The 57,671-nt window shown below is 71.1% G+C and carries 45 protein-coding genes, 1 tRNA gene and 1 pseudogene (1 of these 47 running past the window's edge); 14 read left to right on the forward strand and 33 right to left on the reverse strand.

Annotation, left to right across the window (positions count from 1 at the left end; genetic code table 11):
- The 3 genes and pseudogenes from ABZ193_RS14185 to ABZ193_RS14195 form a co-directional block, all read right to left on the reverse strand.
- Window positions 1-272 (reverse strand): transposase (locus ABZ193_RS14185; RefSeq protein ID WP_354710114.1); only part of this gene is annotated, 272 nt, incomplete at its 3' end.
- Window positions 273-357: 85 nt separating this feature from the next.
- Window positions 358-956 (reverse strand): annotated as a pseudogene (locus ABZ193_RS14190) (IS5 family transposase); the annotation flags it as partial.
- Window positions 957-1,005: 49 nt separating this feature from the next.
- Window positions 1,006-2,031: a polysaccharide deacetylase family protein gene (locus tag ABZ193_RS14195; RefSeq protein WP_237336103.1), complete on the reverse strand. Its 1,026-nt coding sequence runs from the start codon at window positions 2,029-2,031 to the stop codon at window positions 1,006-1,008.
- 173 nt (window positions 2,032-2,204) lie between these two features.
- Here ABZ193_RS14195 and ABZ193_RS14200 point away from each other — a divergent pair, with 173 nt between their 5' ends.
- Window positions 2,205-3,734: a putative glycoside hydrolase gene (locus ABZ193_RS14200; RefSeq protein WP_354710115.1), complete on the forward strand. Its 1,530-nt coding sequence runs from the start codon at window positions 2,205-2,207 to the stop codon at window positions 3,732-3,734.
- Window positions 3,735-3,738: 4 nt separating this feature from the next.
- On the opposite strand, the gene ABZ193_RS14205 is transcribed toward ABZ193_RS14200, so the two are convergent.
- On the reverse strand, window positions 3,739-4,728 hold the full coding sequence (locus tag ABZ193_RS14205) for a hypothetical protein (RefSeq protein WP_354710116.1): 990 nt from the start codon (window positions 4,726-4,728) through the stop codon (window positions 3,739-3,741).
- A gap of 175 nt (window positions 4,729-4,903) precedes the next feature.
- Here ABZ193_RS14205 and ABZ193_RS14210 point away from each other — a divergent pair, with 175 nt between their 5' ends.
- Together ABZ193_RS14210 and ABZ193_RS14215 are read left to right on the forward strand one after the other, a co-directional pair.
- Complete coding sequence (locus ABZ193_RS14210; protein WP_354710118.1) at window positions 4,904-5,575, forward strand: ANTAR domain-containing protein; 672 nt, start codon at window positions 4,904-4,906, stop codon at window positions 5,573-5,575.
- 144 nt (window positions 5,576-5,719) lie between these two features.
- Window positions 5,720-6,046, forward strand: a complete 327-nt coding sequence (locus tag ABZ193_RS14215; protein ID WP_020421512.1) for a hypothetical protein — start codon at window positions 5,720-5,722, stop codon at window positions 6,044-6,046.
- A gap of 644 nt (window positions 6,047-6,690) precedes the next feature.
- Here the strand turns inward: ABZ193_RS14215 and ABZ193_RS14220 are convergent.
- On the reverse strand, window positions 6,691-7,605 hold the full coding sequence (locus tag ABZ193_RS14220; protein WP_354710119.1) for an NAD(P)-dependent oxidoreductase: 915 nt from the start codon (window positions 7,603-7,605) through the stop codon (window positions 6,691-6,693).
- Window positions 7,606-7,760: 155 nt separating this feature from the next.
- Between ABZ193_RS14220 and ABZ193_RS14225 the strand changes: the two genes are divergently transcribed.
- Window positions 7,761-8,471: an alpha/beta hydrolase gene (locus ABZ193_RS14225; RefSeq protein WP_354710120.1), complete on the forward strand. Its 711-nt coding sequence runs from the start codon at window positions 7,761-7,763 to the stop codon at window positions 8,469-8,471.
- Window positions 8,472-9,285: 814 nt separating this feature from the next.
- Here ABZ193_RS14225 and ABZ193_RS14230 read toward each other — a convergent pair.
- From ABZ193_RS14230 to ABZ193_RS14270, 9 genes are all read right to left on the reverse strand, one after another.
- Window positions 9,286-10,500: a lipase family protein gene (locus ABZ193_RS14230; RefSeq protein WP_354710121.1), complete on the reverse strand. Its 1,215-nt coding sequence runs from the start codon at window positions 10,498-10,500 to the stop codon at window positions 9,286-9,288.
- 10 nt (window positions 10,501-10,510) lie between these two features.
- Window positions 10,511-11,509, reverse strand: a complete 999-nt coding sequence (locus tag ABZ193_RS14235; RefSeq protein WP_354710122.1) for an alpha/beta hydrolase family protein — start codon at window positions 11,507-11,509, stop codon at window positions 10,511-10,513.
- 19 nt (window positions 11,510-11,528) lie between these two features.
- A complete protein-coding gene (locus ABZ193_RS14240; protein WP_354710123.1) occupies window positions 11,529-13,121 on the reverse strand; it encodes an acyl-CoA carboxylase subunit beta in 1,593 nt (530 codons plus the stop codon).
- Window positions 13,118-19,255: a beta-ketoacyl synthase N-terminal-like domain-containing protein gene (locus tag ABZ193_RS14245; protein WP_354710124.1), complete on the reverse strand. Its 6,138-nt coding sequence runs from the start codon at window positions 19,253-19,255 to the stop codon at window positions 13,118-13,120. The genes ABZ193_RS14240 and ABZ193_RS14245 overlap by 4 nt, the downstream gene beginning before the upstream one ends.
- A complete protein-coding gene (locus ABZ193_RS14250) occupies window positions 19,252-20,925 on the reverse strand; it encodes a fatty acyl-AMP ligase (protein ID WP_020419359.1) in 1,674 nt (557 codons plus the stop codon). Before ABZ193_RS14250 ends, ABZ193_RS14245 begins: the two co-directional genes overlap by 4 nt.
- An 89-nt stretch (window positions 20,926-21,014) precedes the next feature.
- On the reverse strand, window positions 21,015-22,436 hold the full coding sequence (locus ABZ193_RS14255) for an MFS transporter (RefSeq protein WP_020419360.1): 1,422 nt from the start codon (window positions 22,434-22,436) through the stop codon (window positions 21,015-21,017).
- Window positions 22,437-22,442: 6 nt separating this feature from the next.
- Entirely contained in the window at window positions 22,443-23,375 is a 933-nt protein-coding gene (locus ABZ193_RS14260; protein WP_020419361.1) for a R2-like ligand-binding oxidase, read from the reverse strand.
- Window positions 23,376-24,950, reverse strand: coding sequence for a CocE/NonD family hydrolase (locus tag ABZ193_RS14265; protein WP_354710125.1), 1,575 nt, complete (start codon window positions 24,948-24,950; stop codon window positions 23,376-23,378).
- 32 nt (window positions 24,951-24,982) lie between these two features.
- Entirely contained in the window at window positions 24,983-26,959 is a 1,977-nt protein-coding gene (locus tag ABZ193_RS14270) for an MMPL family transporter (protein WP_039791657.1), read from the reverse strand.
- Window positions 26,960-27,135: 176 nt separating this feature from the next.
- Between ABZ193_RS14270 and ABZ193_RS14275 the strand changes: the two genes are divergently transcribed.
- Window positions 27,136-28,314 (forward strand): PucR family transcriptional regulator, encoded by a 1,179-nt coding sequence (locus ABZ193_RS14275; RefSeq protein WP_020419364.1) that lies wholly within the window; start codon window positions 27,136-27,138, stop codon window positions 28,312-28,314.
- A 24-nt stretch (window positions 28,315-28,338) separates the two neighbouring features.
- On the opposite strand, the gene ABZ193_RS14280 is transcribed toward ABZ193_RS14275, so the two are convergent.
- From ABZ193_RS14280 to ABZ193_RS14290, 3 genes are read right to left on the reverse strand one after another with little or no spacing between them, the layout of a single operon-like run.
- A complete protein-coding gene (locus ABZ193_RS14280) occupies window positions 28,339-29,211 on the reverse strand; it encodes a hypothetical protein (protein ID WP_020419365.1) in 873 nt (290 codons plus the stop codon).
- A 1-nt stretch (window position 29,212) separates the two neighbouring features.
- On the reverse strand, window positions 29,213-30,334 hold the full coding sequence (locus tag ABZ193_RS14285; RefSeq protein WP_354710127.1) for an AAA domain-containing protein: 1,122 nt from the start codon (window positions 30,332-30,334) through the stop codon (window positions 29,213-29,215).
- Window positions 30,255-33,236, reverse strand: coding sequence for an AAA domain-containing protein (locus tag ABZ193_RS14290; protein WP_354710128.1), 2,982 nt, complete (start codon window positions 33,234-33,236; stop codon window positions 30,255-30,257). The genes ABZ193_RS14285 and ABZ193_RS14290 overlap by 80 nt, the downstream gene beginning before the upstream one ends.
- A gap of 354 nt (window positions 33,237-33,590) precedes the next feature.
- Between ABZ193_RS14290 and ABZ193_RS14295 the strand changes: the two genes are divergently transcribed.
- On the forward strand, window positions 33,591-33,965 hold the full coding sequence (locus ABZ193_RS14295) for a hypothetical protein (protein WP_354710129.1): 375 nt from the start codon (window positions 33,591-33,593) through the stop codon (window positions 33,963-33,965).
- Here ABZ193_RS14295 and ABZ193_RS14300 read toward each other — a convergent pair whose 3' ends face one another.
- From ABZ193_RS14300 to ABZ193_RS14335, 8 genes are read right to left on the reverse strand one after another with little or no spacing between them, the layout of a single operon-like run.
- The gene (locus tag ABZ193_RS14300) at window positions 33,966-34,874 is read right to left on the reverse strand and encodes a methyltransferase domain-containing protein (protein WP_354710131.1); all 909 of its coding nucleotides are present in this window, start codon (window positions 34,872-34,874) and stop codon (window positions 33,966-33,968) included.
- Window positions 34,871-35,257, reverse strand: a complete 387-nt coding sequence (locus tag ABZ193_RS14305; protein WP_020419369.1) for a VOC family protein — start codon at window positions 35,255-35,257, stop codon at window positions 34,871-34,873. The genes ABZ193_RS14300 and ABZ193_RS14305 overlap by 4 nt, the downstream gene beginning before the upstream one ends.
- A 13-nt stretch (window positions 35,258-35,270) precedes the next feature.
- On the reverse strand, window positions 35,271-35,690 hold the full coding sequence (locus ABZ193_RS14310) for a heme-binding protein (protein WP_354710133.1): 420 nt from the start codon (window positions 35,688-35,690) through the stop codon (window positions 35,271-35,273).
- Window positions 35,691-35,700: 10 nt separating this feature from the next.
- Window positions 35,701-36,012, reverse strand: coding sequence for a glycerol dehydratase reactivase beta/small subunit family protein (locus ABZ193_RS14315; protein ID WP_354710135.1), 312 nt, complete (start codon window positions 36,010-36,012; stop codon window positions 35,701-35,703).
- Window positions 36,012-37,847, reverse strand: a complete 1,836-nt coding sequence (locus ABZ193_RS14320) for a diol dehydratase reactivase subunit alpha (protein WP_354710136.1) — start codon at window positions 37,845-37,847, stop codon at window positions 36,012-36,014. Before ABZ193_RS14320 ends, ABZ193_RS14315 begins: the two co-directional genes overlap by 1 nt.
- 5 nt (window positions 37,848-37,852) lie before the next feature.
- On the reverse strand, window positions 37,853-38,443 hold the full coding sequence (locus ABZ193_RS14325; RefSeq protein ID WP_020419373.1) for a propanediol/glycerol family dehydratase medium subunit: 591 nt from the start codon (window positions 38,441-38,443) through the stop codon (window positions 37,853-37,855).
- Window positions 38,444-38,454: 11 nt separating this feature from the next.
- Entirely contained in the window at window positions 38,455-40,143 is a 1,689-nt protein-coding gene (locus ABZ193_RS14330) for a propanediol/glycerol family dehydratase large subunit (RefSeq protein ID WP_020419374.1), read from the reverse strand.
- Window positions 40,140-40,583 carry a diol dehydratase small subunit gene (locus ABZ193_RS14335; RefSeq protein WP_235716175.1) on the reverse strand — a complete coding sequence of 148 codons (444 nt, stop codon included), beginning with the start codon at window positions 40,581-40,583 and terminating at the stop codon, window positions 40,140-40,142. Before ABZ193_RS14335 ends, ABZ193_RS14330 begins: the two co-directional genes overlap by 4 nt.
- Window positions 40,584-41,459: 876 nt before the next feature.
- Between ABZ193_RS14335 and ABZ193_RS14340 the strand changes: the two genes are divergently transcribed.
- Complete coding sequence (locus tag ABZ193_RS14340; RefSeq protein ID WP_237336120.1) at window positions 41,460-42,329, forward strand: MIP/aquaporin family protein; 870 nt, start codon at window positions 41,460-41,462, stop codon at window positions 42,327-42,329.
- Here ABZ193_RS14340 and ABZ193_RS14345 read toward each other — a convergent pair.
- Window positions 42,326-43,819: a GAF domain-containing protein gene (locus ABZ193_RS14345; protein WP_354710138.1), complete on the reverse strand. Its 1,494-nt coding sequence runs from the start codon at window positions 43,817-43,819 to the stop codon at window positions 42,326-42,328. The genes ABZ193_RS14340 and ABZ193_RS14345 overlap by 4 nt on opposite strands.
- A 160-nt stretch (window positions 43,820-43,979) precedes the next feature.
- On the opposite strand from ABZ193_RS14345, the gene adh reads away from it, so the two are divergent.
- From adh to ABZ193_RS14370, 5 genes are all read left to right on the forward strand, one after another.
- A complete protein-coding gene (gene adh / locus ABZ193_RS14350) occupies window positions 43,980-45,503 on the forward strand; it encodes an aldehyde dehydrogenase (RefSeq protein WP_237336122.1) in 1,524 nt (507 codons plus the stop codon).
- Window positions 45,504-45,505: 2 nt separating this feature from the next.
- Window positions 45,506-45,874: a DUF779 domain-containing protein gene (locus ABZ193_RS14355; protein ID WP_354710139.1), complete on the forward strand. Its 369-nt coding sequence runs from the start codon at window positions 45,506-45,508 to the stop codon at window positions 45,872-45,874.
- 11 nt (window positions 45,875-45,885) lie between these two features.
- Entirely contained in the window at window positions 45,886-47,751 is a 1,866-nt protein-coding gene (locus tag ABZ193_RS14360; protein ID WP_354710140.1) for a propionyl-CoA synthetase, read from the forward strand.
- A 38-nt stretch (window positions 47,752-47,789) separates the two neighbouring features.
- Window positions 47,790-48,275, forward strand: a complete 486-nt coding sequence (locus tag ABZ193_RS14365; RefSeq protein ID WP_354710142.1) for a hypothetical protein — start codon at window positions 47,790-47,792, stop codon at window positions 48,273-48,275.
- A 140-nt stretch (window positions 48,276-48,415) separates the two neighbouring features.
- A complete protein-coding gene (locus ABZ193_RS14370; RefSeq protein ID WP_354710144.1) occupies window positions 48,416-48,793 on the forward strand; it encodes a hypothetical protein in 378 nt (125 codons plus the stop codon).
- 12 nt (window positions 48,794-48,805) lie between these two features.
- Here ABZ193_RS14370 and ABZ193_RS14375 read toward each other — a convergent pair whose 3' ends face one another.
- From ABZ193_RS14375 to ABZ193_RS14395, 5 genes are all read right to left on the reverse strand, one after another.
- Window positions 48,806-49,546 (reverse strand): lysyl oxidase family protein, encoded by a 741-nt coding sequence (locus ABZ193_RS14375; protein WP_354710145.1) that lies wholly within the window; start codon window positions 49,544-49,546, stop codon window positions 48,806-48,808.
- A 161-nt stretch (window positions 49,547-49,707) separates the two neighbouring features.
- On the reverse strand, window positions 49,708-50,118 hold the full coding sequence (locus ABZ193_RS14380) for a hypothetical protein (RefSeq protein WP_237336127.1): 411 nt from the start codon (window positions 50,116-50,118) through the stop codon (window positions 49,708-49,710).
- Window positions 50,119-50,824: 706 nt separating this feature from the next.
- A tRNA-Leu gene (locus ABZ193_RS14385) sits at window positions 50,825-50,898 on the reverse strand.
- Window positions 50,899-50,940: 42 nt separating this feature from the next.
- Complete coding sequence (locus ABZ193_RS14390) at window positions 50,941-52,266, reverse strand: NAD(P)/FAD-dependent oxidoreductase (protein ID WP_020419385.1); 1,326 nt, start codon at window positions 52,264-52,266, stop codon at window positions 50,941-50,943.
- 84 nt (window positions 52,267-52,350) lie between these two features.
- Complete coding sequence (locus ABZ193_RS14395) at window positions 52,351-53,091, reverse strand: uracil-DNA glycosylase (protein ID WP_020419386.1); 741 nt, start codon at window positions 53,089-53,091, stop codon at window positions 52,351-52,353.
- Between ABZ193_RS14395 and ABZ193_RS14400 the strand changes: the two genes are divergently transcribed.
- Together ABZ193_RS14400 and ABZ193_RS14405 are read left to right on the forward strand one after the other, a co-directional pair.
- Window positions 53,090-54,562, forward strand: coding sequence for a peptidase S10 (locus ABZ193_RS14400; protein WP_020419387.1), 1,473 nt, complete (start codon window positions 53,090-53,092; stop codon window positions 54,560-54,562). The genes ABZ193_RS14395 and ABZ193_RS14400 overlap by 2 nt on opposite strands.
- A gap of 213 nt (window positions 54,563-54,775) precedes the next feature.
- Window positions 54,776-54,985: a hypothetical protein gene (locus tag ABZ193_RS14405; RefSeq protein ID WP_237336128.1), complete on the forward strand. Its 210-nt coding sequence runs from the start codon at window positions 54,776-54,778 to the stop codon at window positions 54,983-54,985.
- A gap of 46 nt (window positions 54,986-55,031) precedes the next feature.
- On the opposite strand, the gene ABZ193_RS14410 is transcribed toward ABZ193_RS14405, so the two are convergent.
- Together ABZ193_RS14410 and ABZ193_RS14415 are read right to left on the reverse strand one after the other, a co-directional pair.
- Window positions 55,032-56,768 carry a S8 family serine peptidase gene (locus ABZ193_RS14410; RefSeq protein WP_237336129.1) on the reverse strand — a complete coding sequence of 579 codons (1,737 nt, stop codon included), beginning with the start codon at window positions 56,766-56,768 and terminating at the stop codon, window positions 55,032-55,034.
- 82 nt (window positions 56,769-56,850) lie between these two features.
- A protein-coding gene (locus ABZ193_RS14415) for a Ppx/GppA phosphatase family protein (protein WP_237336130.1) crosses the window boundary here: on the reverse strand, window positions 56,851-57,671 show its 3' portion. 133 nt of this gene lie beyond the right edge of the window; only the last 821 of its 954 coding nucleotides appear in the window; the start codon falls outside the window, past its right edge — the gene reads right to left on this strand; it ends in the stop codon at window positions 56,851-56,853.

Below are 57,671 nucleotides of genomic sequence, written 5' to 3' on the forward strand. Positions count from 1 at the left end.
GCGAAGGCCTGGAGCCGCTGCAGCACCACATCCCAGATGCCTTCCCGGGCCAGCCGACGGTGCCAGGTCCAGATCGTCTGCCACGGCCCGAACACCGCCGGCACATCCCGCCACGCCAGCCCACAGCGGTACCGGTAGATGATTCCCTCCACCATCGCCCGCGCATCCGAAAACGGACGCCCCGGCCTACCGGTCCGCGCCGGCAACAAGTCCTCGATCAACGCCCACTGCTCATCCGAGAGCAACGCAAACCGCGACACAACCAGCAGCATCCCAGCCACCAACCGCGATCTTTCTCAGACACGCCCTAGTCGAACGCGGGTGGGCGGCCACCGGCCGCGCCCTCGGCGCGGCGATGCTGGACCTGGTCTTGTCGGCGATCACTCGGTCCGGGTGGGTGCGGGGCCGGCCCGGTCCGTCCCGGCCGACGTTGATCTGGTCCAGCAGCGGCAGCAGGTGCGGGTTGTCCCCGGCCTGCCCGGCGGTGAGGATGATCGACACGGGCAGGCCGTGCCCGTCCACGGCGAGGTGGATCTTGCTGGTCAGTCCGCCTCGGGAGCGGCCGAGGGCTTCCCCGTCGATGGCGAGGGCTTCGACCCATCCGGTGGCGCATCCCCCTTTTTGCGGGCCCCAGCCGAGTGCTGGTGGGCCCGCACGTTGCTGGAGTCCATGCTGATCATCCACTCCACGTTTCCGACCGAGTCGTCTTGACGACCACGTGGTCGAGGATGCGTTCCCAGGTGCCGTCCGCGGTCCCGGTTCGCAGCCGCTCGTGGGCGGTCTTCCAGCCCGTAGCGTTCGGGCAGGTCCCGCCACGGCGCCCCGGTCCACAGCTTCCATAGGATCGGGTTGATCACCTGTCGGTGATCGCGCCAGTACCGGCCCCGGCCCGCGACCGGCGGTAGCAGGGGTTCGATCCGGGCCCAGGCCTTGGCGGTCAGTTCACCACGACCCACCCCCGGTCCTGATCAACTATCGCAGGTCACAGCCCCTACAGGACACCCTCTAGTACGGGTTCACCTTGTCCCGGAACTTGGCGGCCACCTCGTCGGTGTCGGACTTCGGGTAGGAGATCCGCGCCGGGTCGCCGTCCGAGGTGTACCGGCTTTCCGCGTTCTGCGCGAGCTTGTCCAGCCACACCGCCGAACCGTATTCAGCCTCCTCGCCCGTCGCGCCCTGCGAGCGGATGCGCGGGATGTTCAGCGGGTCGAAATCGGCGGTGAACGGGGACGCGGACGGGTTCGAGCCGACCAGGAACGCGCCCTGGTAGCGGTAACCGTTGCCCTGCAAGGCGAGTTCCTTCGGCCGCGGGTGGATGCCGAACGGCAGCGCGATCGTCGTCGGGTTCGCCTGCGGTGCCGCGCGCCGGATCAGCGCGTCCAGCTCGCCGATCTCGGCCTGCGCGGTCTCCTCGTCGGCCTCGCGCAGGTTCGCGTGCGTCTTGGTGTGGTTGCCGACGTCGAAACCGTTGGCCAGCAACCACGGGATGGTCCGGGCGCCACCGGGGTCGCCGAATGCCTCCGCGTTGACGTAGAACGTGGCCACCGGCCGGAACTGCGGGTGGCTGCGGGCGAAGTCGAGCATGATCGCCACCGCCGTGCCGGGCACCGGGTTGCCGTCCGGGCCGAGGGCGAACTGGCTGGGGTCGCCGTCGTCGAAGGTCAGCACCACCGGGTGCTTGCCGGCCGGGATGTCGATGCGGCCCGCGGTGAAGTCGGCCGCCGACACGGGCACGTAGCCCTCGCGGTCCAGCCGTTCCAGCTCCGCCCGGAAGTCCTCCGGCGTGCGGTCGTAGACCGACTCGGTCTCCGGCACGATCCGGTGGTACATGAGCACCGGCACCCGCCCCAGCTCGTTCGCGCGCACCGACGCCGGTTCGGCCGGGACCGCCGGGGCGGAGGACCGCAGCGGCGCGAACGCGGCCCACTCCTGACCGTCGTCGCGCTGCTCGTGCGGCCGGCCTTCGACGACCGTGGTGCACGCCGTGAGCAGGAACAGGACCGCTACGAGGGAAGCCAGCTTGGGTGTCACGCCTTCCAACGTGCGCCCTGCGTAGCACGAAGGCAACGGGGTGTAACCCGAAGGGATGGATTCCCGAATGACCCGGTTGATCCGGGGAATGTGCCCGCTGCTCGGCACAACCGGCGCGGGAGGGTTACATGGGCAGGCACCGGACGCGGTCCCAGAACTCGATTCTGGTCCTCGTGGCCATCATCGCCACGATGGCCATCGCCGTCACACCGGCGGTGGTGCAATCGCTCCCGTTCGGGCTGGCCATCCAGGGCCTCGGTGACGACGTCACCACCAACGCGGAGTCGCTGCGTGACATCCGGGTGCTGGCGGCACGCGACAGCGACCTCGACCGGGTCGCGGTCACCCTCGACGACCAGCCGCTGACCACGAAACGTGACGGCGGCCGGCTGGTCCTGCCGCCGCTGAAGATCGGCGACGGCGAGCACACGCTGGCCGCCCGGCTGCCGAACGAGGTCCCCGGGCTGCCGGACGCTGTGGTGACTCGCACGTTCACCGTCGACAACACCGCCCCGGAGCTGACCTTCCAGCCCATCGAGATCAGCGACCCGCGGAAGCCGGTGACGCTGCGCGGCACGGCGAAGGGCGCGGAAAAGGTCACGGTCCAGGGCGAAGAGGTGAAGGTCAACGAGTTCGGCAACTTCACCGCGACCATCCCGACTCCCCCGGCGAAGATCGAGATCGGCGCGCAGGACGCGGCGGGCAACCGGGCGGCCGGGCGCGTCCCGGTGCGGGCGCGGCACCCCGGGATGCGCGGGGTGCACATGACCGCGGTGGCGTGGACCGCCCCGGCGCTGCGGGAACCGGTGCTGCAGATGGCGCGGGACGGGCTCATCGACACGGTCCAGCTCGACATCAAGGACGAGAGCGGCGAGGTCGGGTACAACTCGCAGGTCCCGCTGGCGAAGGAGATCGGCGCCGCGAAGAACTACTACGACCTGCGCGGGGTCGTCGAGCAGCTGCACAAGGAGGGCATCCGCGTCGTCGGCAGGCTGGTCGCGTTCCGCGACCCGATCCTGGCCAGGGCGTCGTGGGAGTCCGGCAAGCGCGACCGGGTCGTGCAGAGCGCCGACGGGCAGCCGTGGGCCAGCGGGTACGGCGAGTACGCGTTCACCAACTTCGCCAACCGCGAGGTGCGGGAGTACAACATCGCGCTCGCGACGGAAGCCGCGCGGGCCGGGTTCGACGACATCCTCTACGACTACGTGCGGCGGCCGGAAGGCCCGATCGAGCAGCTGCGGTTCCCCGGCCTGGAAGGCACGCCGGAGGAGGGGATCGTGGACTTCCTCACGGAGAGCCGCAACGCGGTCCGGGCCGAGGGCGCGTACCTGGGCGCGTCGGTGTTCGGGATCGCGGTGAACCGGCCGACGCAGATCGGGCAGGACATCACCGCCATGGCGCGCAAGGTGGACTACATCGCGCCGATGATCTACCCGTCACACTGGGGTCCCGGCGAGTACGGGGTCTCCGACCCGGAGTCGCAGCCGCTGGAGATCACCCAGCGCTCACTGGCGGCGTTCGCCGAAAAGGCCGCCGGGACGCAGACCGTGATCATCCCGTGGATCCAGGCGTTCAGCATGTCCGTCCACTACGGGCGGGACCAGATCCGGGCGCAGCTGGACGGCGCGCGTGCCAACGGGATGGACTCGTTCCTGCTGTGGAACGCCTCCTGCAAGTACAACGCGGCCGACCTGGCGCCCTGACCGGTCACCCGCGCAGGGGTTCGACCTCGTCCGGCACGGTGTAGTGGTACCGGTCGCCCACCCTGACCTCCAGGTGCAGGCTGCCGTCCTCATCGGACAGTACCGCGTGGACGGTGCCGGTGCGGCCGTCGCGGAGGCGTACCCGGCTGCCGGCGGCCACCGCGATTCCGGCGACCACCACCTCGTCGGTTTCGGGCGACACCCCGCCGGGGTCCCACCACACGTCCTCCGGGAGCCCGCGGCGCACGTACTGGATGCGCTCCTCGCTCTCCGGCACGACGACCGGGTGGTCGTACAGGGTGACCGGCGCGGCCAGCACTGCGGCGTCGTTGTCGCCGAGCAGGACCGGCCACAGCCGGTGGCTTTCGCACTGCTCGGCGGCCGCCCGCGCCCACGGCGGCGGTTCGGTCAGCGACACGAACCGGCCCGCGTTCACCGCGAGCACCAGGTGCGCGGCCAGCATCGCGTGCCGGAGCGCGACTTCCCGCGGCGAGTCCGGCTCGTACCACTCGGTGTTGTTGACGACGTCGGCCCGCAACCGGATCCCGCCGTGGGGGCCGCCCAGCACCTGGGCGCTCAGCCGCAGCTCGCCGGTGACCGTCCAGCTCCGGCGGACGAGCCTGCTCGCCGGGCCGAGGACCTCGGTCCGCTCGGCGCCGCCGACGACGAACGGGACGCAGGTGCGCTGGGCGGTCAGCTCGGCGACCGGGAGCACGGCGTCGACCTCGCGCTCGACCGCCTCGTCCCAGCTGACGTGCTCGGCGCCGTCCTGGCGCACGACGCGCTCCTGCCCCTGGAGGAACCGCAGCCGCACGTGCAGCACGGCGTGGGAGCGGGGTTCCAGCAGGCACTCCACGCGGCAGTCGGCGAAGTCACCGGCCTGCGGTGACGCGAACGCCGGCGGCATCAGCACCCCGAACCGCCAGTCCTGCGTCCGCGGGCGGTACAGGACGGCGTCGCCGATCGCCCTGGCGGTGTCGAACGCGGTGGTCATGCGACACGGTAAAACTGTAATGCACGTCACACAAGCACTATCGCCCGCGATGGGGGCGTAAACGCTGGTCAAGAACGAGCGGGAGCCGATCGGGCACGGATCGTGGTTCACCCGATCAGCCCAGTTCGCGGCAAGCCGGACGCGGGTACGGCTCACGGACACGGGAGGGCGGCCCATGCGCACCGAACTGATCGACGCCCTGCTCGAACTGCTGGCGCGCGAATCCGAGGGCTTCGACGTGCACCGGTTCGCGCAGGACCTCGCCGAGCGCGCCACCGTCCTCGTGCCCGCGCGCGACGCCGGGGTGCTGGTGTCGTTCCCGGCCGAGCCGGTGGAAATCGCCGCCGGCACCGGGGCCGCGCGTGATCTGGTGCGCCTCCAGCTCGAACTCGGCGAGGGGCCTGCCCCGGAATGCCTCCACAGTGGATCATCGGGCGACGGTCCGTGGCCGCGGTTTTCCCCGGCCTGCAAGGAAGCCGGTTACTCCTCGGTACGCACGTTGCCGATCGACGCCGACGGCGAGGTCTTCGGCGCGCTGTGCCTGTTCGACGTCGGCGGAAATACCCACCCCGCTGGGTCGCGCCTGGCGCACGCGGCCGCGCTTCGCCTGGCCCACCAACGGGATCTGCACCAGCTCGGCGTGCGGTTGCGGCACCTGCAGACTGCGCTGGACAGCCGGGTCGTGATCGAGCAGGCCAAGGGCATGCTGGCGGAACGGCACAAGATCGGTGTGGACACGGCGTTCGAGGGCCTGCGGCGGTACGCGCGCGACCACAACCAGCGGGTCGCGGACCTCGCGCGGGCCATCGTCGACGGTCGCGACCCGGTGCGCTCGAACGATTTCTGAGGGACGAAGGGTCGTGTTCCGGACAATCGCCGGTTAGCATCGGGTTCCGCCGTCGCCAGGAGGCAGGCAGACGGCGGACGAGGAATCCGCTCCGGACCCCGGCGGTACCCGCTGTTGGAATTGACAATGCGAGGGGAGCACCGGATGACGACGACGTCCCACGACCACGAACTCCAAGCGGACGCATTCCCGGTCGGCGAACGGCTGATGTACCTCGACCGCGACGACGACGGGCCGGACAAGGTGACCGTGCGCGTGGGTGTCGTGTCCGGGGAGTGCCGGGCAGGCGAGGACGGCCTGCGCGTGCCGATGACCGACGAAGACGGCGCGCAGCGGTGGGTGGCCGCCTCGGACGTGCTGGGCAACGGCTCGAGATCGGGCAACCGGCACGAGACCGACCGGCCGGCGCGGTGGCGGCACCACCTGTCGCCCAGCGGGCGGCACCACCGGCACGACGAACCGGAGCCGTGAGGCGGGCCGGCCGCCCGGGGCGGTGATGCCTGGCGCCCCGGGGCGGTGATGCCTGGCGCCGCGGGCGGTGATGCCTGACGCCGCGGGCGGCGTGCCTGGCGCCGCGGGCGGCGTGCCTGGCGCCCCAGGGGGGCGATGCCTGGCGCCCCGGGGCGGTGATGCCTGGCGCCCCCGGGGCGTGAGGGCTGGCGCCCCGGGGCGTGGGGCCGGGCGCCCGGGGCGGCGTGCCTGGCGCCCGGGGCGGGCGTCCGGGGCGCGAGGGCCGGCGCCCGGGGCGGGCGTCCGTTCGGCCTCACCCGAGGAGGGGGTTTTGGCGGCGGTGATTTTTCGGCGCGCTCACCAGGACGGCGCGGCCCGGTCGGCATGAAGTTCGCTCAGACCGGGGCTCGCCGGCCTGTGAACCCCTTCTTGTGGGCGTCAAGGCAGGGGCGCCGCAGCCGTCGCGAGCGAGCCATCCCGCGCACTCGGCTACCGCGGCATGCAGTCGCGGAGTCCAAGCCGCGCTCCTCCCCTCGAAGGGCACCCTGCCCTCAGCGGGACAGCGCCGCAGCCGTCGCGAGCGAGCCCTCCCGCGCACTCGGCTACCGCGGCATCCAATCGCCCAGTCCAAGCCGCGTCCCTCCCCTCGGAAGGGCACCCTGCCCTCAGCGAGACAGCGCCGCAGCCATCGCGAGCCAGCCCTCCCGCGCGCTCGGGTATCGCGGCGCCCAACCGGTCGCCGTGCGGAAGCGGGCGTTGCTCACCCTCAGTGAGCGAGTCAGCGAGGTCAGCCGCTCGCCGAGGAGCAGCGCCGCCCGGCCCGGGCCGCGTACCCACAGCCGTGCTCCGGCGGCGCGTGCCAGTGCCTCGGTGAACGCGCGCTTCGTCAGCGGCTCGTCGTCCACGACGTTGTACGTGCCGGACGGCGCCGCCAGCGCCTCGACCACCGCGGAGGCCGCGTCGGCCAGGTGGATCGGCGAGAGGTAGCCCTCCGGCGGACCCAGCATCATGCCGATGTGCCGCCGTGCCGCGGCCAGCATCTCCTCGGCGTGTGCCGCGCCGGGGCCGTAGAACCAGCCGAACCGCAGCACGACGCCGGCGCCCCCGGCCGCGGTGAAGCGGCTCGCGTTGGCTTCGGCCGCGTAGTTGCCGCGGGTCATCGGGAAGTGGTCGACCGGGGAGTCCTCGTCGACCCACTCGGCGCCCCGGTCCCGGTACAACATGCTGACCGACTCCTGCACGAGCCGCCCGACGCCGGCGTCCAGCGCCGCGTCCACGACCGTCGCCGAGCCGCGCGTCCGGATCCGCTCGTTGGCCCGCCACGCCCCCGGCACCAGGAACCTGGACGTCGGCGGGATCGCGGTGGCCAGGTTGATCACGGCGTCCTGCCCGGCCATCGCCTCCGCCAGTGCCGCGCGGTCGAACAGGTCCGCCCGCACGGGCGTCGCGCCCTGCCGTTCGAGCACGGCGTCCTTTTCTGCACTCCGGGACAACGCAGTGACCTCGTGACCCGATCGGACCAACGCGGGAACAGTGTGCCCACCGATCGCGCCGGTGCCTCCGGTGACGAACACCTTCATGAGGCCACCTTGGCACACGGGCTCTGGAAAAACCGGAAAACCGTGTTGATCACAGGCGAGCGGATGGGTAACGTCGCGGCGTTCGTGACGGCCTGAGGAGGTGAGACCCATTTTCGCGGTATCCGGTTGGGTTCTCCTCCCGAAAGGCATCACTCATGCGCTTCATCTCGGAGACGGCTGCTGACGGCGTCTCGGAACGTTCGTTCTCGCTCGGCGACGTCACCGGTGTGTTCTGGTCACCGGTCGGCGCCGTCGCCGGTCCGCTGGTGCTCCTGGCACACGGCGGCGGGCAGCACAAGAAGGCCCCGGGCATGGTGGCACGAGCCCACCACTTCGTGCGGGCCTGCGGTTTGTCGGTCGTGGCCATTGACGCGCCGGGGCACGGTCACCGGCCACGCACCGAGCAGGACGAGCGGATCCGCGCGCTGATCCAGCAGCGGATGGCGGCGGGCGAGCCGGTTCTCGACGAGATCGCGCGGGACAACGTCTCGCGGGCGACGCAGGCTGTGCCCGAGTGGCAGCGGGTGCTGGACGCGCTGCCGGGGGTCGGGCCGGTCGGGTTCTGGGGTGTGTCGATGGGCAGTGCGACCGGAATCCCGTTGGCCGCCGCGGACCGGCGGATAGCCGCGGCGGTGTTCGGGCTCGCCGGAGATCTGCTGGTGGAGGCCGCGCGGCGGGTGCGGATCCCGATCGAGTTCCTGCTCCAGTGGGACGACGAACTCATCCCGCGCGAGGCGGGCCTGGCGCTGTTCGACGCGTTCGCATCGGAGGAGAAGAGCCTGCACGCCAACCCCGGCCGGCACGCCGACGTGCCGCGCTTCGAACTGGAGAGCGCGGGACGGTTCTTCGAGCGGCACCTGCGCTGAGATGCCCGGCGGTTGCGCTGAGATGCCCGGTGGTTGCGCCTGAGATGTCCGGCGGTGGCGCGGGTGGACACTTCGTGCTGGCGCGAGTGGGCCAGTCGCGCTGCGATGAATGGACCATTCATGCGCAGCCGAGGGGCGGGACGGGGAATCTCAACCCGAGGTGGGTCGCCTGGGCCGCGTGAATGGACCAGTCATGTGGGATGAATGGACCGTTCATCGGCGGCACCGGCAGCGAGGTGCGTGCGGACTGGGCGGCGGAGCCTGCGGCGGGGCGCCAGGCTGCGGCGGGGCGCCCGGGCCGCGCGAGTGGGCCAGTCGCGAAGCGATGAATGGACCGTTCACGCGCCGCCGAGGGCTGGGACGGGGAATCGCATCCCGGGGTGGGTCATCTGGGCCGCGTGAATGGACCACTCGCGAAGTGATGAATGGACCGTTCATCGGCGCGACACGGGCCGGGAGGTGAGTGAAGTCCGCGCGGCAGAGCCCGGCGCGGGGCGACCGGGCCGAGCGAGTGGGCCGGGCGACCGGGCCGGGCGAGTAGGCCGGGAATGGGCCGGGCGAGTGGGCTGGGCGTAGGCCGGGCGACCAGGCCGAGCGAGTAGGCCGAGCGAGTGGGCCGGGCGAGTGGGCCAGTCGTATCCGCATGAATGGGCCCTTCATCGGCGGCACTGGGCGGCAAACGAGTGTGAGGGTTGGGCGGTCCGGTGGGAAGCCGGGCCGCCCAACCCTCACGTTTGGCGGGGCAAACCTGTGGAGTCAAAGCCAAGGACCGCCAGCAGCAGCCTCCTCGAAGCTAAGAGACCGCCAGCCGCCGTCAGCAGTTTGTCGGGGCCTCCTTGCCGGCGAACCGGTCCACGATCCACCGGTGGGCGTCGGCGTTGCCGGCGAAGATGCCGCTCAAGTGGTCGGACACGTAGGTGTTCCACTGCTCCGTCACGCCCGCCGCGCAATAGTGCTTGTGCAGCGCGTCCGCCTGGGGCGTGTTCACGATCTCGTCCGTCGCGGCGTGGTACTGGAACACCGGGACCCGCGGCGGCGCCGCCCCGAGCTTGTTCTCCGCCAGGCGCGCCTGCCACGCCGGGGTGTCCAGCGGGTTCGACGTCGTGTAGTCGGAGATCTTCTTGAACGCGTAGTTGGTCAGCAGCTCCACCACGCACGCGTTCTGCTTGGCCTCGGCGATCTGCTGCCGTCCCGTGTCGTTGAGGTAGGAGTCCAGATCGAGCTCCGGGTAAGCGGTGTCCAGGCCGACCGCGGCGAACGCCAGGAAGCCGAAGCCCAGGTAGCCGTCCAGGCCCTTCGCGACCTCGGTCAGGTCCGCGGGCACCCCGCCGGCCACCGCACCGACCAGATTCATCTCCGGCGCGTACACCGGCTGCTTCTCCGCCGCCCACAGCGCGCCCCCGCCGCCCTGCGAGTAGCCCTGGAAGATCACCTTGGCGTCGTCGGACAGCCCGGCCTGCGAAAGCCGCTGCGCCGCACGCACCGAGTCGATCACCGCGGGGCCCATGGACTGCCCGGTGATGTAGGTCGGCACCGTGTTCGGCGAGTAGCCCTCGTAGTCGGTGACCGCGACCGCGTAGCCGCTGGCCAGCGAGTCGTTGATGGCGGGCTGGTCGTAGAGCGTGCCGCGCTCGATGGCCTTCGACGGGGTGCACTTGAACGCCGGGCCCTGCGTGCCGACGGCGAACCCGACGATCGGCGCCTTCGCCGGGTCCACGCCCTTCGGCACCAGCACCGTGCCGGTCACCGCGTTGCGCGCGCCCAGCGCGTTCGTCGACAGGTACATGACCTCCCAGGCGTCCGCGTTCGCCGCGTTCATCAGCGGCACCGTGGGCCGCCAGCGGATCACGTCACCGGCGTTGCCCGCCGGGAGCGGCGACGGCGGGGTGTAGAACGAATCGTCGAACGGGCCCGGCAGAACTGGAGCCGCCACCGCGGACGGCGCCGACATGGCCACCGCGCCGCCCGCGAGCAGCACGAAACCCACCAGCGCGGCCAGCAGCCGTCGGCGGAAATTGCGGTTCTTCACATTTTCTCCTTCACAGACCAAGAGCCGGAGCGAGCACCGGCCACGAGTTGTGCAGTGCCCGTTCCCAGTACGGCCAGCTGTGGGTGCCTGCGCCGTAGTAGTCCACAGTGGCCGGAACGCCCATTCGCTTCAGCTTGTCGGTGAAGCTCTTGGACGTGAGCAGCGCCGCCGGTTCCAGCGGATCGGACTGCCCCGGCGGATCCAGCGGGCCGGTCCGGCCGTCGCCGCACGAGATGTAGAGCGCGGTGCCGCGCAGGTCGTCGATGTGGTCGTACGGGTTGCGGGACCACCAGATCGGCCAGCTCGCCTTCTCGTCGCCCCACAGGTCGAAGAAGTTGTAGTGCCCGGCGCGGATCAGGATGCCCTGGATCACCTCGGGCGTGCCGGGGAACAACGTGTTGGGGATCCCGCTGTAGGAGGCGGCCGCGCCGAACATCCCCTTGTGCAGGAACGCGTACGCGAGCGCGCCGTAGCCGCCGATGGACACCCCGGCCACCGCGCGTTTCGTGCCGCCGCGGTAGCCGCGCTCGACGATCTGGCGGACCTCCTCGGTGTGGAACCGGTCCCAGTCCGGTGTGGACTTCAGCCCGAAGTTCCACCACTTCGTGTACATGCCTGCCTCGCCGTCGGAGGGCATGACGACGATCGCGTCCTTGTCCGCGGTGAACGCCTTCACGTCGGTGAACCGGTCCCAGGACTGGTAGTCCGCCGGTTCGCAGCACCCGTGCAGCAGCCACAGCGTCGGCCAGGTCCGGGCGGGTTCGGCGCGCCACTTCACCGGCACGATCAGCCGCACCATGCCGGTCTCGCCCAGCGCGGGCGAGTCGATCTCCAGGTCGACCGTGCGGTCGTCGATCCAGGTCTCCTTGACCACTTTCGCTCCATCGTCGGCGCTGACCGTGGCGGCCGACACCGGCGCGGCCAGGGCGGCACCGGTGATCACGGCGACGACGGGTAACACCAGCAAGGCCCAGCGGCGACGGCGGCGCCCGGCCCGGTCGGTTCTCATCGGTTCTCCTCGGGTGGTTTCACAGCGGGATGTTGCCGTGCTTCTTCGCCGGCAGCGTCTGCCGTTTCGTGCGGAGCGTGCGCAGCGCGCGAGCCACCTGGAGCCGGGTCTGGGACGGCGGCACGACCATGTCGACATATCCGCGCTCCGCGGCCAGGTACGGGCTCGCGTGGTGCTTGCGGTACTCCTCGGTCAGCCGCCGGACAGCCGCCACCCGGTCCTCTGTGGACAGCCGAGCGAGCTCGTGCCGGTGCAGCACCTCGACCGCCCCCTCGGCGCCCATCACCGCGATCTCCGCGGTGGGCCAGGCCAGGTTGACGTCCGCCCCGAGGTGCTTGGAACCCATCACCGCGTACCCGCCGCCGTAGGCCTTGCGGGTCACCACGGTCACCTTCGGCACGGTCGCCTCGGAGTAGGCGTAGATCAGCTTCGCGCCGCGCCGGATGATGCCCTGCCGTTCCTGCTCGGTGCCGGGCAGGTAGCCGGGCACGTCGGCCAGGGTGACGATCGGGATGCCGAACGCGTCGCAGAACCGCACGAACCGGGCGGCCTTCTCGGAGGCGTCGATGTCGATCACCCCCGCCTGCCGGAGCGGCTGGTTCGCCACTATCCCGACCGAGCGGCCCTCGACGCGGCCGAACGCGCAGATCATGTTGGGCGCGAACGCTCCGTGGATCTCGGTGAACTCGCCGTCGTCGACCAGGCGCCGGATCACCTCGGTCATGTCGTAGGCCTGGTTGAGCGAGTCCGGGACGATCCGGTCCAGTTCGAGGTCCGCCGGGGTGATCTCGCGGGACGTTTCATCCGCGTACTCCGGCGCGGCGTCCAGGTTGTTCAGCGGCAGGTAGCCGAGCAGGGTCTGCACCCAGTCGATCGCGTCCCGCTCGTCGGTCGCGCGGTGGTGGGCGTTGCCGGAGATCTCGCTGTTGACCGCGGCGCCGCCGAGCTGCTGGGCGGTGACCCGCTCGCCGGTCACGGCGTGCACGACGTCCGGCCCGGTGACGAACATGTGCGAGGTGTCCTCGACCATCACGGTGAAGTCGGTGATCGCGGGCGAGTACACTGCGCCGCCCGCGCACGGGCCCATGATCATGGAGATCTGCGGGATCACCCCGGACGCGTGCGCGTTGCGTCGCCCCAGCTCGGCGTAGTAGGCCAGCGACACCACGCCTTCCTGGATGCGCGCGCCGCCGGAGTCGTTGATGCCGATGACCGGGCAGCCGATCGACATCGCCAGGTCCATCACCTTGAGGACCTTCTCGCCGAAGACCTCCCCCATGCTGCCGCCGAACACGCTGAAGTCCTGGGAGAACAGGCACACCGGACGACCGTCCACAGTGGCGTGGCCGGTGACCACGCCGTCGCCGTAGGGGCGGTTGCCGTCCATGCCGAACTCGGTGCAGCGGTGCCGCGCGAACTGGTCCAGCTCGACGAACGACCCGTCGTCGACGAGCAGGTCGATGCGCTCGCGGGCGGTCAGCTTGCCCTTCGCGTGCTGCCGGTCGATCGCGCGCTTCTCGGCGATGCGCACCGCCTCGTCCTGACGGGCGGCCAGGTCGGCGATCCGGTAGGCGGTCGTCGGGGCGAACGGGACGTCCACTGCGGTCCTCACTTCCGTGTGATCCGGTCGCCGAGCGCGGCCGCGATGACGGACACGTGCGGCGGGTCGATCATCGAGACGTGGTCGCCGGGCACCCGCACGATCTCCAGGTCCGGGCAGAACTCGTCCCAGCCCAGCGCCTCGTCGGCACGCAGGTAGCGCGGGTCGAGCGCGGTGGTCAGCGGATGCGGCTCCCGCGCGCGGAACAGCACCACCCGGCCGGCGTAGTTGCCCGGCGCGTACCGCTCCGCGACCCGGGCGTCCACATAGGACGTGTACTGGTGGTGCAGCACGCCCTCGCCCAGCCCGGGCACCTTCTCCGCCAGCTGCCGCATGACGAGCCCGATCTGCTCGCCCTCGCCGAGCCGGGCCAGCTCGTCGCGCGGGATGTCCAGCGCGACGCCGTAGGTCTGCTCGATGTGCGTGGCGAACCGGCCGAACCGGTCCAGCAGCAGGTCCTCGGCCGGCGCGTCGGCAGGCAGCGGGAGGATGGTGTCGATCAGGAACACCAGCTCCACCGGCTCGTCCAGCTGCCGCGCGCACTCGTAGGCGAGGCAGCCGCCGAACGACCACCCGCCGAGCCGGTACGGCCCGCGCGGCTGGATCTCGCGGATCATCTCCAGGTAGCGGGCCGCCTTCGCCTCGACGGTGTCCAGGTCGTCCAGCCGCTCGAACCCGTACACCGGGAACTCGCCAGGCAGGTCACGCACCAGTCGCGTGTAGACACTCGCCGGCCCGCCTGCCGGGTGGAACAGGAACACCGGGGCCCCGGTGCCCGCACGCAGGCAGCGCACCGGCCCGGAGCCCTCGATCCGGTCGCGCAGCAGGTCGGCCATCGCGGCGATCGTCGGCCGGTCGAACAGGTTCGCGGGCAGGTCCGGCAGTTCGGCCGACATCGCCGCGCGCAGCTCGGCCGGATCGCCGGGGAAGTCCTCGTGCACCCCGGAGAAGCGGCCGAGCACCTCGTGCCAGTGCCGGGCGACCCAGCGCTCGGCCGGATCGCGCGGTCCGACGACGACCGCGGTGACCGCAGTGGTACCGGCGACGAACCCGGCCTGCTCCGCGAGGTGCGCCGCCAGCTCGGCGAGGCTCGCGCCGCGCAGCAGCATCGGCACCGGCAGCGGGAGGCCGAAGTCCCGCTCGACAGCGCCGCGCGCCCGCATCGCGAGCAGCGAGTCCAGGCCGAGCTGGGTGAGCGGCACGTGCCGGTCGACCTGTTCCGGCGCGAAGCCCATCAGTCCGGCGACCAGCGACGTCAGGTGGTCGGCGATGGCCGCGTGCGCGGTCGCCGGTTCCAGCGCCGCCATGCCCGGCCACGCCGACGCCGCCGTGCGCCGCGGCACGAGCAGGTCGAAGAACGGCCGGTCGGCGAGGCGCGGGAACAATTCGAGCACAGCGTCCGCGTCGAGCCGGGCCACGCCGGTGGCCGCCCGGTCGCGGGCCAGGACGGCCTCCAGCGCTTCCAGCGCCTCGGCGGTGCCGAGCGGTTCGAGCACCGGGTTCGTCGTGCCGACCACGGCGCCCGCCTCGCCCCACGCGCCCCAGTTGATCGTCGCGGCGGGCAGGCCGTGGGCGCGGCGCCACTCCACGAGCGCGTCGGCGTAGGCGTTGGCCATCGCGTAGGCGGTCTGGCCGGGCGAGCCGAACAACGCGGCCGCCGAGGAGTAGACCAGCCACCAGTCCAGGTCGTGGCCGAGCGTGGCCTCGTGCAGGCGCCACGCGCCGGTCGCCTTCGGCCGCCACGCCGTCGCCAGCTGCTCCGGGGTCAGCGACACCGCCGCGCCGTCGGCGAGCACCCCGGCCGCGTGCAGGACACCACGCAGCGGCATCCCACCGCTGGTCGCGGCCTCGACGAGCCGCTCCGCTACCCCGGGTTCGGCGATGTCCCCCGCCACCACGACCGCACCGGGCACGTCGACCGCACGCACGCTCCGGGACGACAGGACGATCCGCGTCGCACCGCGATCGGCCAGCCAGCGGGCCGCGACCAAACCGAGCCCGCCCAACCCGCCGGTGATCACGTAGGCGCCGTCGCGCACCGCCTGCCGCCCGGCCGCCCCGAGCCGGGGCCGGGTCAGCTCCCGCGTGTGCCGGACGCCGCGGCGCCAGGCGATCTCGTCGTCCGGGCCGTCCGCGCGCAGCTCGGCGGGCAGCTGGTCCAGCGACTCCGGGTCGACGTCGACCAGGCTCGCGTGCAGCTCGGGGTGCTCGAACGCGAGGACCCGCACCAGCGCCCGCAGGCACGCCAGGTCCGGGCGGCCCGCCTCGCCGGGGTCGACCGCGGCCGCCGAACCGGTCACCAGCCACAGCCGGGCCGGCGATTCGGCGAGCTCGGCAACGAGCCGCGTGACCTCGTGCACGAGCTCCGGGCCGTCCGCCTCCGGCGCGAACCACACCACGCCGTCCGGCCGGGTCGCCAGCGCGGCACGCAGGGCCCGCGGGTCGTCCGGCGGGACCACGACCACGCGGTCGTCGCCGAACCGCAGGCCGGGCTCCCCGCGGTGCACGAGCACCCAGGTCCGGTCCTCCTCCGCCGCACCGGGCAGGCCGGTCCGCGTCCAGGACGCCTCGAACAGCTTGCCGGACAACGGAACCGGCAGCGCGGACCGGCGGAACCGGCGGGCGTGCACGTCGCGGAACTCGGCCAGCACCGCGCCGTCGGCGGCGACAAGCTGCACCGTGCCACGCAGGTCGTCGCCGGAGAGCGAGTCCACGACGGCGTCGACGCGCACGCCGGACCGCGGGTCGCCGGCGACCGTGACCGCGCCGATCGACATCGGCAGGAACAGCCCGTCGGCTTCGCGCAGCGCCGGTCCGGTCGCGGCGGCCAGGGCGTGCAGGCAGGCGTCGGCCAGCGCGGGGTGCAGGACGTGCCCGGCCGGCTTCGGCATGTCGATGACTGCCGACGCGCGTCCCGCCACCGCGGTCACGTCGCGCAGCAGCCGGAACGCCGGGCCGTAGCTCATGCCCATCGCGTCCAGCGCGGCGTAGAGGTCGACCGGGTCGCCGTCGACCGGGCCGAGCGGCTCCAGCGGCACCTCCTCGCCGACGCGGGCGGTCGCGTGGCAGACCCAGTCGCCCGGTTTGGTGTGCACGCTGATCACGTCGTCCACCAGCGAAGTCGTGACCTCCTGCTCGGGGCCAAGCGGCAGGATCTGGCGCAGCTCGACGTCGGTGACGCGTGGTCCGGCCGCGGACAGCGCCAGCTCGACGAACCCGGTCGCCGGGAAGATCGGCGTGCCGAAGGCCGCGTGGTCGGCGAGCCACGGATGCCGGTCCGTGCCGATCTCCCCGCGCCACACGCGCTGGTTGCTGCCCGGCACCTCGGCGTGCGTGCCCAGCAGCGGGTGGCCTGCCGCCCGCGCCCGCCGGTGAGCCCAGAACCGCTCGTGCCGCCACACCGCGCCGGGCAGATCGACCGGCGGCTGCTTCGGCTCCCGGGTGGTCAACACGCCGGGGTGGCCGAGCACGTGCAGGCGGGCGAGGCTGGTCAAGAACGCGAGCTGCTCGTCGGTCTTGCGGTTCGCGGTCGGCAGCCCGGTCGCCCCGGCCTGCTCGATCGCCGCGAGGGCCACCGGGTGCGGGGCGATCTCGACGAATGTGCCGTGGCCGTCCTCGACCGCCGCCGCCAGTGCCTGCGCGAACCGCACCGGGCGGCGCAGGTTGGCCGCCCAGTAGTCCACGTCGAACAGCGGCTTGTCGCGCGGATCGTCGAGCACGCTGGTGTAGCAGGGCACCTCCGGGCTGCCCGGCTCGATCGCGAGCCCGGCGCGGAAGCGGTCCAGGATCGCGTCGACCGCGGGCGAGTGCCCGGCCCCGCTCACCGGCAGCAGCTTCGCGAACCGGCCCTGACCCTCCACATGCGACACCAGCGCGCTGACCGCTTCGGCGTCACCGGTGACCGTGCACTGCGACGCCGACGCGTACACCGCCACCTCGACCCCGGCGAACTCGGCGATCTCCGCGGCCGACGCCTCGACCACGGCCATCGCGCCCGTGCCCGCCGAGTCGATCTCGCCGAGCAGCCGCGCCCGCGTCGTCATCACGCGCAGGCCGTCGGTGACGTCCAGCGCCCCGGCGACGACGGCGGCGGCGACCTCGCCCATGGACTGCCCGAGCACCGCCGCGGGAGTCACGCCGTGCGCCCGCCACAGCCGGGCGAGGGCGACCTGCATCCCGAACAACGCCAGCTGCGTCGCGGCGAGGTCCGGCGGCTCGCCCGCCAGCACCTCCCGCAGCGAAAACCCGGCCTCGGCGCGGAACACCGGGTCCAGCCGGTCCACCTCCGCGGCGAACGCGGGCTCGGTCTCGAGCAGCCGCCGTCCCATGCCGGTCCACTGCGAGCCGTAGCCGGAGAACACGAAGACGACCCCGTCGAGGCTTCCCTGCCCCGGCTGCACGTCCCGCAGCGCGGCAGCCAGCTCCTCCCGGGTGGAGGCGACGACGGCGGCGCGCACCGGCAGGTTGTCGCGGCGATGGGCCAGCGTCGAGGCCACCGCGCTCAACGGCACGTCGGACGATTCGACCCAGCGGGCCAGCTCGGCAGCCCGGTCCCGCAGCCCGTCGGCCGACCGGCGGGACACCGCGAACACGTGCGGCCCGGCGTCGTCCGCGAACCGCGGGTTCGCCGGCCACTCCTCCAGCACGACGTGCGCGTTGGTGCCACCGAACCCGAACGCAGACACACCCGCCCTGGCCACGCCGGAGTACCGCGGCCACGGCGCCGGCTCGGTGACCACCCGCAGGCCGTCGAAGTCGATGTGCGGGTTCGGCTCGCGGTAGTGCAGGCTCGGCGGCACCCGCCGCCGGGACAACGCGAGCACGGTCTTGATGAGGCCGGTGATGCCGGCCGCGCCCTCCAGGTGGCCGAGGTTGCTCTTCACCGAGCCGAGGAGCAGCGGCCGGTCCGCCCCGCGGCCGAGCACGCGCTTGAGCGCCCCGGCTTCGATCGGGTCGCCGAGCAGCGTCCCGGTGCCGTGCGCCTCGACGTAGTCCACAACGGACGGATCCAGCCCGGCCGCGGCATAGGCGTCCCGCAGCAGCGCCGCCTGCGCCTCCGGGTTGGGCGCGGTGATGCCGTTGGAGCGGCCGTCGGAGTTGACCGCGCTGCCGCGGATCACCGCCAGCACCCGGTCGCCGTCGCGGCGCGCCGCACGCAGGGGCTTCAGCACGACGACCCCGCAGCCTTCGCCGCGGGCGATCCCGTCGGCATGCGCGTCGAACGGCTTGCACCGGCCGTCCGCGGCGAGCACCCCGGCCTCGGTGAAGTTCGCGGTGATCCCCGGGGTGAGCAGCAGGTTCACGCCGCCGACCAGCGCGGTGCCGATCTCGCCGCGCTGCAGGCTCTGCACCGCCTGGTGGACCGCGACCAGCGACGACGAGCACGCGGTGTCGATCGTGAGGCTCGGGCCACGCAGGTCGAGCAGGTAGGACAGCCGGTTCGCGGCGATGCTCGCGGCGGCGCCGGTGCCGGACCACGCGTCGATCGCGGACACGTCGGTCATCGTCAGGTAGCCGTACTCGGCGGCCGACAGCCCAACGAACACGCCGGTACGCGTGCCGCGCAGCGAGGACGGCGGGATGCCCGCGTGCTCCAGCGCCTCCCAGGCGACTTCGAGCAGCAGCCGTTGCTGCGGGTCCATCGCCTCGGCCTCACGCGGGGTGATGCCGAAGAAGGCGGCGTCGAAACCCAGCGCGTCGTCGAGGAAGCCGCCCCGGCGCGGCAGCGCGGCCAGCTCGGCGGCGTCGGCGAAGGACTCCCAGCGGCCCTCGGGCAGGTCGCCGATCCCGTCGCCGCCGGACTCGAGGAACCGCCAGAACCCGCCGGGCGAGGTGATGCCGCCGGGCAGACGGCACCCGATCCCGACGACGGCGACCGGCTCGCCCGGCTCCGGGGTCCACTGCGCCGCCGCCTCACGCTCCACGTCGGACAGTGCGGCGACGAGGTCGTTGATCGTCGGGTGCTCCCAGACCAGGGTCGCGGGCAGCGACCGGCCGAGGAACCGGCCCAGGTCGCCGGTCAACGTCATCGCGTCGCGGGAGGACAATCCGGTTTCCTGCAACGGCTTCGCCGGGTCGACCTCGGCGGCGGGAACGCCCAGCGCGGCCGCCACCCGGTCCACCAGCCACGCACGCAGGCCCGTCATGCGAGCCGCCGCGCGTCGAGCGAGCCGTCGAGGTAGCGCTGCCGAGTCAGCGCCCGGCTGATCTTTCCGCTCGACGTTCTCGGCACCTCGCCGGGTTCGGTGAACACGACGTCCCGCAGCCGCAGGCCGTGCACCGCGGACACCTCGGACCGCAGCCAGGCCGCCACTTCGCCGAAGTCCGCTTCGGTGTCGCGGGCCCGTTCCAGCACGACCACCGGCGCCTCGCCGTCCTCGACCGGCACCGAGAAGGCGGCGGCGGAGTGCGGCCGCACCACCGGGTGGGCCTCGACGGTCTGCTCGACGTCCTGCGGGTAGTGGTTGCGGCCGTCGACGATGATCAGGTCCTTCATCCGGCCGGTCATGAACAGCTCGCCCTCGAACAGGACCCCGAGGTCGCCGGTCGCCAGCCAGTCGCCGTCCTCGCCGGGCACCTGCCGGCCGAAGGTGGCGTCCGGCCGGTCCCAGTAGCCCAGGCCGACGTTCGGGCCGCTGACCCAGATCTCGCCGACCGTGCCGTCAGGGACCGGGCGCCCGTCCGGGTCGACGATCCGGATCCGCTGGTCCACCGGCCGCCCGCAGGACACCAGGGTCGTGGTGGCGCCGCCGGAGGCGGGTGTCGCGGTGCCGGCCGCGAGGCGGTCCCGGTCGAAGGTGACCTGCCGCGACGGCGATCCGGCGTCGGTCACCGACACCAGCACCGTCGCCTCCGCCAGGCCGTAGGACGCGCGGTGCACCTCGGGCCGCAGCCCGCACTCGGCGAACGCGTCCTGGAACTTCGCGATCGTCGACGGCAGAACCGGTTCGCTGCCGTTGATCAGCGACACCACCCGGCTCAGCTCCAGGTAGCTCTTCTCCCGCTCGGACACCCGGGACGCGCTGTAGGCGTAGGCGAAGTTCGGCGCGGCGCTGATCGCGCCCGGGCTCGCCGACAACGCGCGCAGCCACCGCTCCGGCCGCTCCAGGAACGCCAGTGGGTCCATCAGCACCGAGGTCAGGCCGCCGACCACGGGCGCGCCGGCGCCGAGGATCAGGCCCATGTCGTGGAACAGCGGCAGCCAGCTCACCGTCGACGTGGCGCCGCGCCGCGCGCCGTAGGCCCGCAACGCCTGCCGCGCGTTGGTGACCACGTTGCGGTGCGACAGCATGACGCCCGCCGGGCTGCGCGTCGAACCCGAGGTGTACTGCAGGTAGGCGAGGTCGTCCGGGTCCGGCGCCGGCCACTCCCGCCTGCCCGGCTCGGCCGGAACCGCGTCCACCACCAGGATTTCCGGTCCGGTCACCAGTCCCTTGACGTCGTCGCGCTCGTCGTCGGTGGTCAGCACGAGCGCGGGCGAGCAGTCGTCGAGCACCGCGGTGAGCCGGTCGCCGTGCCCGGGCAGGGACGGCGCGAACAACGGGACGGCGACCAGGCCGGCGCGGATCGCCGCGAGGAACGCCACCACGTAGTCGGCGGACTGGTTCACCAGCACGGCCGCGCGGTCGCCCGGCAGGGCCAGCTCGCGGGCGCGCTCCGCCACCGCGCTCACGCGGTCGTCGAGTTCGCGCCAGGTCAGGGAAATCGCGTTGCCGTCCGCGCTGGTGCGGTAGTCCAGGAACGTCACGGCGATCTCGTCGCCCTGCACGCGGGCCCAGTGTCCGAGCATGGTCGCGAACGAAGAGTTCTCAGTCATCGAGTCCCTCGGGGAATTCCGTGCCCGAAAAATCCGTGCGCCGGAGGTTATTTTCGGGCTGAATGGGGTGTCAATCGATCGTGTCCGGCTTACTCACCGCGGGACGAGGATCCGGCCGACTCCGTTGTCACGACAGGCAGAACTTTGCGGGCGGGCGCGCGGAACACCCACAGGGCGAGCACCGCACCGGCTATTTCCAAAGCCGCCGCGACGATGAGCCCGGCGGTGTAACCGGTGGCGAGCGCGGGCCCGCCCAGCGCGCCCTCGTCCAACCGGGCGGCGCGTACGGCCGTGAGCACCGCGCCGATCAGCGCGACGCCCATGGCGCTGGACAGCTCACGGGACGCCGTCAGCAGTCCCGATGCGGTGCCCGCGTGCCGTTCGTCGATGATTTCCAGGGAGTACGAGGTCAACGGCGTGGTCAGGGCCGAGCCGGCGCCGATCAGGAGCAGGCCGGGTATCCGCGGCGGCACCTCGGGGATGTGGTTGATGACGGCCACGGCGAGCAGACCGAGCGCCACCACCAGCAGCCCGGCACAGACCGTCCGATGTGGACCGAGCCGCGCCATGATCCGCGGCACCGCCGGGGTCACCGCCATGATGGCGACCGCGACCAGCACCAGCGGCAGGCCCGCGCCCACCGGGCTCAGGCCCAGCGAGTCCTGGTGCAGCAACGGGGTGAAGAAGAAGATCCCGGACACCCCGAGTCCCCACAGCAGTTGCACGGCCAGCGCGCCGGTGAACACCCGTTCCCGCACCAGATCGCGCGGCACGAGCGGCTCCCGCGCGCGGCGTTCCCGCACCGTGAACCAGGCGATCAGGGCCAGCCCGCCCAGCAGCGGCGCCGCCTCCGACAGCCGGGCGTCGTCGCCGAGTCCGACCATCGCGGCCGCGACCAGCACGAGCCCGGCCGTCACCAGCACCATCGCACCGAGCGCGGGCCGCCGTGCGTCCCGCACCCGTCCGGTGCCCGCGGTCGCCGGCAGCAACACGAGCATGACCAGCACGAACGGCACGTTGCTGAAGAAGATCCAGCTCCAGCCGAGGTACTCGGACAGCAGCCCGCCCAGCGTCGGGCCGAGCGCGAGCGCCACCGCGAGGCACGCCGTCCAGAGCGTCGCGCCGATGGCCCGCTGCCTGCTGTCCAGGTTGGTGCGCAGCAGACTGAGCAGGGCGGGCACCAGGAATGCGGCGGCCAGGCCCTGCACCACGCGTGCCGCGATCAGCAGCGCACCGGTGGTCGCGAAGCCGCCGGCCACCGCCCCGAGCCCGAACGCGACGAGCCCGCCGCCCAGCGTGCCCCGCTGCCCCCACCGGTCCACCAGCGTCCCGGCGACCAGCAGCAGGCCCGCGAACGGCAGCATGTAGCCGATGCTGACCCACTGCAGCGTCGCGAGGTCCAGCGAGAGGTCGTGCCCGATCGAGGGCACCCCGGCGGCGACGATCGTGTTGTCCAGTGTCGTCACGAACGCGCCGAGCGCGACGACCAGCAGCGTGCGGCCCGGGTTCACGGCCGCTCACCGCGCCGCGTCTTCGTCGTGGAAGTCCTCTTCCAGCTGCTCCGGGCTGTAGTCCAGGTCGATCTGCGCGACCGGCATCCCGCGTGCCGACTCGATCGCTTTGAGGCGGCGCATCGCGTGGTCGGCGGCGTACTCCATGACACCGTCCAGCCGCAGGTCGAACGGGTCGCCGTCGAGCTTCTTCGTGGTCCACTCGATCTGCGCGATGGCGTGCGGCAGCAGCGCCTGCATCTCGTCCTGCACGACCTGCCAGTTCGCGTCGTCAGCCGCGACGTGGCGGCGGCAGGTGAACGTGCCCCACGCCATGTGCCGCCGTTCGTCGTCGCCGATGCGGCGGATCAGCTCCTGCATCCCGGGCAGGATTCCGTGCGCGCGGCAGGCCCGGTTCCACACGAAGTACCCGGTCAGCGCGAGCACGCCCTCGACGACGTGGTTGTAGACCACCGAGGCGCGGATCTGGTTCGCCGAGCTGGGATCGTGCTTGAGCCGCTCCAGTGCCGTGGGCAGGGCGTCGTAGAAGATGGCCCGGTAGCCAGGGTTGTCCTCGACGTGCTCGTGCAGGTTCCCGGTGACTCCGACGGCGTCCAGCCACAACCGGAAGACCTGGGTGTGCTTGGCCTCCTCGAAGCAGAACTGGGTCAGGTACATCTCGTCGGCGAACCGGCCTTCCGCGGCCATCGCGGACAGGAACGGCTGGATGTCGTGCGTGACGGCCTCCTCGCCGCCGGCGAACTGCGCGCACAGCATCGTCGCGGCGAACCGCTGCGCATCCGACAGCGCCGCCCAGTCCCGCGCGTCCTGGCCGAAGTCGATGTCGGCCGGGTTCCAGAACTTCGCGTTGCCCTTGGCGAACAGGCGCAACGGCAGGACATCCCAGTTGAGGCCGCCGGCGCGCAGCGCGGTGAACTCCTCGCGGATGGTGGTGGTCACTCAAGCCCTCCCGGGTTGCACAGGTACGTCGAGCCAGGCCGGATCGGCGGTGGTGGAGGCGAAACCAAGCCGCCCGCCGCCGGAGTTCCAGTCCAGGAACAGCGGGTCCTTGGAGTCGATGACGAGCGCGAGGTGGTGCCCCGCGGCGACGGTGTAGGCGGTGGGGGTGAACACGAAGTCGGCAGGCAGCGGCTGCCCCGGCGTCGCGGTCTTCCAGCTGTAGGGCAGGTAGCTGATCAGGCTGCCCATGCCGAACGGGTCGACGTCGTAGACGTAGGCGACAGCGGTGCCGGTCGCGGCGGGCGGAATCACGGTCAGGTGTGCGTGCATCGAGCCGCGGATCTCGACCGGTTCGCGCGTGAGCGCCTGGCTCCACACCGCGCCGCTGCCCGGGTCGACCTGGGGCAGGAAGATGTTCGGCGGGTTGCCGGTCATCGCCTCCAGGCTGTAGGTCGCCAGCGGCACGCCGCCGTCGGCGACGGTGTCGCGGTTCGCCGTCACGCTGCGGCTCCACGCGGCGGGCTGGTCCTGCAAGGTGTCCGCGCCGAGGTAGGCGCGCTCCGGCTCGCCCAGCATCTCGTCCCAATTGGAGTGGTACGCCGGTTGCTGCATGCCGGGGCGGGCGCGGGTGACGACCGGCGGTTCGCCTGCGATCGAGGTGTCGGTGCCCGCCACGTGGGCGTCGAACCAGCGGTAGACCGAGGTCCACGTGTCGCTGGGCAGTCCGAGCAGGCCGCCGGACTCGGTGGCCGCATGGTCGCCGGGCACGAACTCGGCGCGCTTCGGCCCGGTCAGGCGCTGGAAGAACTCGGCCATCTGGCCCGGCGGGAACATCGTCTCGCTCCACGTCTGGATGGCCAGCACCGCAGGCCGGTTCGCGTTGATGCGGTCCAGGTACGTCGCCGGCGAGCGGGGCCGGGACCACTCGATCACGGCCGCCGAGTCGGCGTCGGAGATGCGTGGTTCCAGGTAAGTCCGCAGCATGGCGTCGGTTTCCGCGCTGAGCGTGCCGTTGGCCTTGCCCGACAGGTAGAGCACCAGGCCGGCGAGGCCGTGCCGGGTGTCGTTCGTGCTCAGCGAGGCGACCAGGTCGGCCCACCCGCTCAGCGAGGCCACGGCCCGGATCCGCGGGTCGAAACCGGAGGCGATCAACGCGATCCCGGCGCCGTAGGAGACGCCGCCGACGCCGATGCGGGACGGATCCGCGTCGGTGTTGCGCAGCGCCCAGTCGATCACCGTAGTGACGTCGCTGATGTCCTCCGTCCCGGCGACCTCGACCTCACCGGTCGACTCGCCGAAACCCCGTGCGCCGTAGGAAACCACTACGTAGCCGCGGTTCGCCAGGTCCCGTGCCGGAATGATGTTCTGCGTCCGGCCGCCGCCCCACGCTCCGATGAGGACGGCCAGCGGGTGCGGCCCCGGGGTCGACGGCTCCAGCACCATCGAACCGAGCGCGACCCCGTCGGCCGCGTGGATGTCCAGGAACTGCGTGCCGAAACCCCCGGCCGCGGTGGACACTCCCGGGAGGACGGTCCCCAGCAACGCGAGAACGACGGCGGTCACGCGGTGTTTCATCGGGCCGACGCTAACGATCAAACCCTTGGCGTTCAATGGATCCACCCGGCTTTGTCACGTGCGTCAGGGATCGGCGCGGCCGGATGCTCACGACGACGCGATGGCCACCAGTTCGCCGCGCCGAGCCGGACCATGACCGCGGGCACGAGCAGGCAACGGATCACGACCGCGTCCAGCAGCACCGCGACCGTGAGCCCGACTCCCGCCTCGCGCACGACCCGGCTGTCCACGAACGCGAACGCCGCGAACACCAGCGCCATGATCAACGCGGCCGCGGTGATGGTGCGCCCGGTCGAGACGAGCCCGTCGACGATCGCGGTGCGCGTGTGCCCGGTGCGGCGCCACTCCTCCTGGATGCGGGAGATCAGGAAGACCTCGTAGTCCATCGACAGCCCGAACAGGCCCGCGAACAGGAACACCGGCAGGTACGGCTCGATCGGGCCACCGAACACCGCCACCACGACGCCGATCGTCGCGCCCGCGGTGAGCAGGTTCATCACCGCCGCGGTCAGCGGGATCAGCACGCTGCGGAACACCAGTGCCAGCAGCAGCACCGAGATCGCCACGACGGCGGCGAGGAAGAGCGGCAACCTGCTGGTCACCGCGGCCGAGAAGTCGGTCTGCACGGCGACCGCGCCACCGACGTGCCAGCCGGGACCGGCGACCTCCCGCAGCCACCCCACGAGTTCCGCGGTTGCCGGGTCGTCCGGGCCGGTGCGGGGCGTGACCGTGAGGACCGGTCCCGGCGAGACGTCCGCTCTGGTGGCGACGATCTCGCGGAGGGCTTCGGCGGCCACCGGATCGGGCCGCTCGGCGACGAGGACCAGCTGGCCGTTCGCGCCGGGGCCGAAACCCTCGGCGAGCAGCTCGTCGGCGACCTTCGTCGGGCTGCCGGGCGGATCGTGGCCTGCGCCGGGCATGCCCAGCCGCAGTCCCAGCGCCGGCGCCGCCAGCACCGCGATGACCAGCACCGCGGCGATCGCGTAGGGCGCAGGCCGACGGGTGACCGAGCGTGCCAGCCCGGCCCAGCCGCGGCCGGGCGCGGAATGCCGGGGCAGCTTCCGCATGCCGGTGAACCGCAGCAGCGCCGGGAGCAGCGTGAGCGCCGCGAGCATGGTGAGGCCGACCGACACCGCGGACGTGATGGCGATGCCGTCCAGGAACGCCATGCCGACGGTGAACATCCCGGCCAGCGACACGCACACCGTGACCCCGGCGAAGACCACGCTGCGGCCCGAGGTGTCGGCCGCGCGTTCCAGCGCCGCTCTCGGCGGCAGGCCTTCGCGCAGCCCCTGCCGGTAGCGGGTGAGCACGAACAACGCGTAGTCCACGCCCACGCCGAGGCCGAGCAGCGCGGCGATCTCGGTGCTGATCTTCGGCACGGTCAGCACGTGTGACAGCAGCACGACCACGGCCAGCGCGGACCCGACCGACACCGCCGCGGTGACCACCGGCAGCACCACGCAGGTGAGCGAGCCGAACGTGATCAGCAGGACGATCGCGGCCGCGAGCAGGCCGATGCCGGCGTTGCCGAGGTTGGGCGCGCCGACCGTCATCGCGGCGAGCTGTCCCGAGACGCCGACGGTCAGGTCGTCCGTTCGTACGGTTTCGATGAGTTCGCGGGCCAGTTCGGCTCCGAGTCGGTCGGCGGGGGCGTCGAAGCTGACGAGGATCACCGCGGTGCGCCGGTCGGCCGACACCAGTTCCGGTGCGGCGTAGGGGGACACCACCTGGACGACGCGGTCCAAATCGGACAGCTCGCGGAGCAGCGGTTCGATCTGGTCCCTGGCCGTGTCGATCGTCCCCGGGGTGGTGACGACCACGCGTTCGATGTCGCCCTTGGGCAACAGCTCGGCGGCGCGGGTGCTGTCCGCGGCAGGCAACGCGACCGTGTCCCGGTACGCGGCGCCGGCGTGTTGCGCGGCGAGCACGAGACCGGCGAGGGCGAGCAACCACAGCGCGATCACCCAGGGCGCGTGCCGGAAGCACCGTGACGCGAGTCCTGCCATCCACCTCCTCCCAACCTGGCCGGAGCGCCAAGCTAACAACGGCGTCCGCGCGGGAACAGGGGTGACGAGGTTTTTCGCTTGCCGGTGACACATTTTCCGCGGCGGGTGCGTTCAGGCGTGACAGTGTCGGCGGGCGAGCGTTGCGTGGTGTGAGCGGATGTGCGTTGATTCGGGACATGGCGACCGGTCAGGCACGGCGACTGTGGCTCTCGCTGCCCGCGGAGCTCGCCCGGCGGTTCCGCCCGCACGCGGACCGGCTGGCGACGAGGATCCTCGACGAGATCCAGCACGCGGTGCCCGAGTACGCCCAGCCACTGGAGGGGCAGTTCGGCGAGGTGATCGTGCGGGCCATCGAACAGGCGGTGGTGAGCTGCCTGGACAGCATCGAGGACACGCGGTCCACACCGGACCGCTGGGGCAAGTTGTTCCACGAGGTCGGCAAACGCGTCTACCACGACGGCGGGAGCCTGAACTCGTTGCAGGCGGCGTACCGCGCTGGCGGCCAGGCGGCCTGGCGGTACGTGTCGAACTTCGGCCAGTCGATGCGGTTGCCGGTGCCGATGCTGTGCGTGAGCGCGGAAGCGATCTTCGCTTACGTGGACGAGATTTCGTCGTACTCCGTGGAGGGTTACACGCTGGCACAGGCACGCGCGACGGGCACACTGGAACGGCGGCGGCGCCGGCTGCTGGAGCTGATCCTTGCGACGCCACCGTCATCGCCCGCGGCGGTGGCGTCGATGGCGGAGGCAGCGCAGTGGACGTTGCCCGAGTGGGTCACCGTGGTCGCACTGGAGCCGCTGACGGAGGAGCAGTTCGCCCCCACCCTCGGCGACGACGTGTTGCTGGACCTGGAAGGCGCCGAGCCGTGCCTGATCACGCCGGACCCGTCCCGGGACCTGCCGGAGATGCCCCACTGGCGGGCAGCCGTGGGCCCCCGCGTACGGCTCTCGGACGCCGCAACGTCCCTCCACTGGGCGCGACGCACGCTGGAGTTGATGAGAGGTGGCGTGATCCCGGCCGCGCAGGTGGTGCATGCGGCGGACCACCTGACGACGCTGTGGTTGCTGCAGGAACGCTTCCTGCTGGACGAGTTGTCGGCCCGGGTGCTGGCCCCGTTCGCGTCCCTGACGGCGAAGCAGCAGCTACGACTGGCCGAGACGCTCCTGGCGTGGCTCAAGTGCAACGGAGCCACCCTGGAGATCGCCCGGTTGCTGGACATCCACCCGCAAACGGTGCGGTACCGGGTGGCGCAGCTGACGGAGCTGTTCGGAGCCCGCCTGGGCGACCCGCAGGAGCGGCTGAAGATGCAGATCACGCTGGAAGCGCACCACTTGCTCGGCACGAAGCCGGAGTAGCCGGGCGATGTCGCTGCACGCGGCTCACACCGGAGGCAGACTGTGCTCCAGGTCGTTGAGCAGCGCCTGGACGGGACCCCAGCAGAGCATGACCGTATCTCCGTCGAACCGCGGCTGCTCGGCCAGCTCCTTGCGCGGGTGGATGAAGTTTCTGAAGTCACGCACGGTGTGCGCGAATGTCGTGGCGTCGAGCTGCACCCAGTCCTTGACGAACGCGGTGTCGATCAGCAGTTCCATGGACGCGAAGTCCGCAGAAACGCGCTTTCCCGAGCGCTTTTCCGCAGGGATCCGCTGACGTACGTCCGGAAAACCGTTCGTCCGCAGGTCATCGTCACGCTCGAGGAGGACCGAGAGCAGCAACCCCTCGATGAACGTTCCGATGCCGATCGTCGCCATCCGGTAGGCGCCGTTCGAGAAGCAGATCCGGGTCTCCTCGACCCTGCCCATCAGCACCTCCACAGTCGCCGGGTCACTGATCAGCTTCTCCAGCCTGCCGCGAAGATCCGGTGGTTCGGCGAAGGTCGGTGCAGATCCGTCCGAGCCCGCCTGCCCGACGACCGGCCGACCGCCAACCAGCGTGACGACAAGGCCTTCCGGTTCGAGTCTCGCGTTGACAACCTCACGGAACTCATTCGCGCTGACCTCACCATCGTCATACTCGACGGGGTCACAAAGCCGGCACAGGAGACGTTCGATCTCGGCCAGGTTCTCGCGCCGCTTCTCCAGTTGTTCCCGGAGCCACGGCACTCGCGGCGAGCCATCGTAATCAGGCACGTCCTCCCACTGCGCGTTCCGCAGCAGCTCCTCGAGTTCATAACCCTTGCGTTCATAAGGACCGCCGATATCGACGATGATCTTCGCCAGACGATCGAGCGTCCGCGGGTCCAACGGAACCATCTCAGTTCTCCTCCTGGTCAGCCAGCCTCTGTGCGACATCGATCGCGGCAGTGAGTCGTTCAACGATCCGCGGGCCGCGGCGCTGGAAACCCAGCTCGGTCATCGCCTGGGTCAACCGCTCGTCACGGCTGAGATGCAAGCGATCGGTCATCAGCCACCGGCACACGTCGATGAGCTGACGTTCCGTGTACTGCTGGATCGACAGCCCCGGAATGACGCGGGGCCGTGGACCCCGCGTGACCGAAACCTCCTCGGCGAGCTGGATGTCGTCGTCCGGGACGGGCGCCTCCTCCACCGGCGCGTCGGCTTCATCCATCGCTTGCTGCCAGGCCGCGATGATTCGCTCAGTCTCTTTGGCGGGATCGGCGAACCAAGCCGACGACCACAACCTGTGGAAGCGCCAGCCGAGTTTTTCCAGGTGCGCCTGCCGCAGACGGTCCCGGTCCCGAGCTGACGGAGCGCGATGGTATCGATCACCGTCGGCTTCGACAGCAAGCACCATACGTCCGGGATGGTCGCGATGCCCCAGCGCGAAATCGATCCAGTAATCCGAGAATCCCCATTGCGGATAGACCGGCACGCCACGTTCGATCAAGGCGTCGTGGATGGAGCGCTCAAAGCCGTTCAGCGGCCGATTGCCCAGCGAACCCACCTGTTCAATCCGCCCGAGCCGCTCAGCGAAGTCCAGATAGCGGCGCAGAAGTTCGGTTCCCGTGACGTCGGGCGAAGGGTCGAGGTCGGCGGACGAGAATGAGGCGACCACGGTCATCCGGTTCTTCGCCCGCGTAACAGCTACGTTCACCCGGCGCTCGCTGCCCTTCCGGTTCAGCAAACCGAAGCTCGTCCGGTTGATCCGCCCCGAAGCGCTGCGCGCCACGCCCAGGCTGAGGATGATCGCGTCGCGCTCGTCGCCCTGAACGCTCTCCAGGTTCTTGACAAAGAACCGGCGGGTGAGTTCCACCTCTTCTGAGAAGAACTCCTCCAGCTCAGGGTTCTCACGACGAGCTTGCGCCAGCCGGCGTTCGATTCGGGCCTGGTGCTTTTCACCAGGTGTGATCACACCGAGGCTTTCGTGAGGCCGCGTCCGCGCGTGGTTCATGATCAGCTCGACGACCCGGTCCATCGGCAGGCGCAGAGCCGTCCTGACCTGGCGATGCCTCGCCGTTCACCAATTCCAGTGTGACGGGATTGTCCTTCGCCGGGCCAGGGAAGGTCACCAGCGCATCCCGGTAGATCTCGCGGTTGGAGAAGGAAATCAAGCGCTCGTCAGCACTCCGGTAGTGCCACCTCAGCATCTGGGTCGTCGGGATGACGGATCGCAACGCGGTCAGGATAGATTCGTAGTCACCGAGGTCGTCCTCGTCATCATCCCCGTCCTCGCTGGCGAGGATCCGCTCGAAGTAGGTGGATGGCGGCAACTGCTTCTCGTCACCGGCGACCACCAACTGCTCACCGCGCATGATGGCGGTGATCGCGTCGTGCGGCTGGATTTGGCTCGCCTCGTCGAACACGACCAGGTCGAAGAGCCGCTCGGCCGGAAGCATCCGGCTCACGACCAGCGGCGACATCGCCCAGCACGGCCGGAGAGACAGCAGCACATCCGACGCCTGCTGGACGAGTTTGCGGGTGGGCATGTGCCGGCTCTTCCGGCTCGCCTGTTGCCGTAGCACGCGTGCCTGCTCCGGATACGCGTCACCGGCCTGCCTCGCCATGCGCGCGACCTGCCGCCGCACCCGACGAGCGGCCTGCGCCCGGTGACGTGTGTCCGCCACGCGGAAATCATCGGCGGCTCGGTCCTGACGATCGGGGACGAACTGCCCGAGCTCCCTTGACTGGATCTTGAACTCGTCATCCAGAGACTTCAGCCAAGCACGTCGGAAGGTCTGCCACGCCTGCTCGGCGGTCATGTTCCGCTGGGCGATCTGAGCCAACAGGTCATCGAGCGCCAGTTGCCGGAAGAATTGCAGGTGCGCGTTCAACGCCGGCATCCGGAACAGCATCTGGCCGTCGCCGCGTAGCTCATCGAGCTTGTGCTCGACTTCGTGCGCCGGACCGGGAGTCAGATCAGGGCGTCGAGCGGAAGCCGCGACCGCTGCCAGCTGTGTCCGCAGAGTTTGATAATCGCGCATGACTTCGTCGAGTCCGACCACCTGCGCGGGCACAGTGTGCTGTCCGCCCAGACGATGCCAGCGGCCGCGCTGCTCGAGGACCTGGGTGACCGCGCTGTGCAACGCCGGGCGCTTCACCAGCCCGTGGCGGGACATCGACCTGAGTTGCTTCACCAGCGCGCGACGTTGCTTCCAGGACAGGGTCAGGTGCGGCGCGTACCGATCGCGGACTTTCCGATCACCGGTAGCACAGTGGAACGCATCGAGGTGTGCCCCGAAGATTTCCGGCCCGAAGGCCTCGACGCTCTTCGAGACGTCGTCGAGCAGCCGGAGGACGTGCTCCCAGCTCTCGATGTCCTGGGGAGCGGCCAGCCCTGTTTGCCGAAGCAGGCGGTGCATCCCGTCCTGGCCGCGCCGCAACGTCCCGTCGGCGAGTTGATCGAGCTCGACCAGGATCTTGCGCACATCGTCCTCGGTTCGGACGTCCGCGTTTGCCCAGGGGGTGTCTCCGCGCAGGATCCGCAAACCATCGAGTTCGACGAAGTCCTTCAACCTTCGTTCGACTTCGCGCACCGTGGCCGCGTTCAGCGCCTGCAGGCGGGCGCCGCGGAACACACCAGGCACGCCGTTGTCCGGTGTGTCCAGCAATTCGGAGCGGACCTCGTATGCGCTGATGTTCCACGGGTCCCGGCGCAGGTGCAGCTCACGGGAGTGGTCGAGGAGACGCTGCCGGGACGCCACGAGGCGTTCATGCAGCTCCTCGGTGTCGACGGGCGGTTCTTTGGCGACGCGGTCGAGGCTCTGCGCGAGTTGCTGCGCGATCTCCCGTTTCGAAGCGTTCTGCTGGTGCAGGTCGAAGACGAGACCATCCAGCCCGACGTCGGCGAGCCTGTTGAGCACCGCTTCGATGGCGGCCCGCTTCTCCGCTACGAACAGCACCTTCTTCCCTGTCGCCGCCGCACCGGCGATGATGTTCGCGATGGTCTGGCTCTTGCCAGTGCCAGGCGGACCTTCCACCAGGAGGTGCTGCCCGCCCAGTGCGGTCATGATCGCGCGGTGCTGTGACGAATCGGCGTCCTGGACGAGGTACTCGTCAGCGGGATCGAGCTCGTCGACGCCCGGCGTGTGGAACTCTCCGGCGTCGGCGATCAGCGCTTGCTTCGCCGGCTCGAACCCGGCAAGTGCGGCGACGAGGTCATGCGAGGTCAGCAGTTCGGTGGCGTTCGCGAGATCTTCGACCATCGGAAGTTTGACGTAGTTGAAGGTACCGACGACCACCGCGCGTTCGAACGTGAACTCAATGCCGTGAGCAGCGGCAGCATCGGCTAATCGCGCGTGCAGCCTCTCAGCGAGCTCCACGCCGGTGGTCCCGTCAGCAGCCGACTCGAGGACGTCCTCGAGTCCTTCGACCTCCAGGCCGTAGTGCTCATCCAGCGCGTGGATCAGGACGGGGTTCAGTTCGGCCTCATCGGTCAAGGCAAGCGTGAAATCACTGTCGGCCGCGGTCCTTGAAGTCAACACGAGTGGCCGGAGGAGCAAGGGAGCTCGAAGCGCCGGAACACTGCCCTGCCCGTTCCGACGAGCCGAGGCCCGCACCAGCCCGAAGGCAACCCGCCCGACATCGATGCCCTGTTCCTCATCGAAGATGCGTATCTTGCGGCTCAGGTTCCGCGCTCGTTGACAAGCATCCCGATGCAGTTCCTCATCGGGCACGAGCGCACGCAGCCTCACCTTGGCGCCGGATTCGAGCGCGGCGAGCGCCTCGGCATCGGCCTGACTCAAATCGAGGGTCGCGGTTTTCGTGTCTCGGAAGTAGAGCAACGTATTGCGGTGACTTAGGTCGATCAGCCTCTTCCGCCACTCGCCGACCTTGTTTGCGACAACGGTCAGTCGGCGGGTATCCACCTGCGCGGTCATTCCGCTGCATCTCCCTCGCGAAGACGGGCTTACGGCCTGGGTAGCACTTGGCTCCAGGGCCCGCCGTCCCCCGACGAGCCCTACAGAATGCCAGAGGATCTGCGCGCGGGGAAGCCCCTTTGCCCCCTACTCGCCAGCGTCCACAAGCGGCCACGGTGTTACCGCGAGTGGAGATCGCGCCATCGGCTCCCGGTGTCACTGATCGGCGTTGGAATCACCTGAATGGACGCGACGTTGTGGCCGTTCAGCCCACAGCATGAGATACCGCAGGTCTTCAAATTGCGATGGTCTCTCGCTTAACGGCGGCCGCGGTGGTTGCGATTCACAGGTGTGAAAGCGCGCGTCGCCGGGTTGGTGGCAGCTGTGGTCCTCGCCGCGAGTGCCTGCGGCGAGAAGCCTGCCGCGCCGCCGGCCACGTCCGCACCGCCGTCGACGTCCATGTCCGCGCCGTCCACCACTTCGCCGCGGGTGGCGACCCCGCCGCCCTCGCCGACCCCGGTGGCACCACCGCCGAATTCGTCCACCCACACGACGACCAGGCGCTCACCGCGTGCGGACAGCGGACCCGGCTGCGGCCAGCGGGCTGTCAACGCGGGCCGGTTCAACCCGAAGTGCCCCGAGTACCAGGGCTACCTCGACCCCGGCGGTCCAGGCCGCGGCAAGACCTCGGGCGACCTGCAGCGCGAGTACGCCTGCGAGCAGGGCTACCTCCCGAAGAGCGAGTGCTGACTACTCCTCCAGCCGCGCCAAGTCCTCGCGCAGCAAGTCCCGCTGCCACGGCGTCAGGCGGCGCAGCTGCAGGTCCAGGATCGCCCGCGCCTGTAGCTCGCTGACGCCGAGCACCTCCTGCACCGCCGCCTGCGGGTCCGTCGCCTCCCACAGCGCGTCGACCAAGTCGTGGCGCTGGTCGTAGACCGCCAGCAGCCCGCGCAGCACCGTGGCGCGGTCCTCCCGCGCACGCCTCCCCCGGGCCCGGAAGAGCGCCGTCCGCAGGCCGGACTTCCCGAACAGCTCCGAATCCTCCGGCTGCTCCGCCATGTCCCGCTGCTCGACGACGTCCAGCTCGGCGAAGATCTCGCGCAGGTCCGCCGCCGAATACGCCAGCCCACCGCCCGTGCTGCCCTGCTCGTACACCTCCGAGTCAGACAACTCGGCACCGCCGTCGCCGAAGCTGACCAGGCCGAAGTACCCGCCAGGCGCCAGCGACCGCCGCAGCATGTCCACGTAGCTCAACCGCCGGTGCGGCGGCAGGTGGTGGAAGCACCCGGAGTCGTAGACCAGGTCGTACGCACCGGGGAGGGTCACCTCGAAGATGCTCCCGCAGTGGAACCGCACACCGGGCTCCCCAGCCGCCCATTCGATCGCGGTTGGCGATATGTCGACCGCGTCCACGTCGAAGCCCTGCGCGGCCAGGTACCGGGCATTGCGCCCCGCTCCGCAGCCCACGTCCAGCGCGCGCCCCGGCTCGATCAGGCCGCCCTCGATCCAGGCCACCAGGTTCTCGTCCGGCTTGTCCGCGCCGAACGGCACATCCCGGTCCGCGTGGAAACCGTCCCACCCGCCGCCGCGGACGCCCGGCGCCACCATTCCGTCCAGCAGCCGCAGCACGTCCTCCAGCGAGCGGATCTCCCGGCTCACCGGTACGTGCCGAAGGTCCAGAGGTTGCCCTCCGGATCCTCGATCGTGCAGATCAGCGACTCGGCCCCGGAACCGAACCGGGCGTGCTGCGGCGGCTCCAGGACCGAAGCACCCGCCGCCCGCGCCCGCTCGTACACGCCCGCCACGTCGTCCGTCACGACGTACACCGCGTTGCTGCCCGCGCGCATCCGCCCGTGCACGCTCTCCACGTGCTTCGTCCCGCCGAACACCAGCCGCCCGCCGCCGGGCCAGCTCACCTCGGCGTGCACCACGTCACCGTCGTCGTCCCGGGCGGCGACCTCCTCCGTGAACCCCAGGACGTCGACGAGGAACCGCAGCGCCGCCGACGTGTCGTCGTAGTGCAGGATCGGCCATACCGTCATGCCCCGGACTCTGTCAGCGGCGCCCCCGCTTCGGCAAGGCCGCCACGCCCGCTTCGGCCACCTCGGTGTCCTGCTCGACCGAACCCGCGCTGACCCCGATGGCCCCGACCACCTCCCGGCCGCGCACCAGCGGGATCCCGCCGCCGAAGATGACCAGCCCGCCGTTGGTCACCTCGATCCCGTACAGCGGCGCACCGGGCGCCGCCGCCTCGCCCAGCTGCGCCGTCGTCATCTTGACCAGTGCGGCCGTGCGTGCCTTGCGGATCGCGATGTCGATGCTGCCGAGGATCGCGCCGTCCTGCCGGGCGAACGCGATCAGGTGCCCGCCGTCGTCGACGACGGCCACGTTCATCGGCTGCCCGATCTCCTCGGCCTTCGCCAGCGCGGCTTCGAGAACCGGCTGGGCATCGGCCAGTGCGAGACGTGGTGCCACGTTTTCTCCTTCACTTGAGCGGAATTCCGACGACCATGCGGGCCGCGTTGTGTCCGAGCACCCGCGCGCGGGACAGCGGCCCGGTCAGCGCGGGCGAACCGGCCGGGCGTTTGGCGTGGTGGACGCACACCTCGTCCGCGACGCCGATCCCCACATCCAAAGAGGACAGCCGAGCAGCGGCATAACCGAGATCAACAGCGTCCCCTTCGGACACCTCCTCGACCACCAGCGGCACGCCCTCCTCCTCCATCCCGGCACGGATCTCCCGCAGCGCGGGCGAAGTCACGTCCAGGCACCGCACCACCACCGCCGGCCCCTGCATCAGCCCGCCGTTTCCAGCGACACGTCCAGGGCGTGGCTCGCGACCAGCCCGGTCGCCACCGCATTGCGCGGCCCCTCGCTGCCGCGCACGTTGCCCGTACCGCACACGATCCCCATCCCGGCCACCGCTTCCGCGATCATGTCCGGGATCTCGAAGTCCAATGCGGACCCGCCGAGCACCACGACGAACCCGATCTGCCGCAGGTTCCCGCCCGGCGCGACCTGCTCCAGCGCGCGCAACGCGTTGACCACGAACACCTTGTGCTTCGCCGAGCGCCGCACCTGGCGGATCTTCTCCAGGTTGTGCCGCGTCGGCACCGGCCGCATCCCAGCGTCGGACAACACGACCACCCGCGCGAACGCCTCCGCGGGCAGCGGTTCGTCGAAGAACCGCGCGGTGCCGTCCTCCATCCGCACGTGGAAGAAGCTCTCGGCTTTGGCCAGCGGGTACTTCTTGATGTCCTCGGCCAGCTCACGGTTGTCCAGGCCGAGCTCGGAGTCGATCAGCTTCGTCACCAGGTCGCCTGCCCCGGCCAGGTGCACCGAGCGCACCACCCCGTCCCCGGCCACCGCGGCGTCGGTGGACCCGCCGCCGAGGTCGAGGATCGCGACGGGCCGCCCGGTGCCCGGCGTGGTCAGCGCGCCGAGCACCGCCATGTCGGCCTCGACCCCGCCGATCAGCACCTCGACACCCAGCGCCTCACGCAACTTCTCGGCGAGCAGCCGCATCGGGCCGCGGCTGGTGCGCACCATCGCGGCCAGCGCGACGGCGTTCTCCAGCGCGAACTCCCCGGCCAGCGCGCCGGTCACCTCCTGCGGCACGAACGTGTCGACGGCCAGCACGTCCTGGATCCGCACCGCGCCGACCGCGGTGCCGGTCAGCTCGGACATCGTGTCGCGGACCCGCGCGAGCATGCCGCCCACGTGCGTGCCCGCCTCGCCGGTGGCGTCGGTCAGCGGCCGGACCCGCCGCAACGTCGCCATGATCTCCGCGGCGCCCGCGTCGATCTCCACGGACCGCTTGACCTGCTCACCGATCAACGTCAGGCTCCCGGCCGGGATGCGCCGGCCGGTCACGTCCCCGCTGGGCGTGCGCACGACGACCGCGGACCGGTTGCCGACCAGCGCCCGCGCGACCGGCGCGATCATCCGCGTCTGCTCGGCGTCGAGGTCGAAGACGGTCGCGATGCCGTAGGAGTTCGACAGGGTCCGGATCGTCCGCCCCGGCTCGGCCACCTCGACCGCGGCAGGCATGCCGAGCGGCACCTTCTCCACCAGCGTGACCTCGTCGACCACCGGGATCGGCGCGGACAACCGGTTCGCGATCAACGTCGCGTCGTCTGCGTGCACGATCGCGCCGGTGACCTCGACGCCACGCGCGACGGCCTTGTTGATGCCCGCCGCCGCGTCCTCGAAGTCCACTCCGGACCCGACCACGCAGATCACCTTCGAGCCCGGTGCGCAGTCCGGCAGCGATCCGAACGCGACGGTCTCGCCGACGCCGAGTCCCGCACCGCCGGGCGTGTCCGGGTTGTGCCCGATCATCGTCGACTCGGTCACGATCGTCTCGGTGATCGTCTCCATCGCCAGCCCGCTGATCACCGGCGTGGCCTCGTTGACCAGCACCGCGCTCAGCTCACGCACCGGCCGCCCGGCGGACGACAGGACTCGCCGCACGACCTCGACGACCCCGGGCACGTTGTCGGTCGTGCCCTTCACCCCGGACGTCGGCGTCAGCGCGCCGGACAGGTACGTCACGCGCCCGCCCGGCCCGATCTCGGCGACGCAAGCCTCCGTGGTCGAGTTCCCGATGTCGACGCCAACCACGAGCGCCATGGCGATCAGCCCGCGTCGGCCAGCTGGATCCGCACGTCCAGCTCGACGGGTCCGGCGCCGGGCACCACGAACTCGGTCTCCTTGATGTGCAGCAGCGCCGCCTTCGCCTGCCAGCGCGGGCGGGCCATGAAGTCGTTGCGCGCGGGCACCGGCTCCGGTGACTCGCCCTTCGCGTAGCGGGCGGCGTTGCGGCCGACCTTGCGGAAGGTCTCCAGGTCCATCAGTGGCGCCTGCGGAAACAGCTCCAAGTTGGACAGTCGCACCAGGTCCTTTTGGTGGATCATGGTGGTCCCGCGGGACAGCACGCCGACCGCGATGCCCGATCCGGACAGCTTCGCCGCCGCGTGCGCGATCACCGCGAGGTCCGAGCCGCCGCGGAACCGGATGACCCGCGCGTGCACCCCCTGCTCCTCGATGCCGGCGAGCAGCTCGCGCAGCACCTCGGCGTGCGGGATGTCCACGATGGTCTTGGTGAAGAAGTCGCCGAACGCGGGCGACAACCCGATCACCACCTCGTCGCTGCGCGTGCCCGGCCCGGCCGGCCCGCGCTCGTCGAGGGTGAGCGTGCGCCGGCTGCCCACACTGGTGTCCGTCATGGCACTCCTCCTCAGACGACTTCCTGCTCCGGGTTCTGCGCGCTCACCACGTGGCGCAGACGCTTCATCTCTTCCCAGCGCGCCCCGGTCGGCCGGTAGCCGCTGCCCGGGCCGGCGTAGTCGTTGACGTCGTTGATCGCGGACAGCGTCTCCAGCTCGGGCGTCAGGATGGCCGAGGTGTGCAGCAGATCCCCGGACACGCGCTGCCGCAACACCGCCAGCAGCGACTCGGCCATGTCGGTGAACCCGGCGCCGTCCAGGGCCTTCACGATGTCCACCCCGGTCACGCCGCGGTCCATCACCGACTGCGCCGCCTTCAGGTCCTCCAGCACGTCCCGCAGCGGCAGGTCCTTGCTGCCGTGCGCGTAGGTGACCGCCTCGACCTCCTTGTCGGTGATCGGCGGCAGGTCCAGCTGGGCGAAGACGCCCTGCAGGGCGCGGGCGGCGCGGTTGCGGGCGGCGAGGATCTCCGCCTCCGGCACGTGCCGCAGGCCGCCGTCGACCTGGAGGTCGCGCTGCAGCACGTTCCAGTCGTCGTAGTCCTCGGCGTCCACATTGGATCCCGCGAACATGTTGTCGTAGTTCGGCGTCGACGAGTAGCCCGAGCAGACGAAGTCGGTGCCGGGCAGCAGCTGCGGCAGCAACCGGGCGACGCGGCGCATGTCCGAATGCGAGAACGACTGGTCGTTGCCGGATGCGCACTCCAGGTCGACCATGCTCGCGATCAGGTTCTCCGCGAGCACCGCGCGGATCCCGGCCGGCACCGCGCCGGGCACGCCGATGCAGCTGATCGAGCCGTTCTGCAGGCCCTGCACCCCGGCGCCCTTGGTCACCAGGATGCAGCGGATCTCCAGGTACAGCATGGACTTGCCCTCGGCGTTGCCCATCTGCACCTCCGACCCGGTGCCCGAGGTGAACCGCATCTTGATGCCGCGCGAGGCGTAGGCCGAGGCGAGGAACGCCTTGGACCACGGGGTGTCGTCGCCGTCGCAGAACACCGGCTCGGTGCCGTACACCGAGATCGTCTCGGCGTACGCGGTGATCCCGCGCATGCCCAGCTCCAGCTCGGTAGCCTCCTCCAGCGCGCACTGGGTCAGCACGCCCGGCGTGCCGGCCTGGGCGCCGACCTGCAGCGCGATCGCCACGAGCGGCGCGTACCGGACGACGCCGAGCGTGGTCTCCAGCTCGCGGAACCCGCGCAGCGAGGCTTCCGCGGCGTCGGCGGCGACCTGCACCGGGTTGTCCCGCGCGCTGGTCGCGTGCGCCTGGTTCGCCGGCGTGCGGCGGGCGCGCATCTTCTGCAGCGCCATCATCATCTCGACCACGTTCATGGTCTTGACGACTTCGAGCAGCTTCGCCGGGGTGAGCCCGCGGGTCAGGGCGAGCACGTCCTGCCGGGTGGCGCGCGGGTCGACCAGCAGGTGCGCGATCTCCACCGCAGGCACGGCCATCGCGTGCTCGGTGGCCTCGACGTCGATCGCGTGGTCGGCGATGAACTGGTCGAGGAAGTCGAACTCGGCCCGTGGCTTGCCGTCCATCTCGACGATCACGCCGTCCTCGACGCGCACGCCCGGTTCCGGGTCGTACGGGCTGTCCATCGCGACCATGCCGACCTCGGGCCACTCCTCGACGAACCCGTCGAGGTTGACCGGCCGCTGCTCCAGAGCCTCGGTCCGCTTCGACCGTCGTGCGCCCGTCATCGGCCGTCCTCCCGTGCCAGGATGTCGCGTCGTTCGTAGACGTCGGCGGCCTCGCGGACGAGCTGCGCGCACAGCGTCGCGGAGTACTTGGACTCCAGCTCGTCGGCGATCTCGCCGAGCTTTGCCTTGGTGGAGGCGCGCGGCCGGAGCGAGTTGTAGATCGACAGCACCAGCTCGTCGGGCAGCGCGGTCAGCTCCGCCGCGCGGCGGAAGTTCTGGGCGAGCTGCGGGCGGCCGACACGCTCGGCGATCTGGGCCTGCAGGCGCAGGGTCTCCGGCGCGATGCGCAGGTCCTCCGGCGCGACCTCACCGGCGAGCACGGCCGCCATGGTGAGCTCGTCGAGGCGTTTTCCGGTCGGGGTCTTCAGCAGTTCGGGGCGCCGCGCCGCGAGCGGGTAGTCCCGGCCCGGGTCGAGGTCCACCTGGCTCGGAGTAGTCACGGGCCGGACCGTAAGCGGCGTCACGTTGCATCAACGTTGCACGTCACGGGCCGAGGTGAGCGGCCACCCGGCTCGGCGAACCCCCACTCGGCTCGGCGAACCCCACTCGGAGGAACCGCACCCCGCCACCCGGCACCGTGGCGGCTCCTCTCGGCGGCGGGCTCGCCGCTGCGGGCGGCGAGCCGCCAGGCCCGGGCGGCAATGGCGGCACCGAGCGCAGGGCTCCGCGCACCGGCGAGGCTCGGACACTCCAGACGGCGGTGGCCGCGCCGAGCGGCAAGTCCCCCACTCCACGCGGCGATGGCCACGCCGACCGGCAAGCCCCCCACACCAGACGGCGATCGCCACGCCGACCGGCAAGCCCCCCACACCAGACGGCGATCGCCACGCCGACCGGCAAGCCCCCCACACCAGACGGCGATCGCCACGCCAAGCGGCAAGCCCCCCACACCAGACGGCGATCGCCACGCCAAGCGGCAAGTCCCCCACTCCACGACACGATCGCCACACCGAGCGGCAAGTCCCCCACTCCAGACGGCGATGGCCGCTCCGGCGAGCGGGCCACCCCCGGCTCAGCGTTCCCCGCGCCCGCGAGGAGCCGGCCACCCGGCGGCGAGCCGCCCCCCGAAGGCGGCAACAGCCGCACCGGCGGCCGTGTCGATCCCTCCCAGCGGCGGGCTCGCCGCTCCGGGCGGCGGGCGGTCCGCCCCGACAGGCGCGGCAGGCTGCGGCGGGCGGCCACCCCCGCCAGCGTGTTGGCCACCACCCAGCGAGCCGGCCACCCGAGCGGACTGCGGCCGGCCCAGCGGCGCAACGTCGGTGCAACCCGCGGCTTCGCAACCTGTCCGGCATCCGTACTGCGTCAAGGAGGACCCAGTGACCGATGTGGCACCCCTGCGCCGGCCCGCCGGCCTGAGCCGGTTGACCGGCGGCCGCGGCGACCTGCTCGCCGAGTTCTTCGGCACGTTCCTGCTCATCGCGCTCGGCGACGCCTGCGTGGCGATGGCCGTCGCGGGCCTGCCCGGCTCCGGGCGCACCGCCGGGGCCACCACGATCTTCCAGGGCACCGGCGACTGGCTGCTGATCGTGTGGGGCTGGGCCTTCGCCGTGGCCTTCGCGGTCTACGTGGCCGGCGGCGTCAGCGGGGCGCACCTCAACCCCGCCGTGACGCTCGCGATGGCCGTGCGGCGGCGGTTCCCGTGGCGCAAGGTGCCCGGCTACTGCGGCGCGCAGCTGGCCGGCGCGTTCACCGGCGCCGCGCTCGTGTACGCCGTCTACCACCCGGCGATCAGCGCGTTCGACACCGCGGCCGGGACGCCGAAGAGCGAGGCGACGTTCTCGATCTTCGCGACCGTCCCGGCGCCGTACTTCACCAGCTGGTTCGGCCCGCTGCTGGACCAGGTCGTCGGCACGGCCGTGCTGCTCGTGGTGGTGCTCGCCCTGATCGACGCCCGCAACAAGGCGGTCTCCCCGAAGATGGGGCCGCTGCTGATCGGGTTCACGGTCGCCGCGATCGGGCTGTCCTACGGCGCGAACGCCGGCTACGCGATCAACCCGGCACGCGACTTCGGGCCGCGGCTGTTCGCGTTCTTCGCCGGCTGGGGCGACACGGCGATGGACCCCTACCTGTGGGTGCCGATCGCCGGGCCGCTCGTCGGCGCCGTCGTCGGCGCGCTGCTGTACGACTTCTTCATCGGCGACGTGCTGCACGCGCGGCAGGTCGCCGAGGAGAAGTTCGTCGGCTAGTCCTCGCCGAGCAGCCACTCCAGGCGGGCCGACGCGACGGCCCGCCTGGGGTCGTCGGCGGGCAGGCGGCGGGTGAGGTGCTCGAACACCTCGACGTCGTCCCGGCCGGTGTCGCTCTGCGCGAAGGTCCACAGCACGTCCGGATCGGGGTGGCCGAGCACCGCGGTGCGCACCGCGGCGACCAGCTGCTCCCGCTCGGCTCGGATCGCGGGCGCGTCCGACCGGTTCAGCAACGGCGCCGGGCAGGCCGCGACGGCCGCGGCGACGTCACCGGTGTTCAACGCCCGCCGCGCACGCAGGAAATCGGCCTCCACCTCGGCACGAAGCTGGTAGGGCTTGGCCCGCATGACGTCACCGCCGAGCTGCCCGCGCAACCGGTGGATCTCCGCCCGCACGGTCGTCGGGTTGCCGTCGTCGCCGTAGAGCTGCAACGCCAGCTGCTCGGCGGTCAACCCGGCGGGGTGCAGCGCGAGCAGCGCGAGGATCTCCGCGCGGCGCAGGGTGAGCGGCAGCGCGCGGCCGTTCATCACCGCGGCCGGGTTGTCGCCGAGAAACGACAGTTCGAGCGTCGGCCGCCGGGTGGCCGTGGTCGTCCGGAGCCGCAGCAGGTACCCCTCCGGCAGCGGCTCGACGTGCGCCTCCCGGCCGTCGTCGAGCAGCACCCGGTCGGCGTCCACCGCGACCCGCTTCGGCAGCCGCCCCAGCCGGTCGGCCGCGATCACCCGCCCGGTCGGGGTGAGCAACGCGCCCGGTTCGCCACGCAGCCGCGCGAGGTGCGGCATGTTCTTCGTCAGCAACTGGCCGTCCAGCCACTCCATCCGCCGCCGCAGGTGGCTCTCGGCGAGCTGCGCGGTGGCGTTGACCAGCGAAACCGTCGCCGGGTGCAGCGTGTCCAGCAGCCCGCTGACGTCGATCGCGCCGAGCAGGTCGCCGGTGTCCGGGTCGTGGATCGGGGCGGCCGCGCAGGTCCAGCCGTGGTAGGTCTTCACCAGGTGCTCGGCAGAGTAGATCTGCACCGGGGCGTCCACGGCGAGCGCGGTGCCCATCGCGTTGGTGCCGATCGCCCGCTCGGACCAGCCGGTCCCCTCGCACAGCCCGACCGGGTCCGCCTGGCTGCACAGGTTGGCGGGTCCCTCCCGCCACAGGATCGTGCCCTCGGCATCGGTGACGATCATGACGTGCCGCGACTCGTCGGCGATGCTGCCCAGCAGTTCGCGCAACGTCGGCAGAACGGCGTGCAACGGGTGGGCGTCGCGGACGTCGGCCACCTCGTCCGGTGCGTAGACGATCGGCGGACGGAAATCGTCCGGATCGATGTGCGCGGCGAGTGAGCGTTGCCAGGACTCGGAAATCACCGGACGGGGTGAAAACTGCGCGCGGTCACCACTCAGAGTTGCTTCGCGAACCTGTTGCAGCACCTCGAACTGCGCCAGCGGGTCCGACGCCAGGTGCAGCGCCGTCGGGGCGTCGGTCACGGTTTCGGCGTCCATTGAGCACTCCGGCGTCGTCGACGGAACGGGCACCGAAAGCATGCCGGGCGCCTGCCGCGTTCGGCAACCGTTGCAACGACGCTGCAACGTCGCCTTCCCTAGCTTGGCGCCCGGTGCGCCGAAGCCGTTCGCACCGAACACCGATCCAGGAGGCAGGCTCATGACGAAGTACGCCGCGCCGGGCGAAACCGGCAGCGTCGTCGCGTTCGAACCGCGGTACGACCACTTCATCGGCGGCGAATACGTCCCGCCGGCGAAGGGCGACTACTTCGAGAACCCGACGCCGGTCACCGGCAAGACCTTCACCGAGGTCGCGCGCGGCACGGCCGAGGACGTCGACCGCGCGGTCGCCGCCGCCACCGGCGCCGCCGCCGCGTGGGGTCGCACCTCCCCCGCCGAGCGCGCCGCCGTGCTGCTCAAGATCGCCGACCGGATGGAAGCCAACCTCGAGAAGCTCGCGGTCGCCGAGTCGTGGGAGAACGGCAAGCCGGTCCGGGAGACCCTGGCCGCCGACATCCCGCTGGCGATCGACCACTTCCGCTACTTCGCCGGCGCCATCCGCGCCCAGGAGGGCGGCATCTCCCAGGTCGACGCGGACACCGTGGCCTACCACTTCCACGAGCCGCTCGGCGTGGTCGCCCAGATCATCCCGTGGAACTTCCCGATCCTGATGGCCACCTGGAAGCTCGCGCCCGCGCTCGCGGCGGGCAACTGCGTGGTCCTCAAGCCCGCGGAGCAGACCCCGGCGTCGATCCACGTGCTGCTGAGCCTGATCGCGGACGTCGTCCCGGCCGGCGTGATCAACGTCGTCAACGGGTTCGGCGTCGAGGCCGGCAAGCCGCTGGCCCAGCACAAGGGCATCCGCAAGGTCGCCTTCACCGGTGAGACCACCACCGGCCGCCTGATCATGCAGTACGCCAGCGAGAACATCATCCCCGTCACGCTGGAGCTGGGCGGCAAGAGCCCGAACATCTTCTTCGCCGACGTCGCGGCCGAGCAGGACGCGTTCTACGACAAGGCTCAAGAGGGCTTCGCGATGTTCGCCCTCAACCAGGGCGAAGTCTGCACCTGCCCGTCGCGCGCGCTGATCCAGTCGTCCATCTACGACCGGTTCCTCGCCGACGGCGTGGCGCGCGTCGAGAAGATCAAGCAGGGCCACCCGCTGGACACCGACACGATGATCGGCGCGCAGGCCTCGAACGACCAGTTCGAGAAGATCCTGTCCTACATCGACATCGGCAAGCAGGAGGGCGCGGAGGTCCTCACCGGTGGCGGCAAGGCCGACCTCGGCGGCGAGCTGGCCGGCGGCTACTACATCCAGCCGACGGTGTTCGCCGGTGACAACAAGATGCGGATCTTCCAGGAGGAGATCTTCGGCCCGGTCGTGTCGGTCACGAAGTTCGACGACTACGACGACGCCATCAAGATCGCCAACGACACGCTGTACGGGCTGGGCGCGGGTGTCTGGTCGCGCGACGGCAACACCGCGTTCCGCGCCGGCCGCGAGATCCAGGCCGGTCGCGTGTGGACGAACTGCTACCACGCCTACCCGGCGCACGCGGCGTTCGGCGGCTACAAGCAGTCCGGCATCGGGCGGGAGACCCACAAGATGATGCTCGACCACTACCAGCAGACGAAGAACCTGCTGGTGTCGTACTCGCCGAACGCGCAGGGGTTCTTCTGATCATGAGCCGGGTGGATCTCACCGACGCCGCCGCGGACCTGCTGCGGCGGCTGGCCGGACAGCACGGTCCGCTGATGTTCCACCAGTCCGGTGGGTGCTGTGACGGCAGCGCGCCGATGTGCTACCCGGCCGGGGAGTTCCGCACCGGCGGATCCGACGTGCACCTCGGCGACCTCGCGGTCGCCGGGGTGCCGGCCCCGATCCCGGTGTGGATGTCGGCCGCGCAGTTCGAGTACTGGCGGCACACGCACCTGACGATCGACGTGGTTCCCGGCCGGGGCAGCGGGTTTTCGCTGGAAGCCCCGGAGGGTGTGCGGTTCCTGATCCGGTCGCGGCTGCTGACCGACGAAGAGTTGTCCGAACTGGACTGAGAGGACGGGGCATGGGCGGGTACGCCGGCGTCTACGAGGAAAGTCTGCGTGATCCGGAGGGTTTCTGGACCTCCGCCGCATCAGCGATCAGCTGGACGCGGCAGCCCGATCGCGCGCTGGACGCCGAGCGCCCGCCCTGGTACCGGTGGTTCCCCGGCGGCAGGCTGAACACCTGCTACAACGCGCTGGACCGGCACGTCGCCGCCGGGCACGGCGACCGCGTCGCCCTGATCTACGACTCGCCGGTGACCGGTTCGTCGGCCCGCTTCACCTATACGGAGTTGCTGGACGAGGTCTCCCGGTTCGCCGGAGCGCTGCGCGGGCTGGGCGTCGAGCGCGGCGACCGGGTGGTGCTGTACCTGCCGATGATCCCGCAGGCGGTGATCGCGATGCTGGCGTGCACGCGGCTGGGTGCGGTGCACTCGGTGGTGTTCGGCGGGTTCGCGCCGAAGGAGCTGGCCGTGCGGATCGCCGACGCGCGGCCGAAGGTGGTGGTGTGCGGTTCGTGCGGCATCGAGCCGACGCGGGTGATCGAGTACAAGCCGATCGTCGACGAGGCGATCGCGTTGTCCGGCGAGTCGCCCCAGGTGGTGGTCTTCCAGCGGGAACAGGTGCGTGCTGCGCTGCGACCGGGCGAGCACGACTGGGCCGGTCTGGTGGCGAACGCTTCGCCGGTGTCCTGTGTGGAGGTTGCCGCGACCGATCCGTTGTACGTGCTGTACACGTCCGGCACGACGGGCAAGCCGAAGGGCGTGGTGCGGGACAACGGCGGGCACGCGGTCGCGCTGGCCTGGTCGATGGCGAACATCTACGACATCGGGCCGGGCGACGTGTGGTGGACCGCGTCCGACGTCGGGTGGGTCGTCGGGCACTCCTACATCGTCTACGGACCGCTGCTGGTGGGCGCGACGACCGTGCTGTACGAAGGAAAACCGGTCGGCATGCCCGACGCCGGCGCGTTCTGGCGGGTGATCTCGTCGTACGGGGTGAAGGCGCTGTTCACCGCGCCGACGGCGGTGCGGGCGATCAAGAAGGTGGATCCGTCGGGTTCGCTGCTCTGCGACATGCCGACCTTGCGGACGCTGTTCCTGGCCGGGGAGCGCCTGGACCCGGAGACGTACCAGTGGGCCACGGCGTCGCTGGGGGTGCCGGTGGTGGACCACTGGTGGCAGACCGAAACGGGCTGGGCGATCGCGGCCAATCCGCGCGGCCTGGAGCCGCTGCCGCTGAAGCCGGGGTCGCCGAGCGTGCCGATGCCCGGTTACGACGTGCGGATTCTGGCGGAGTCCGGCGAGGAGCTGCCGCGCGGCGCGGAGGGCGCGGTGTGCGTCCGGTTGCCGCTGCCGCCGGGCACGCTGCTGGGCTTGTGGAACGACGACTCGCGGTACGTGTCGTCGTACCTGTCGCGGTATCCCGGGTACTACCTGACCGGCGACGGTGGTTTCGTCGACCAGGACGGCTACCTGTTCGTGATGGGCCGGACCGACGACGTGATCAACGTGGCAGGTCACCGGTTGTCGACGGGCGCGATGGAAGCCGTGCTGGCGGCGCATCCCGCGGTGGCGGAGTGCGCCGTGGTCGGGGTGGCGGATTCGTTGAAGGGCCAGCTGCCGCGGGGTTTCGTCGTGCTGAAGGCGGGCGCGTCCGCGGAGGGCCTGGAGGAGGAGCTGGTGGCCGCGGTGCGCCGGGACATCGGCGCGGTGGCGGCGTTCCGCTCGGTGACGGTCGTGGACGCGCTGCCGAAGACACGATCGGGCAAGATCCTGCGCAAGTCGATGCGAGCGATAGCCGAAGGCCGCGACGAGGCGGTGCCGTCGACCATCGAGGACCCAGCGGTGCTGGAGAAACTGCGCGAGGTGCTGTCAGCAGACGGCTGAAGCTCGACAACGGCCGGCGCCGGGTTGACAATCCGGAGATGACGGGCTGGCGGCGGGTTTGCCCGCACCCCTGGAGGGTCGTCTACGGGGTGTTCGTGTGGATCGGACTGGGGTTGACAACGCTGGTCGGCGGCGTCCTCCTCTTCGGCGGCAGTGAGGTCGGGTCGGTGCCCGGCGCGGTAGCGGCGATGGTCTTCTTCGCCGGCTGGAGCGTGCTGGGTTTCCGGTTGAGCCGGGTCGGCGTGCACGTGGGCGCGGTGGGCGTCCGGTACTGCACGCTGACGCGGACGTGCACGAAGCCGTGGCGCGACGTGGTGGGGTTCGAACTCCGCCGATACGTGGTGGCCCAACCCGTGGCTGAGGCGTGGACGATCTGGATCATCACGAGCACAGGCCCACCCGTGGAAACGGACATCGGCTTCATCCGACCGCACCACCCCCGATCTCTCCGTTCGGAGGCCGAAGTACGCACCGCCCTCACCGAATTGCACGCCGCGCTGGCGTGGAGTCGCCGAACCACGTGACCGCCCCGCTCGAGGAAGTCGACCAGCCCGTCGTTCGAGTGGCCGTCGTCGCCCGCTCCTACGGAGGCGGCGCCGGTACCGGAAGGCCAACGTCCGAAAACCAGGCCGGAAAACGTCCTCCCCCACCGCATACTGGTCGGGTGCGACTGCGGACCCACATTGCCAACTCGCCGGCTGCCATCGATCATCGGCTGGATCCCTACCGAGACCGCGTCGCGCGGTTGCTCGACTCCGACGGCCGGACCGCGGGCTACCTGCTGTTGCTCACGCAGGTCTGGTACGAGGCGCGCGGCCCGTGGTGGCGCCGCACCTGGTCGGCGGGCGTCGAGAGGCTCGACTGGTTCGCCGAGGTGCTCACCGACGGCGAATGGCTCCACACCGACGGCGGCTGGATGTACACCGAGGACGCCGTGGCCGAACTGTCCTCCGGCACCTTCGACTGCTACGGACGGGAATTCGCGATCAGCTGGTTGACCGGCGACGAGGCGGCCGAAGCCCGCGGGCGGTTCGGCGTCTGAGACCGGAGCCGTTCAGGCGGCCGGGCCGTGTGCGAGGACGCGCACCGACGGCCGGCCCTTCCGGCTGGTCAGCGAGAGGTCCACCCAGGTCGCGTTGTTGGTGCGGTCCGCCTCGGTGAAGTGCCCCTGCGCGTCGGCCGTGGCGATGAGCCGGTAGTGGCCGTCGGGGAGGCCGGTGATGTCCACGAACTGGTCCGGCAGCGTCGACGCATACCGGTCCGCCCACCCGACGGACAGCCCCATCGTCACCGTGAGCGAACCGCGGTCCCCGCAACCGCTTTCCGAGTACACTTTGGACCGCGGGGCACCGGGCAGGGAGCGCCGGTAGGAGTTCGTGTCGTAGAAGCAGAACCCGGCCTTCACGGCGACGCTCACCACGCCGCCGTCCAGCCGCACGAGCTGGTAGGTCTCGAGGTCGCGGATGTGCCAGTGGTCGTGCCCGTCGCCGCCGTACACGAGCCCGGCCGGAACGCCCACGTCCGCCCGCGAGCCATCCGCCCGCGAGACCCGCTGCACGACCCGGAACGGCGCGTCCACGGACACGCGGGACGCCGCGACCTCGAACGGCCCCCGCCCCACGTTCACGATCGTCGCCGAGAACCGGAGCTGCTGCTGGCCTGCCGGGCTCGTCGTGACCTTCACGTCGCTGAGCGGCGCCATGCCGAGGTCGGGACGCAACTCCTCCTCGGCGGACGCGACCCCGGGGACGAACAGGAGAGCCGCCAGCACAAGCAGCCCGATCCGGCGGAGCACGGTTTACCTCCGGCAACAGTCAGCGGTTGCCGGAAACGCACACCGCGCTCGGCCACATCGACATCGACGCCAGACGATCTTATTGCCTCCACAGACGCTGCGCCCGCCGGGCGGACAGCAAGATTGCGGGCCAAGCACGGTGATGACCCGCAGCACGGTGCTTATTCGGCCGAAGAGGACTCCAGGCCCTGGTTCGCGTCCTTCCAGAGTCGCCGTGCGCGGTGCCGTATCCGCTGCGTCGCGCCGGTTCTGCCGACCTCGTCGAGGACGCCCAGCAACGCGGAGACCGGATGACCGCCTTCGAGCCAGTCCAGGGCACGGGCGGACCAGTAGTCGCTGCCACTGGTCAGCGCGAGACGCAGCAGTTCCTCCCACGGCGGGTCAGCAGGCACCCCGGCGGTCGCGCGTTCGACCTCGGCGTAGTGGAGCTCGAGCATCGGCAGCAGGGGCACGAGCCAGTCCAACGGCTGGACGCGCCCCCACCCGTCACCGAGCACCCACCGCCCCTGGCAGTCGAGACCGAGCACGCGCCCGCCCGCCTGGAGCACGGGCTGCCAGTCGATCTCGTCCACCGGAAAACACTATCCGCCCCGGCAATGCTGGAGAACGTGCGACTCCGGACCCACGTGGCGAAATCACCTCTGCCCACCACCGCGCAGGTCTGGTGCGGAGCCCGGGGCCGGTGGTGCTGGCGGACGACACGGCCGCCGTATTCGCTGCGCAGGGAGCGTTTCGGCGCCTGAGGTACGATCCCGGGATGTCGATCTTCCGAAAGGGCGATGGCGCGTAGGTCGCCGAGCCAGGTCCGCGCTGACGCTCCCCGTCGGCGTCGGCCACACGAAGCGGTCGTCCCAGGCATCTCCGCGGGCGGGCAGGCCCGGATGGCTCGCCTCGAACGCACCCGTCACATCGACGTCGCCCGAGCGCTGCTGACCTGGGAGCGCACCTTCGCGCGGCGGCCTCACTGGGCGTGGGACCTCGACCGGCGCTGCGAAATCCCGGAGTGCTGCCCCGACCCCGACGAACTTCGCCGAACACTGCTGACCGCCGCCGCGCAGTTGCCTCCCCGGGACGCCCGCGCTTTCCGCGAACGCTTGCGCGCCTTGGGTGGTTTCGATCTCGCGGATTCGTGCGGTGCTTCGATCGAGGTGCAGGTCGACAGCCCCCGATCTTCTCGAACGTGGGCCTCCAGCGTTGGAGCCCACTCATCACGCGCTCAGCCGGCTGGAGCTGCTGATCTCACGATCCTCAGCCCCAACGCCCTGACCTGCGATCCAGTGCCCCCGACGGGGTTCGAACCCGCACTGAATCGATTTTAAGTCGACTGCCTCTGCCGGTTGGGCTACGGGGGCACCGTCAGCCTAGGCGAACGGCCCCCGCAGCCCCAGCGCAGGTCAGGACTTCGAAGCCCGCGTGAACTCTTCCTTCGGGTTGTTGATCTGCCCCAGCGACACGACCTCACGCCGGAACAGGCCGCCCAGCATCCAGTCCAGCAGGATGCGCACCTTGCGGTTGAACGTGGGCATCGCCTTGAGGTGGTAGCCGCGGTGGAAGAGCCAGGCCGGGAAGCCCTTGATCTTCAGGTTCAGCGCGTCCGCGACGCCCTTGTGCAGGCCGAGGCCGGCCACCGCGCCCAGGTTCTTGTGGAAGTAGTCCACCGGCTGGCCGCCGCGCAGCGTCTTGATGATGTTCTTCGCCAGGTGCCGCGCCTGCCGGACCGCGTGCTGCGCGTTCGGCGGGCAGGTGGCCGTCGGGTCGCTCTCGGTGCGCGACAGGTCCGGCACCGCGGCGTTGTCGCCCGCGGTCCAGACGTCCGGGTGGCCGACGACCTGCAGCGCGGCGGTCGCCTCGACCCGGCCGCGCTTGTCGATCGGCAGGTCCGAGTTGGCCAGCACCGGGTTGGCCTTCACACCGGCGGTCCAGATGATCGTGTCGCTGTCGAACTCGGTGCCGTCCGAGAGGACCACCCGGCCGTTCTCGAACGACTTCGCCGCGGTCGACAGGTAGACCTCGATGCCGCGCTTCTCCAGCTGCTCGACCGTCCACACGCCGAGCGTCTCGCGGACCTCGGGCAGGATCCGGCCCGCGGCCTCGACGAGCACCCAGCGGATGTCCTCCGGCTGGATGTTCTCGTAGTACCGCGTCGCGAACCGGGTCATGTCCTCGAGCTCGGCCAGCGCCTCGATACCCGCGAACCCGCCGCCGACGACGGTGAAGGTGAGCAGGCGCTTGCGCAGCTCGGGGTCCAGCGTGCTGGCCGCCTCGTCGAGCTTGGTCAGCACGTGGTTGCGCAGGTAGATGGCCTCACCGATGGTCTTGATGCCGATGCCCTCTTCGGCCAGACCGGGGATCGGCAGCAGCCGCGGCACGGCGCCGAGCGCGACCACGAGCACGTCGTAGTTCAGCTGCTCGATGTGCCCGTCGGCGGCCTCCACCGTGACGGTCTTGCGCTCGTGCTCGATCTTGTTGACCCGCGCCGTCAGGACGTGGCAACGCTTGAGCACGCGCCGCAGCGGCACCACGACGTGGCGCGGTTCGATGGCCCCAGCCGCCGCTTCCGGCAGGAACGGCTGATAGGTCATGTGCGGCTGAGGGTCGACGATCGTCACGGAGGCTTCGTTGGCGCGGAGCTTCTTCTGGAGTCCCAACGCGGTGTAGAGCCCGACGTAACCGCCACCCAGAATGAGGATCCGAGTCGGTTCCGACTTCGCTGCGGCCATAGGCACATCTTCCCACTCCCACCGGCTGGGCGCTCGTAGACCCTCCCCACCTGTGACCAGGGTCGCGGACCTGCGCGAAACGATTCAGAGGAGCCCGGCCACGCCCGCCGCACGGCTCAGCACGTCGCGCAGCATGGCCGGGGTGAGGCGTCCGGTGAAAGTGTTCTGCTGCGAGACGTGAAATGACCCAAAAAGGTGAAGATCGGGGGTCCCGGACAGGACGAAGTGAGCGCCGTGGCCGAACTTCGGCGCCGGTTTCGGCACCGTCCAGGTCTGCGCCAGCACCGGCAGCAGCGCCTGCCAGCCGAACGCGCCGAGCACGACCACCGCGCGGAGTGTCGGAAGTAACAGCTCGAACTCCCGCACCAGCCACGGGCGGCAGTTGTCCCGCTCCGAGGGCAGCGGCTTGTTGGCAGGCGGCGCGCACTTGACCGGCGCGGTGATGCGGACACCCCGCAGCTCCAGGCCGTCGCCGATGTGGGTGGACGTCGGCTGCGACGCCAGCCCGATGTCGTAAAGCGTCCGGTAGAGGAAGTCGCCCGAGCGGTCGCCGGTGAACATGCGGCCGGTGCGGTTGGCCCCGTGCGCGGCCGGGGCGAGCCCGACGATGGCCAGCGACGCGTCCGCGGGCCCGAACCCGGGCACCGGGCGGCCCCAGTACGTCCAGTCGGCGAAGGCGGCCCGCTTGGTCGCGGCGACCTCCTCGCGCCACTCGACGAGACGCGGGCAGCGGCGGCACTCGCTGACCGCCGTGTCCAGTTCGGCGAGGGTGCGGGGCTTTCGTCGGGTCACATCGTCAGTGTGCTCCGCTAGGTTGGCGATCATGCCGGAAACCCCCGAAGAGGAGACGAAGACCGAGGCCGCGCCCGAACCGAGCGACGACCTCGTCACCACGCAGCACACGCTCACCGTCAAGCGGCGCAAACTCGCGTACACCGCGCAAACCGGACGAGTCGTGCTGCGCAAGGAAGTGCACACCGACGGCAAGTTCGACGGCCACACCGCCAAGGCCGAGGTGTTCCTCACCTCCTACACGCTCGACGGCGCGGAGCCGGGTTCGCGGCCGGTGACGTTCGCCTTCAACGGCGGCCCCGGCTCGGCGAGCGTGTGGCTGCACATGGGCGTGCTGGGGCCGCGGCGGGTGGTGTCCGGCGACGTCGACTCGCCCGAGCCGCCGCCGTACCGCGTGCTGGACAACCCGGAAACCCTGCTGGCGCACAGCGACCTGGTGTTCATCGACCCGGTGTCCACCGGCTACTCGCGGCCGAAGAAGGGCGAAAGCGTCAAGGACTACCACGGGTTCACCGCCGATGTGGAGTCGGTGGCGGAGATCATCCGGCTGTGGACGTCACGCAACGGCCGGTGGCTGTCGCCGAAGTACCTGGCCGGCGAGTCCTACGGCACGCTGCGGGCGGCGGCGCTGGCCGGGCACCTGCAGGAGCGGCACGGGTTCTACCTCAACGGCCTGATGCTCATCTCGAGCGTGCTGGACTTCGGCACGATCCGGTTCACCGAGGGCAACGACCAGCCGTACCCGCTGTTCGTGCCGACGTACGCGGCGATCGCGCACTACCACGGCAAGCACGGCAAGCGGAAGCTGGCGGACGTGCTGGCCGAGGCCGAGGACTTCGCCGCGCGCGAGCTGCCGTGGGCGCTGTCGCGCGGTTCGCGGCTGACGCCGGAGGAGAAGGCCGCGGCGGTGCGGAAGCTGGCGTCGCTGACCGGGCTCGACGAGTCCTATGTGGACCGGGTCAACCTGCGGATCGAGCACGTGCGGTTCTTCACCGAGCTGCTGCGGGAGCGCGGGCTGACCACGGGCCGGATGGACGGCCGCTTCACGACGTGGGAGCCGGACGGCGGACGCGAACTGATGAGCGACGACGCGTCGGTGTCGCGGATCATCGGGGCGTATTCGGCCGGTTTCAACCACTACGTCCGGTCCGAGCTGGGCTACGAGAACGACCTGCCGTACGAGGTCCTGTCGATGGACGTGGTGCGGAACTGGTCGTACTCGGAGTTCGAGGGCCGCGCGGTGTCGGCGGTGGAGGCGCTGAGCGCGGCGATGCGGGCGAACCCGCACCTGAAGGTGCACGTGGCCCTGGGCTACTACGACGGCGCGACGCCCTACTACGCCGCCGAGCACGTGCTGGCGCACCTGCAGATCCCGGAGAACCTGCGCGGCAACATCGAATCGGCCTACTACCCGGCCGGGCACATGATGTACGTGCACGAGCCGTCACGGGTCCAGCAGTCGAAGGACCTGGCCGAGTTCGTGCGGTCGAGCAGCAACCGCTGACGGCGCATGCCGCCCCGCTCGGTGTGTGGGGCGGCACGGCCGGACGGTGGGACTCGCGCACGGGAACGTGGAACTCACGCGCAGGAGCGTGGGACTCGCGGGGTTCCGGGGAAGAGCGGGACCCCGGCTGCGGCTGTTCGACAAACGCCACCACGGTGGCGATTTGCTCCACTCGGAGCAGTTGGTTCCCGGCAGGCGGGGAATCCGGCCGCCGTGGCGGAGGAGCCGGACCCGGCGGTGCTCGCCTCGATGCGCCGCCGCCTGCGCGTCGGCTCGGCTCTGGCGACGATCGCGCTGCTCGCGGCGGTGCTGGCCGTCGCCGTCGGCTGGGTGAGCATCTCCACGGCTGCGGCTCCCATAGCCGGTCTCGCTGTCGGCGCCGCCCTCGGCTGGTGGCAGTACACGCACATCCGCTCAGCGTGAGAAGGGCCGCCCCCGCACGCGCGGGAGCGGCCCTTCCGCCACCACCTCAGCCGCGCAGGTATGCGGCTCCCCTGGTCACCGCGGCGTAGGCGTCCACCGCTCCGTGGCCGTAGAAACCGTTGAACGACGGGCTGCCCTGGCAGGTCGCGGTGAACGAGTCATCGCGACCCTCGTCCAGGTAGTCGACCGTCGCGGGGACCGGGCACGCGATCGGCGCCGCCGTGCCCTCGATGATCCGCTGCACCGTGTCCGGGCTCATCGTGATCCCGCCGCGGCCCGCCCGGCCGTACTCGGACACGATCAGCGCCGCCACGCCGCTCGCGTGCGGGGCGGCCATCGACGTGCCCTGCAGGAACTGGTAGTACGCCGCCCGGCCGTCCTTCGTGACCGCCTTCTGCACGCCCGCGGCCGCACCGTCGGGGGTCACGTTGCCGTCCGCGTCGATCGTGCCTTCGGCGACACCGACGTTGCGCGGGTACGCGGACAGGATCATGTTCTCGTTGGTGCGGTACCAGTCCGTGCCGAACCCGTCGCGGAAGAATCCGCCCGGCGCGGACACCGAGATCTGCTCCAGGCCGTAGTTCGAGTAGTCCGCCTTCGCACCGGACGGGCCGAACGCGGAGACCCCGATGGTGTGCGGGCCCTCGACCGGCAGCGACAGGCAGGTCGCGTTGTCGATCGTGCGCGGGTGGGCCGACGACGCCGGGTAGTCCGGGCTCGTCGTGTCCGGCTGCGGCGCGCCAAGGTCGGTGTGCTGGTTGCCCAGCGCTGCGACCTCGGTGACGCCCTTGCGGTAGGCGTAGTTCATCGCCCGCGTCATGGCCTCGGTGACGGTGCGCTGCTCCAGCTGCTGCTCGGCCGAGTCCGCCGGGTTCGAGGCGCAGTTGTAGAGCCACGGGTCGACGTAGAAGCTCATGTTGACGACGTCGACGCCCGCGTCACCGGCGTAGGTGATCGCGTCGACGACCGGCTGGAGGAAGAAGAACCCGGAGTCCTGGCCCGCGCGCAGGTTCACCAGCGTCACGTTCGGGGCGACCCCGGAGATGCCGAACCCGTCCGCGGCCGCGGCGATCGTGCCTGCGACGTGGGTGCCGTGCCCGTTGTCGTCGTGGTCGGCGGGGTCAACACAGCCGCGGAACTCGCACGGCCCGTCCACGACCGCGCCGGTCGGGTCGGTCGGGATGTCGCGGGTGAAGTTGCGGGACGCGCCGCGGTCGAAGTTGGGGGCGATGTCGGGGTGCGTGCCGTCCACACCGGTGTCGATCACACCCACCTTGACGCGCTTGTCACCCGGCTGCACGGTGCGCGACATGTCCGAGCGCACCGACTTGAGGCCCCACAGCTGGTCGTCCAGCGGGTCGGTGCCGGTGGCGCCGGTCGTCGCACCGCTGCTCTTGGGCGCCTGGCGGCCTTCCTTCTCCACGTCGGACCGCTTCGGCGCGACCTTGCCGGTGGGGGCCTGGCCGATGGCCGTCGCCTTCGCCGCGCCGTAGACCGCGTCGTCGGCCGACACGCGTTGCACGAAGCCGTTCGCCGGGGCGGTGGCCGTGATCAGGCCGACCGCCGTGTTGGTCCGCACCACGGTTCCGCCGGCCTCGCGGATGGCCTGCTCGGCGGCGGCGACGCTCTGTTCGCCGGAGGCCAGCACGGTGAACTCCGTGGCGGGCCCGGACAGCGCGGCGGGTTGTGCGCTCGCGCTGGGAAGAACGACGGCCCCGCCGATCAGCGGGACCGCGAGCGCCGCGATGAGCAACCTGGTTCGTCTCAAGGAACTCCTCCTCATCAGGGTGAGGAGGAACCTACCTTCCGGATCGCCCGATCCGGTACGAAAACCCTACCTTCGTCGGGTGCGGGAGCCGCACCGCTCAGGCGAGCGAGAGCGCGATCCCGTCGAGGATGTCGTGCTCGCTGACCACCAGTTCGGCCGGCCCGCCGCGGCGCCCGATCTCCTCGGCGAGGATCTGCACGATCAGCCCGCCGCCGCCGATGACGTCGACCCGGCCGGGGTGGATCACCGGGTTCGCGGCGCGCGCGTCGTGGTCGGCCTCCAGCAGGTGCCCCGACACGCGCGTGATGTCGGCCGGGGTCAGGCGCGACAGGTGCGTCCGCTCCGAGTCGTACTCGGGCAGGTCCTGGGCCACCGCGGACAGCGTGGTCACCGTGCCCGCGACGCCGATCCAGGTGCGGGCCTTCGACACGTCCACGACGTCGAACGCCTCGGCGAGCACGCCGGTGGCGAACTCGCGCGCGGCCACGATCTCGTTGGACGTCGGCGGGTCCGATTTCAGCCCGCGCTCGGTGATCCGCACGCAGCCGATGTCGACCGACTTCGCCGCGGTGACCGTGGCGCGCTTGCCGTCCCACTCGCCGAGGACCAGCTCGGTCGAGCCGCCGCCGACGTCGACCACCAGGAACGGCCCGTCGTCCGGGTCCTGCTCGCCGACCGCGCCCATGAACGACAGGCGGGCCTCCTCGTCGCCGGAGATCACCTCGGCCTCCACGCCGAGGACCTCGCGCGTCATCGCGAAGAACTCGTCGCGGTTGCTCGCGTCGCGCGTCGCCGAGGTGGCGACCATGCGGACCTTCTCCACGCCCTTGCGCCGCGCGGCGATGGTGTAGTCCTTCAGCGCGGCGCGCGTGCGCTCCAGCGCCTCGGGCGCCAGCCGTCCGGTCGCGTCCACGCCCT

Origin of the sequence: Amycolatopsis sp. NPDC006125 (assembly GCF_040614195.1) — a bacterium.
Classification (GTDB): Bacteria; Actinomycetota; Actinomycetes; order Mycobacteriales; family Pseudonocardiaceae; genus Amycolatopsis_E; species Amycolatopsis_E tucumanensis.

What these genes read in the sequence shown, in the direction of transcription:
- ABZ193_RS14275 (WP_020419364.1), top strand. Translation starts at nt 27,136, where the DNA reads ATGGCGACCGGTCAGGCACGGCGACTGTGGCTCTCGCTGCCCGCGGAG.
- ABZ193_RS14320 (WP_354710136.1), bottom strand. Translation starts at nt 37,847, where the DNA reads ATGGCGCTCGTGGTTGGCGTCGACATCGGGAACTCGACCACGGAGGCT.
- ABZ193_RS14410 (WP_237336129.1), bottom strand. Translation starts at nt 56,768, where the DNA reads ATGAGGAGGAGTTCCTTGAGACGAACCAGGTTGCTCATCGCGGCGCTC.
- ABZ193_RS14315 (WP_354710135.1), bottom strand. Translation starts at nt 36,012, where the DNA reads ATGCAGGGGCCGGCGGTGGTGGTGCGGTGCCTGGACGTGACTTCGCCC.
- ABZ193_RS14245 (WP_354710124.1), bottom strand. Translation starts at nt 19,255, where the DNA reads ATGACGGGCCTGCGTGCGTGGCTGGTGGACCGGGTGGCGGCCGCGCTG.
- adh (WP_237336122.1), top strand. Translation starts at nt 43,980, where the DNA reads ATGACGAAGTACGCCGCGCCGGGCGAAACCGGCAGCGTCGTCGCGTTC.
- ABZ193_RS14290 (WP_354710128.1), bottom strand. Translation starts at nt 33,236, where the DNA reads ATGACCGCGCAGGTGGATACCCGCCGACTGACCGTTGTCGCAAACAAG.
- ABZ193_RS14235 (WP_354710122.1), bottom strand. Translation starts at nt 11,509, where the DNA reads ATGAGAACCGACCGGGCCGGGCGCCGCCGTCGCCGCTGGGCCTTGCTG.
- ABZ193_RS14325 (WP_020419373.1), bottom strand. Translation starts at nt 38,443, where the DNA reads ATGACGGACACCAGTGTGGGCAGCCGGCGCACGCTCACCCTCGACGAG.
- ABZ193_RS14280 (WP_020419365.1), bottom strand. Translation starts at nt 29,211, where the DNA reads ATGGTTCCGTTGGACCCGCGGACGCTCGATCGTCTGGCGAAGATCATC.
- ABZ193_RS14265 (WP_354710125.1), bottom strand. Translation starts at nt 24,950, where the DNA reads ATGAAACACCGCGTGACCGCCGTCGTTCTCGCGTTGCTGGGGACCGTC.
- ABZ193_RS14390 (WP_020419385.1), bottom strand. Translation starts at nt 52,266, where the DNA reads ATGGCCGCAGCGAAGTCGGAACCGACTCGGATCCTCATTCTGGGTGGC.
- ABZ193_RS14215 (WP_020421512.1), top strand. Translation starts at nt 5,720, where the DNA reads ATGACGACGACGTCCCACGACCACGAACTCCAAGCGGACGCATTCCCG.
- ABZ193_RS14225 (WP_354710120.1), top strand. Translation starts at nt 7,761, where the DNA reads ATGCGCTTCATCTCGGAGACGGCTGCTGACGGCGTCTCGGAACGTTCG.
- ABZ193_RS14285 (WP_354710127.1), bottom strand. Translation starts at nt 30,334, where the DNA reads ATGGACCGGGTCGTCGAGCTGATCATGAACCACGCGCGGACGCGGCCT.
- ABZ193_RS14205 (WP_354710116.1), bottom strand. Translation starts at nt 4,728, where the DNA reads ATGACCACCGCGTTCGACACCGCCAGGGCGATCGGCGACGCCGTCCTG.
- ABZ193_RS14330 (WP_020419374.1), bottom strand. Translation starts at nt 40,143, where the DNA reads ATGACGGGCGCACGACGGTCGAAGCGGACCGAGGCTCTGGAGCAGCGG.
- ABZ193_RS14305 (WP_020419369.1), bottom strand. Translation starts at nt 35,257, where the DNA reads ATGACGGTATGGCCGATCCTGCACTACGACGACACGTCGGCGGCGCTG.
- ABZ193_RS14270 (WP_039791657.1), bottom strand. Translation starts at nt 26,959, where the DNA reads ATGGCAGGACTCGCGTCACGGTGCTTCCGGCACGCGCCCTGGGTGATC.
- ABZ193_RS14250 (WP_020419359.1), bottom strand. Translation starts at nt 20,925, where the DNA reads ATGACTGAGAACTCTTCGTTCGCGACCATGCTCGGACACTGGGCCCGC.
- ABZ193_RS14345 (WP_354710138.1), bottom strand. Translation starts at nt 43,819, where the DNA reads ATGGACGCCGAAACCGTGACCGACGCCCCGACGGCGCTGCACCTGGCG.
- ABZ193_RS14395 (WP_020419386.1), bottom strand. Translation starts at nt 53,091, where the DNA reads ATGATCGCCAACCTAGCGGAGCACACTGACGATGTGACCCGACGAAAG.
- ABZ193_RS14400 (WP_020419387.1), top strand. Translation starts at nt 53,090, where the DNA reads ATGCCGGAAACCCCCGAAGAGGAGACGAAGACCGAGGCCGCGCCCGAA.
- ABZ193_RS14360 (WP_354710140.1), top strand. Translation starts at nt 45,886, where the DNA reads ATGGGCGGGTACGCCGGCGTCTACGAGGAAAGTCTGCGTGATCCGGAG.
- ABZ193_RS14365 (WP_354710142.1), top strand. Translation starts at nt 47,790, where the DNA reads ATGACGGGCTGGCGGCGGGTTTGCCCGCACCCCTGGAGGGTCGTCTAC.
- ABZ193_RS14210 (WP_354710118.1), top strand. Translation starts at nt 4,904, where the DNA reads ATGCGCACCGAACTGATCGACGCCCTGCTCGAACTGCTGGCGCGCGAA.
- ABZ193_RS14220 (WP_354710119.1), bottom strand. Translation starts at nt 7,605, where the DNA reads ATGAAGGTGTTCGTCACCGGAGGCACCGGCGCGATCGGTGGGCACACT.
- ABZ193_RS14355 (WP_354710139.1), top strand. Translation starts at nt 45,506, where the DNA reads ATGAGCCGGGTGGATCTCACCGACGCCGCCGCGGACCTGCTGCGGCGG.